General features: G+C 62.2%; 50 protein-coding genes and 1 tRNA gene (2 of these 51 cut by a window edge). 21 read left to right on the top strand and 30 right to left on the bottom strand.

The genetic code is table 11. The annotated features are described in order from the left end of the window. Together NKH95_RS08520 and NKH95_RS08515 are read right to left on the bottom strand one after the other, a co-directional pair. Positions 1-667, bottom strand: partial view of a hypothetical protein gene (locus tag NKH95_RS08520; RefSeq protein WP_352793355.1) — the 5' portion only. 434 nt of this gene lie to the left of the window's left edge; the window shows 667 of its 1,101 coding nt (coding positions 1-667); its start codon is at positions 665-667; its stop codon lies off the left edge, out of view. Between the two features lie 345 nt (positions 668-1,012). After that, entirely contained in the window at positions 1,013-2,785 is a 1,773-nt protein-coding gene (locus NKH95_RS08515; protein ID WP_352891336.1) for a methyl-accepting chemotaxis protein, read from the bottom strand. A gap of 490 nt (positions 2,786-3,275) precedes the next feature. Here NKH95_RS08515 and NKH95_RS08510 point away from each other — a divergent pair, with 490 nt between their 5' ends. From NKH95_RS08510 to NKH95_RS08500, 3 genes are all read left to right on the top strand, one after another. Beyond that, positions 3,276-4,160 carry a D-alanyl-D-alanine carboxypeptidase family protein gene (locus NKH95_RS08510; protein ID WP_352891335.1) on the top strand — a complete coding sequence of 295 codons (885 nt, stop codon included), beginning with the start codon at positions 3,276-3,278 and terminating at the stop codon, positions 4,158-4,160. A 636-nt stretch (positions 4,161-4,796) separates the two neighbouring features. Further along, positions 4,797-5,720, top strand: a complete 924-nt coding sequence (locus NKH95_RS08505; protein ID WP_352891334.1) for a DUF1003 domain-containing protein — start codon at positions 4,797-4,799, stop codon at positions 5,718-5,720. 224 nt (positions 5,721-5,944) lie between these two features. Then, positions 5,945-6,021, top strand: a tRNA-Arg gene (locus NKH95_RS08500). 85 nt (positions 6,022-6,106) lie between these two features. On the opposite strand, the gene NKH95_RS08495 is transcribed toward NKH95_RS08500, so the two are convergent. From NKH95_RS08495 to NKH95_RS08480, 4 genes are all read right to left on the bottom strand, one after another. Next, positions 6,107-7,645, bottom strand: coding sequence for an AAA family ATPase (locus NKH95_RS08495; protein WP_352891333.1), 1,539 nt, complete (start codon positions 7,643-7,645; stop codon positions 6,107-6,109). After that, a complete protein-coding gene (locus NKH95_RS08490) occupies positions 7,642-11,784 on the bottom strand; it encodes an Eco57I restriction-modification methylase domain-containing protein (RefSeq protein ID WP_352891332.1) in 4,143 nt (1,380 codons plus the stop codon). Before NKH95_RS08490 ends, NKH95_RS08495 begins: the two co-directional genes overlap by 4 nt. Beyond that, the gene (locus tag NKH95_RS08485; protein ID WP_352891331.1) at positions 11,777-15,097 is read right to left on the bottom strand and encodes a helicase-related protein; all 3,321 of its coding nucleotides are present in this window, start codon (positions 15,095-15,097) and stop codon (positions 11,777-11,779) included. Before NKH95_RS08485 ends, NKH95_RS08490 begins: the two co-directional genes overlap by 8 nt. A 151-nt stretch (positions 15,098-15,248) precedes the next feature. Continuing rightward, positions 15,249-16,367, bottom strand: coding sequence for a LacI family DNA-binding transcriptional regulator (locus tag NKH95_RS08480; protein ID WP_352891330.1), 1,119 nt, complete (start codon positions 16,365-16,367; stop codon positions 15,249-15,251). Between the two features lie 558 nt (positions 16,368-16,925). On the opposite strand from NKH95_RS08480, the gene NKH95_RS08475 reads away from it, so the two are divergent. From NKH95_RS08475 to NKH95_RS08460, 4 genes are all read left to right on the top strand, one after another. Continuing rightward, a complete protein-coding gene (locus NKH95_RS08475) occupies positions 16,926-17,888 on the top strand; it encodes a sugar-binding protein (protein ID WP_352891329.1) in 963 nt (320 codons plus the stop codon). Between the two features lie 196 nt (positions 17,889-18,084). Continuing rightward, positions 18,085-19,629, top strand: coding sequence for a sugar ABC transporter ATP-binding protein (locus NKH95_RS08470; RefSeq protein ID WP_352891400.1), 1,545 nt, complete (start codon positions 18,085-18,087; stop codon positions 19,627-19,629). Positions 19,630-19,688: 59 nt separating this feature from the next. After that, positions 19,689-20,684, top strand: a complete 996-nt coding sequence (locus tag NKH95_RS08465; RefSeq protein WP_352891328.1) for an ABC transporter permease — start codon at positions 19,689-19,691, stop codon at positions 20,682-20,684. 192 nt (positions 20,685-20,876) lie between these two features. Next, positions 20,877-21,722 (top strand): aldose 1-epimerase, encoded by an 846-nt coding sequence (locus NKH95_RS08460; RefSeq protein WP_352891399.1) that lies wholly within the window; start codon positions 20,877-20,879, stop codon positions 21,720-21,722. 1 nt (position 21,723) lies between these two features. Here NKH95_RS08460 and phnN read toward each other — a convergent pair whose 3' ends face one another. The 9 genes from phnN to NKH95_RS08415 form a co-directional block, all read right to left on the bottom strand. After that, entirely contained in the window at positions 21,724-22,353 is a 630-nt protein-coding gene (gene phnN / locus NKH95_RS08455; protein ID WP_352672905.1) for a phosphonate metabolism protein/1,5-bisphosphokinase (PRPP-forming) PhnN, read from the bottom strand. Continuing rightward, on the bottom strand, positions 22,350-23,489 hold the full coding sequence (locus NKH95_RS08450; RefSeq protein WP_352585694.1) for an alpha-D-ribose 1-methylphosphonate 5-triphosphate diphosphatase: 1,140 nt from the start codon (positions 23,487-23,489) through the stop codon (positions 22,350-22,352). The genes phnN and NKH95_RS08450 overlap by 4 nt, the downstream gene beginning before the upstream one ends. A 13-nt stretch (positions 23,490-23,502) precedes the next feature. After that, entirely contained in the window at positions 23,503-24,210 is a 708-nt protein-coding gene (locus NKH95_RS08445; RefSeq protein WP_352891327.1) for a DUF1045 domain-containing protein, read from the bottom strand. 153 nt (positions 24,211-24,363) lie between these two features. After that, the gene (iolB, locus tag NKH95_RS08440; protein ID WP_352891326.1) at positions 24,364-25,176 is read right to left on the bottom strand and encodes a 5-deoxy-glucuronate isomerase; all 813 of its coding nucleotides are present in this window, start codon (positions 25,174-25,176) and stop codon (positions 24,364-24,366) included. A gap of 211 nt (positions 25,177-25,387) precedes the next feature. Next, positions 25,388-25,600, bottom strand: coding sequence for a DUF3329 domain-containing protein (locus NKH95_RS08435; RefSeq protein WP_023810667.1), 213 nt, complete (start codon positions 25,598-25,600; stop codon positions 25,388-25,390). Between the two features lie 58 nt (positions 25,601-25,658). After that, positions 25,659-26,576 (bottom strand): myo-inosose-2 dehydratase, encoded by a 918-nt coding sequence (gene iolE, locus NKH95_RS08430; protein ID WP_127330503.1) that lies wholly within the window; start codon positions 26,574-26,576, stop codon positions 25,659-25,661. A gap of 143 nt (positions 26,577-26,719) precedes the next feature. After that, positions 26,720-28,570 carry a 3D-(3,5/4)-trihydroxycyclohexane-1,2-dione acylhydrolase (decyclizing) gene (gene iolD / locus NKH95_RS08425; RefSeq protein WP_352891324.1) on the bottom strand — a complete coding sequence of 617 codons (1,851 nt, stop codon included), beginning with the start codon at positions 28,568-28,570 and terminating at the stop codon, positions 26,720-26,722. 35 nt (positions 28,571-28,605) lie between these two features. Then, on the bottom strand, positions 28,606-30,540 hold the full coding sequence (locus tag NKH95_RS08420; RefSeq protein WP_352440534.1) for a bifunctional 5-dehydro-2-deoxygluconokinase/5-dehydro-2-deoxyphosphogluconate aldolase: 1,935 nt from the start codon (positions 30,538-30,540) through the stop codon (positions 28,606-28,608). 140 nt (positions 30,541-30,680) lie between these two features. Then, positions 30,681-31,526, bottom strand: a complete 846-nt coding sequence (locus NKH95_RS08415) for a MurR/RpiR family transcriptional regulator (protein ID WP_032909097.1) — start codon at positions 31,524-31,526, stop codon at positions 30,681-30,683. 156 nt (positions 31,527-31,682) lie between these two features. Here NKH95_RS08415 and NKH95_RS08410 point away from each other — a divergent pair, with 156 nt between their 5' ends. After that, on the top strand, positions 31,683-32,792 hold the full coding sequence (locus NKH95_RS08410) for a Gfo/Idh/MocA family protein (RefSeq protein WP_352891322.1): 1,110 nt from the start codon (positions 31,683-31,685) through the stop codon (positions 32,790-32,792). 377 nt (positions 32,793-33,169) lie between these two features. Here the strand turns inward: NKH95_RS08410 and NKH95_RS08405 are convergent, their stop codons facing one another. After that, positions 33,170-33,865: a helix-turn-helix transcriptional regulator gene (locus NKH95_RS08405; protein WP_352891320.1), complete on the bottom strand. Its 696-nt coding sequence runs from the start codon at positions 33,863-33,865 to the stop codon at positions 33,170-33,172. Between the two features lie 129 nt (positions 33,866-33,994). Here NKH95_RS08405 and NKH95_RS08400 point away from each other — a divergent pair, with 129 nt between their 5' ends. Next, positions 33,995-34,630, top strand: a complete 636-nt coding sequence (locus NKH95_RS08400; RefSeq protein WP_352736556.1) for a LysE family translocator — start codon at positions 33,995-33,997, stop codon at positions 34,628-34,630. A 270-nt stretch (positions 34,631-34,900) separates the two neighbouring features. On the opposite strand, the gene NKH95_RS08395 is transcribed toward NKH95_RS08400, so the two are convergent. From NKH95_RS08395 to NKH95_RS08365, 7 genes are all read right to left on the bottom strand, one after another. After that, positions 34,901-35,992 carry a 3-deoxy-7-phosphoheptulonate synthase gene (locus NKH95_RS08395; RefSeq protein WP_352891318.1) on the bottom strand — a complete coding sequence of 364 codons (1,092 nt, stop codon included), beginning with the start codon at positions 35,990-35,992 and terminating at the stop codon, positions 34,901-34,903. Between the two features lie 457 nt (positions 35,993-36,449). Next, positions 36,450-37,244: an SDR family oxidoreductase gene (locus NKH95_RS08390; protein ID WP_352891317.1), complete on the bottom strand. Its 795-nt coding sequence runs from the start codon at positions 37,242-37,244 to the stop codon at positions 36,450-36,452. 32 nt (positions 37,245-37,276) lie between these two features. Further along, positions 37,277-38,272, bottom strand: coding sequence for an inositol 2-dehydrogenase (gene iolG, locus NKH95_RS08385; RefSeq protein ID WP_352672875.1), 996 nt, complete (start codon positions 38,270-38,272; stop codon positions 37,277-37,279). Between the two features lie 111 nt (positions 38,273-38,383). Beyond that, entirely contained in the window at positions 38,384-39,151 is a 768-nt protein-coding gene (locus NKH95_RS08380) for an ATP-binding cassette domain-containing protein (protein ID WP_023810655.1), read from the bottom strand. A gap of 2 nt (positions 39,152-39,153) precedes the next feature. Next, positions 39,154-40,230, bottom strand: a complete 1,077-nt coding sequence (locus NKH95_RS08375; RefSeq protein ID WP_352773851.1) for an ABC transporter permease — start codon at positions 40,228-40,230, stop codon at positions 39,154-39,156. A 116-nt stretch (positions 40,231-40,346) separates the two neighbouring features. Continuing rightward, a complete protein-coding gene (locus tag NKH95_RS08370; protein WP_352891316.1) occupies positions 40,347-41,288 on the bottom strand; it encodes a sugar ABC transporter substrate-binding protein in 942 nt (313 codons plus the stop codon). A 301-nt stretch (positions 41,289-41,589) separates the two neighbouring features. Continuing rightward, positions 41,590-42,621 carry a LacI family DNA-binding transcriptional regulator gene (locus NKH95_RS08365; RefSeq protein WP_023810652.1) on the bottom strand — a complete coding sequence of 344 codons (1,032 nt, stop codon included), beginning with the start codon at positions 42,619-42,621 and terminating at the stop codon, positions 41,590-41,592. A gap of 169 nt (positions 42,622-42,790) precedes the next feature. On the opposite strand from NKH95_RS08365, the gene NKH95_RS08360 reads away from it, so the two are divergent. From NKH95_RS08360 to NKH95_RS08350, 3 genes are all read left to right on the top strand, one after another. Continuing rightward, a complete protein-coding gene (locus NKH95_RS08360; protein ID WP_352632011.1) occupies positions 42,791-43,882 on the top strand; it encodes a fatty acid desaturase family protein in 1,092 nt (363 codons plus the stop codon). Between the two features lie 96 nt (positions 43,883-43,978). Beyond that, entirely contained in the window at positions 43,979-44,293 is a 315-nt protein-coding gene (locus NKH95_RS08355; RefSeq protein ID WP_027161041.1) for a Rieske (2Fe-2S) protein, read from the top strand. Then, on the top strand, positions 44,290-45,528 hold the full coding sequence (locus NKH95_RS08350; RefSeq protein ID WP_352632009.1) for an NAD(P)/FAD-dependent oxidoreductase: 1,239 nt from the start codon (positions 44,290-44,292) through the stop codon (positions 45,526-45,528). Before NKH95_RS08355 ends, NKH95_RS08350 begins: the two co-directional genes overlap by 4 nt. Before the next feature lie 285 nt (positions 45,529-45,813). Here the strand turns inward: NKH95_RS08350 and NKH95_RS08345 are convergent, their stop codons facing one another. From NKH95_RS08345 to hslV, 6 genes are all read right to left on the bottom strand, one after another. Further along, positions 45,814-46,773: a DUF1402 family protein gene (locus tag NKH95_RS08345; RefSeq protein ID WP_352440525.1), complete on the bottom strand. Its 960-nt coding sequence runs from the start codon at positions 46,771-46,773 to the stop codon at positions 45,814-45,816. 232 nt (positions 46,774-47,005) lie between these two features. Then, complete coding sequence (hslU, locus tag NKH95_RS08340; RefSeq protein ID WP_023810648.1) at positions 47,006-48,319, bottom strand: ATP-dependent protease ATPase subunit HslU; 1,314 nt, start codon at positions 48,317-48,319, stop codon at positions 47,006-47,008. Between the two features lie 4 nt (positions 48,320-48,323). After that, on the bottom strand, positions 48,324-48,923 hold the full coding sequence (locus tag NKH95_RS08335; RefSeq protein ID WP_023810647.1) for a DUF2585 domain-containing protein: 600 nt from the start codon (positions 48,921-48,923) through the stop codon (positions 48,324-48,326). A 52-nt stretch (positions 48,924-48,975) separates the two neighbouring features. Continuing rightward, positions 48,976-50,136, bottom strand: a complete 1,161-nt coding sequence (locus NKH95_RS08330; protein ID WP_352440523.1) for a hypothetical protein — start codon at positions 50,134-50,136, stop codon at positions 48,976-48,978. Further along, a complete protein-coding gene (locus NKH95_RS08325) occupies positions 50,133-50,645 on the bottom strand; it encodes a GNAT family N-acetyltransferase (protein WP_023810645.1) in 513 nt (170 codons plus the stop codon). Before NKH95_RS08325 ends, NKH95_RS08330 begins: the two co-directional genes overlap by 4 nt. Positions 50,646-50,716: 71 nt before the next feature. Continuing rightward, positions 50,717-51,268 carry an ATP-dependent protease subunit HslV gene (gene hslV / locus NKH95_RS08320; protein WP_023810644.1) on the bottom strand — a complete coding sequence of 184 codons (552 nt, stop codon included), beginning with the start codon at positions 51,266-51,268 and terminating at the stop codon, positions 50,717-50,719. A 242-nt stretch (positions 51,269-51,510) separates the two neighbouring features. Here hslV and hisB point away from each other — a divergent pair, with 242 nt between their 5' ends. The 9 genes from hisB to coaA all read left to right on the top strand — a co-directional run bounded on the left by hisB (position 51,511) and on the right by coaA (position 57,288). Next, complete coding sequence (hisB, locus tag NKH95_RS08315) at positions 51,511-52,110, top strand: imidazoleglycerol-phosphate dehydratase HisB (RefSeq protein ID WP_352611028.1); 600 nt, start codon at positions 51,511-51,513, stop codon at positions 52,108-52,110. 4 nt (positions 52,111-52,114) lie between these two features. Continuing rightward, the gene (locus tag NKH95_RS08310; RefSeq protein WP_352611029.1) at positions 52,115-52,591 is read left to right on the top strand and encodes a DUF2628 domain-containing protein; all 477 of its coding nucleotides are present in this window, start codon (positions 52,115-52,117) and stop codon (positions 52,589-52,591) included. Continuing rightward, positions 52,591-53,250, top strand: a complete 660-nt coding sequence (gene hisH, locus NKH95_RS08305) for an imidazole glycerol phosphate synthase subunit HisH (protein ID WP_023810642.1) — start codon at positions 52,591-52,593, stop codon at positions 53,248-53,250. The genes NKH95_RS08310 and hisH overlap by 1 nt, the downstream gene beginning before the upstream one ends. After that, a complete protein-coding gene (locus tag NKH95_RS08300; protein ID WP_352891315.1) occupies positions 53,247-53,537 on the top strand; it encodes a DUF1330 domain-containing protein in 291 nt (96 codons plus the stop codon). Before hisH ends, NKH95_RS08300 begins: the two co-directional genes overlap by 4 nt. Before the next feature lie 4 nt (positions 53,538-53,541). Then, the gene (gene hisA, locus NKH95_RS08295) at positions 53,542-54,285 is read left to right on the top strand and encodes a 1-(5-phosphoribosyl)-5-[(5-phosphoribosylamino)methylideneamino]imidazole-4-carboxamide isomerase (protein ID WP_023810640.1); all 744 of its coding nucleotides are present in this window, start codon (positions 53,542-53,544) and stop codon (positions 54,283-54,285) included. Further along, positions 54,282-55,118 (top strand): arginase family protein, encoded by an 837-nt coding sequence (locus NKH95_RS08290; protein ID WP_023810639.1) that lies wholly within the window; start codon positions 54,282-54,284, stop codon positions 55,116-55,118. Before hisA ends, NKH95_RS08290 begins: the two co-directional genes overlap by 4 nt. Continuing rightward, positions 55,115-55,909, top strand: a complete 795-nt coding sequence (hisF, locus tag NKH95_RS08285; RefSeq protein WP_023810638.1) for an imidazole glycerol phosphate synthase subunit HisF — start codon at positions 55,115-55,117, stop codon at positions 55,907-55,909. The genes NKH95_RS08290 and hisF overlap by 4 nt, the downstream gene beginning before the upstream one ends. 72 nt (positions 55,910-55,981) lie before the next feature. After that, positions 55,982-56,305, top strand: a complete 324-nt coding sequence (locus NKH95_RS08280) for a phosphoribosyl-ATP diphosphatase (RefSeq protein ID WP_023810637.1) — start codon at positions 55,982-55,984, stop codon at positions 56,303-56,305. Between the two features lie 23 nt (positions 56,306-56,328). Then, on the top strand, positions 56,329-57,288 hold the full coding sequence (coaA, locus tag NKH95_RS08275) for a type I pantothenate kinase (protein ID WP_013528342.1): 960 nt from the start codon (positions 56,329-56,331) through the stop codon (positions 57,286-57,288). Here the strand turns inward: coaA and NKH95_RS08270 are convergent. Next, positions 57,275-57,379 carry the 3' end of an alpha-ketoglutarate-dependent dioxygenase AlkB family protein gene (locus NKH95_RS08270; protein WP_023810636.1) on the bottom strand. It continues 525 nt past the right edge of the window, so only the last 105 of its 630 coding nucleotides appear in the window; its start codon lies off the right edge, out of view; the stop codon is at positions 57,275-57,277. The genes coaA and NKH95_RS08270 overlap by 14 nt on opposite strands.

The raw sequence follows: 57,379 nt of genomic DNA, 5'->3' as shown, positions 1-57,379 counted from the left end.
CCTCGACCAGCGTGAGGAAATCCTCGCGGCGGTCGTCCATGCGGTATTCCGTCAGGTCGAGCGTACCGCCGCCGGCGGCGGGGAATTGGCTGAGATCGGCGGATCGTGCCGGATAGGCCAGCAGGAAGCGGCCGCGTGCGGGATCCGGCTCCAGCGGATCCTCCAGCGTCGCGGCAAACCGCTTCGGCGAAAAGGCCAGCCTGCCGCCGCCCGTCATCGCCGTCATCGGGTGATGCGCGACCGAGATCGCACCATGGCCACCGGAAAACTCATGCTCCTGGTAGAGGAAGGGATGGCCGTCGCGCAGCGTCAGGATCTTGTCGACCGTTGCGCCCATCACCTTGTGGCGCAAGCGGAAGACCGCGCGCCAGCCATCATCCGTTGCGGCACTTTCGGCGATGTCCCAGGCGCTGTTGGCCGGCCAGCCATGCAGCGGCGCCTCCTCGACATCGCTGCGCGAAAACGGCGCGCAGAGAAAATCGCCGGACAGCCGAACCGTACCTTCCGGCAAATTGTCCGGCAGCGTCTCATTCGCATCGACCCAGGGCGCGCGGTGCAGCGGCTTCAGCTGCCGCCCACCACCCTCGACGACCATGTCGGCGATGTGGCCGACCGTGAGGTCGAGCAAAACCGAAATGCCTCGGGCCTTGATGGTCTGGATGGTCATCGCGCTCTCACCGATTCTGCAGGCGCAAACTGGCCTGTTCGGCGGCACTTGCGCAAGCACCGCGACAGGCATTTTGCATCAGTTCTCACCCTCCCACATCGCATATGGATTCTTTCGAAGAGGACCCCCACCCTAACCCTCCCCACAAGGGGGAGGGAACGCTGTCGCGTGCCTTAATTGTTCTTTCTTTGGCGCCGAAAAGACAGGCGACTAGCCTGGGTCGGCGCCAACGGAAGTCTCCCTCCCCCTTGTGGGGAGGGGTTAGGGGTGGGGGTCCGTGCCGGGCAGACATCTCAAGAATTCCACGTGCGATAGCCCTCCCCACAAGGGGGAGGGTGAGCGCAGCTACTGCCGCTTGTATTCCCGCACCGGCGACTTGGTGCCGTCGGTGTAGGTGACCTGCACCGACATCGATTTCACGCTGTCGGCGACCTTGAAATAGGGCTGGTAGTCGTAGGGGATGGCGTAAGGGTCCTTCTTGTCGCAACGCGGCATCTTGATCTCCTTGTCGAGCGCCGCGCCGTTCAGGCTGTAGTGCACCTGTTTGATGGCGCAGCGGTAGGACAGCATCTGGGTGAAATAGACCAGCCCGTGATTGCCGCTGGCATCGAAGGCGATCCACGAGGTCCAGAACTGGTCGAGGATCTGCTTGTTGCCCTGCTGGAGTGCCGCCTCCGGGTCGAAGCGGATGTCGAACGGGCCGGTCTCGCGGCCCCTGATGTCGAGATATTTGATCGCGATGATGCCGGCCACGGTGCTGTCGGGCATCTCGAAGCTCGGATTGGCCATCGGCTTGCCGGTGGTCTGGTCGTTCATGGCCAGGAAACCGGTGTCGGTGAACGGACCGCTGTCGCCCATGCGCCACGAGATGGCGGTCGCCGGCTCCGGCAGCGAGATGGTCATCGACCAGCCCTGGTTCGAGCGCATCGGCGTCAGCGAAGGCACGAAGCGGGCGGGATCGAGCACGTCGCCGAGTGCGGCCAGCCGGCTGCGGCTGCGGTCCAGCCAGTCGGCCAGCTGCGTCTGGTCGACGAAATATGTGAGCAGCCCGCCATCCTTCTCGTAGGACGTGAACTTGGTCAACGCCTTGGCCTCGTTGCGCTTGTCGGCCAGCGTCTGGGCGCCGAGCCGGTCTTCGGAAAACTCCTGCGCCAACAGGAAATAGGCCGGCGCGAAATCTGGATTGGCTGATATGAAGGCGTTGAGCTTGTCGACGCGCTGGGCGTCGTCGAACTGCTGGATATGCACCAGCTTGATCGACAGCGCCTTGCCCTTGTCGGCAAGCGCGCCGAACACTTCGCGGGCGCCGGCCTTGCCGTCCTGCACCCGAAGCAGCGTGGCAAAGCGCGTATAGGGATCGATGGCGTCGACATCGAAGCCGGCAAAGGCGAGGTAGGAGCGCCGTGCATTGAGCATGTCGCCGGACAGCTCGTAGACACGGGCATTGTGGTAGAACTCGTCCGGCCGCTTCGGCTCGGCGATCGCCCCACCCTGCGCGGCAAGGGCGGCAAAGCCCCTGGCGATGGTGTCGATCGAGGCGGCGATCTGCTGAGTCGTTTCTTGCAGCTTCTCGGTCTGCTTCTTCACCTCTTCGGTGGTCTTTTGCACTTCCGCCGTCTGCTGCGTCTGCTGCTGCTGTGCTGAGGCGATCTCATCGGTCTTCTTCGCCACCGTGTCGGTCGACTGCTTGACCTGTTCGACCGTCTTCTGCGTCTGCGTGACGGTCTGCTCGATCTTGGCCACTTTTTCGGTAACGATGCCCATCGACTGCTGTAGCCCGGCAATGGCCGGCACCAGGCTTGCGATCACCCCGTTCTGGGCGTTGGTCTGCTGCTGCAGGCCGTAGACGCCGCCGGCGACGGCCGCCGCTGTTGTGGCGAAGATCAAGGCCGGCAGCGCTCTGGCCGCCAGCACCAGCCTGAGCACGATGGCAATGGCGATGATGATTGCGGCCACCGCGGCGATCAGCGCGATATAGGCGGCGAACGGCGCCAGCGGATTGAGGATGTCGGATACGGCACCCCCGATAAAGGCGACGCTGCCGGCCCATTTGCCGGTGCGGCTGAGCGATGCCCTGATAAGCGAGGGCGCAGCGCCCCCGGCCCCGATGTTCGTCATGCCAAGCCCCCAAGCCCTGAGATACCACGCCCCTTCCCACGGGGAACGCGGCCTTGGCAAGGAAAGACACGGGAAAACCGGCGTTTTCGGGGCGGCTTCGCAGGCTTGGGTTCCTCGCCCCCGAGGCGGAGCAATCGCATATGGGAAGCGGAGGCTTTCGCTCTACGAATACCCCCACCCCTAACCCCTCCCCACAAGGGGGAGGGAGACTTCTGTAGGCGCTGATCTCGGCAACTGTCGATATCTCGACGTCCAAGACGAATAAGAGCGCGCGGCAGCATCCCCTCCCCCTTGTGGGGAGGGTTAGGGTGGGGGTCCATCTTCGCAAAAATCCGTATGCGATTGCCCTGCGCTGTGTAGGGGCGAGGAACTGAGCCCGATGCCCTCGACAATCCTGGGGCTAACCGGCATTAACCAAATGGACGCAACAGCCGCGTTACGTTAGCTTCGTCTCATCTCAGCAACAGCCGACCCCAGAACAGTCCTGCCCTTGTCCAACCCCCTTCCGCTCATCCAGAGAGTTTTCGCGGCACTCGTCCTGCTGGTGCTGCTGGCCGGCTGCTCGACCACGACGCCGCCCGACAGCGTGCTGGCCGTGCCGGCGCCAGCGCAGAAATATGCGGCCATCGTCGTCGACGCCAGGACCGGCAAGCAGCTGTTCGAGGTCAGCTCGACGGCGCAGCGCTACCCGGCCTCGCTGACCAAGATGATGACGCTGTATCTTTTGTTCGAGGCGCTGGAGTCCGGCCGCGTCAGCAAGCAGACGCAGATCCCGGTGTCGGACAACGCCGCCTCGCAGCCGCCAACCAAGCTGCGCTTCCGGCGCGGCGAGAGTATCGACGTCGATTCGGCGATCCGCGCCATCGTCGTCAAATCCGCCAACGACGTGGCCGTGGCGGTCGGCGAATATCTCGGCGGCTCGGAGGTCCAGTTCGCCGCCACGATGACATCCAGGGCGCGCCAGCTCGGCATGACCAGCACCATTTTCCGCAACGCGTCGGGCCTGCCCGACGATGGCCAGATGACGACCGCGCGCGACATGGCGGTGCTCGGCATGGCGCTGCATCAGCGCTTTCCCCAGCAGTTCCACTATTTCTCCGAAAGCGACTTCATGTTCCGCGGCCGGCTGGTGCGCGGCCACAACGACATGCTCGGCCGCGTGCGCGGCGTCGACGGCATCAAGACCGGCTACATCAGGGCCTCGGGCTTCAACATCGTCACCTCCTATAATGCCGACGGCCGCAATTTGATCGTCGTGGTGATGGGCGCCGACTCAGCCCGCCAGCGCAACGACCATGTCGAAGCGCTGATCCAGCGGAGCCTGTCGCCGACCATGGACGGCGCCAAGACCAGGCTGATGTTCGCCGAGCAGTAGTAGGCCGCGGCGCGATTCGCGTCTGGGCGCACGGTGACGGATAGGAATTTTTTCTTGACTCGGTGAGGGCAGCTACGCTACTATTTTGGGTATGGTGCTGAGTCGCGCCAATTGATCCACTGGAAACGTGACCCGCCCGCAAGGCGGGTTTTTTATTGCCCGCCGCCGTGCAGAACCTTGCGCACGTTGGCGGGACAGCACCCCCCTCTGTCCTGCCGGATGTTCGTCGCTCGGAAAGCCAAGCAATTGGCTTTCCGCCCGCTGCGCGGACCGCTCCTCAACCCCCGCAAGGGGGGAGATCAGCGGCTTCGGCGCTACGCTCACTCATGTGACGGTGGAAATTGGCGAAAGCCGGGACGACAGCCAATCTCCCTCCTTGCGGGGGAGATGTCCGGCAGGACAGAGGGGGGTGATTGGCGCAAACATCGGGCAAGTTCTTCCCGCTCCGCCTGTGGATGACGAAGTTGGTGAGGCTTCGGCCAATCTCGAATGTCTCCACCCGCCCTTAGGGGCGAGCCGAGCCAGCCGCATCGCCTTCTCCGATCAAAACCACTTGTCCGGCCTGCGAAATCCGTGCTCGGCGCTGGCTATGCGCCGCCACCTCTGTCTATCGTCGCCCAGCATCAGGAGCCCACCATGAGCACCGTCCCCAAAACACCCGAGCAACCGGCCGACAATCAGAACGACAGCGGCGGCGAATATTTCGAGGCGCCGACCCTCAGTGAGCTGGAGGCCGATCCGGTGCCGGACGAGCACTTCGAGACGCCTGAAGTGCCGGACTCCGAACCCGCGGGCCCCGGCGCCCACCGCGGCAAGCCGAAGAAAAAACCATCGGCGATATCGGGCCGGAAGTTCCGCAAGCGCGATCTGGTACGCATCGACACGCTGCGCCCGAGCCTTGCCGACCGCATCCGGTCGGATCACCCGGACCTGCCGGCCGGCGCCCGCATCAGCCGCGCCGAGCTCGGCCGCTACCGCATGCGCTACATGGAGGAGCTTCTCCAGCAGGAGCACGGCGAATTCTCCGAGCTCGACCGCCAGGTGGTCGAATCGATCGCCAGGCAGGACACCATTTCCGAAAACTCGGAAGAGGAATTCGAGGAGCACCGGACGTTCGCCGACCGCGTCTCCGACAACATGGCTTCCTTCGGCGGCAGCTGGTGGTTCCTGATCTCGTTCGGCAGCGTGCTGCTGGTGTGGATCGGCATCAACCTGATCGCCGGCATGAGCGCCGCCTTCGACCCCTACCCCTTCATCCTGCTCAACCTGCTGCTCTCCTGCATCGCCGCCATCCAGGCGCCGATCATCATGATGAGCCAGAGGCGGCAGGAGTCCAAGGACCGCCTGCGCTCCTTCAACGACTACCGCGTCAACCTCAAGGCCGAGCTCGAAGTGCGCCATCTGCACGAAAAGCTCGACTACCTCATCTCGCGCCAATGGACGCGCCTGGCCGAAATGCAGCAGATGCAGCTTGACGCCATGCACGAACTGACCGGGGCGAAGAAGCCGAAGCGGGCGGTGCGCCGGCGGCGGACGGTGAAGAGCGCGGTGGGGCAGTGAGAGGGTTCCTCGCCCCCACAAAGTGGGGGAGAGGTGGCTCGGCGAAGCCGAGACGGAGAGGGGGAGCGCCATATCCAACAGGCGGGCACCCGTGAGAGGACCAACCCACCCCCCACCACGCGACGCCGCCAATCGCCATTTGCCCGTTGAAGCCCGCGCCTGCTTCCGCTAAGAAGCCGTGACTTGCCGGTTCGCCGGCTGGTTCGTTTTCCGGATTCCGGAAAGCACCCGTAGCTCAGCTGGATAGAGCGCTGCCCTCCGAAGGCAGAGGTCACAGGTTCGAATCCTGTCGGGTGCGCCAATGATTTCAAAGACTTATTTGGTGTTATGTTGCCAAGATATTTTGTTGGGCAACACGGGGGTACACGTGGAATGATATCGCTGGGTTACGTGATCGTGTTGTCCGTCCGTGCAGCCTCAAGAGCCAGAATTGCTGCAATCGCGCCTTCAACTTCTTGCCTCGATGGATTTGGAGCGTTGGCGTGTGTTTGCGGGTTCAGGACGCCGGCACGATACATCCGGAGGTCGGTGAGGATTGGTGCTAATCTCTGGGCACGGTTTTGACTGGGGAGATCCGCCCAGGCGGTTATTGCATTTAACAGAACTTCGGAGTCGTTTTCTTTGGGGTTCATCGTGAAGGCAGTTTGCACGCGTCGTCGTTCGCAGAACCGCTTCAAACCCCACTCGAAGGCTCTTCGCGCAGACGTCGCTGCCGAAGGAACAGAGTTGGCCGCGAGCTGTGAAGAGCATTCGTCCAGCGCTGCCCGAAGAACATCGCCATTCGGCATTTTGACCGAGGGAGTAGCCCTGCCGCCATCCCCATCGGCAAAGATCTCTGCCCAGGTCCACGCATTTGAACCGTCGTGAAATTGCCTGGCCATGTCGAACCAGACTCTATCGTGCGTAAGGATCACGGTCTGCCAATCGGCGAAGAAGTCTCGCAGCAGGCGAAGAACCGGTATGCGATTGTCGTGGTCAAGGCCGATTAGTACATCATCGAGGACGAGCAGTTTGAGCCTTTCGCCACCTGCGGGTACACAGGCAAGGCGCCCGCCGAGATACATCGCCATAGCGAAGGCGGATAGCCGAGCCTCGTTTAGGAATGTCTGGGGAGTTGGCAGATCTCTGCCATTGAATGCGATCCCTGGAAACAGTTCGCGCCCGGTGATGATACGGTCGCGCTTCCACCATTGATGCTGATACGTCACCCCACCAAAGGTCAAAGGCTTAACCTCGATAGATGCGCCAAGCATGGTTTGCACTAGGTTGACCAAGTGTGGGTGAAGCGCCTCCAGCGCCGCGCGAAAACCCTCGTTGAAGGCAACACACGCCTTTTGTACCGGCTCCAGCGAGCTGTTGTAGTTGTAGGGCATTGAACGCTGAATTTCGGCCCAAAGTTGACCGATTGTCTTAACAATTCCACCTTCCGTCGCGACAGAGAAGTCTGCCAGGAGCAAGTGCACCGAAATATCGAAAAGGTTTGGCCGCTTGTCCCCGTGAATATAGTTGGTATCCAGAAGGGCACGGTAATCGAGGCATGACTTTCGAAGCGCGGCTTCAGCCACGCGCGCGTCGGCGCCCGGCAAGCGAGTAGGATGTCGCGTGCTCGACCAAGGAACGGAGGGTGTGCCGTCGTTGAAAGTAATATCGATCCGAAAGTCTGTGTCGGGTCGGCCAGAGAATACGTTCTTCACTGAAGCGGTTGCCGGCGGTCGCATGGCAAAGAAATGACGAAGCGCTTGGAAGATCGACGACTTGCCAGCACCGTTTTCGCCATAAACAAGCAGATTCTTACCAACCAGATCAAACGTCACCGGATTGGGGAACGCGCGGAAATCACAAAGCGAGAGCGCGCTGATGCGCAATGGATTTTGCGCGGCTACGGGTGCAGCGGGAACTGGCGCGGGTGGAACAGCGCCGTTCATTCCCTGTCCTCGATAATCCGCACGACATCAAGGGCCTGAAGATCAAAAAGCATGCCATATAACGGATGCGATGTTTGGAAAGTGCGATCCGCAAACTCCTCTGCCGCCCGCCCAAGTTCCGCGTCTTCAAGTCCGGCGAGCTTGCTGAGGCCGGCACGTTCAGCCTCCTCAAACAGGGTCAGGCCCCGCGCGTGGAGATCGTCCTTGAAGAAGAGTTCATAGACGAAGCCGTTGAGGAGTTGCTCGAACTGGCCGGTCTGTTTGCTGCCAGCGATTACGTCGGCCATCGTCAAAAGAAAACGCCTCTCTCTCTCAGAGGTATTCGGAACTGGAATTTGCTCAACGTAAATTGACTTGAATCTCAGAAATCCGTTTTGAATACGCGGTGACAGTTGTTGGTAGAACCATTCAATCATCGAACTATTGAGAAATGCGACAAGCCATTTGGGAGCTTCGGGTATCAGGAAGGTCGTATCGCCTGTGAAGGCCCCCGACGCGTCCCAAGAAAAACGGACTGATAGTGTTATGTCTGGATAAACAATCTTGGGCATCAGGAACTCCTGCCAATAGGCGATATTGTCCTGAATCTCGAACCACTTGTAGGAACCTGCTTTGCGGCCCTCCCATTTGCCGACCGTCGAGTCATCCCAATCGGCAGGCTTCGGCTCAAGCTTGTGGCGGTAAGCTTCCAGATGCCGCTTGATCGCCGGATAGGCGTCGATGTCGATGCCGCGCCGAGTGAAAATCAACCACAAATCCTGTGGTTCCACACGCCAGCGCTTGATATCGCGGCCGCGCAGGAAGGGCTTGATGATCTCGGTGGATCTGTCCTCGCGGCCTTTATGATTGTTCTCTTCGGCCTCCTCTTCAATTTCTATCTTCCTCCATCCCGGAATGACGAACGCGTCGTTGTAGCCGGTCTTGATGCCGTAATAGAAACGCCCTTCGACATATTGGCCAAGCGGCATACCCGCCGCGCGGATGCGCTCCAGCAGCCCGCGCTTGGCCTGGGGCTCCAATTGCCAGCCATCAGTCGCTAGCGCCTTCTGCGGTATGTCGAAGCCGATCTCGTCCATCAGCTTCGAGAAGCCGGGAATATCCTCCCGACCCAGTTCCTGCGGCCAGTTCATCACCCGCAGGCTTTCCTTAGCGTCCGGCGCGAGCACCGGCGCCTCGCGCCTCGTGGCGATGACGATGGTGGGATATGCGATGGCGTCGAACACTTCGGCATCGCCGAAATCAACGATGCGGCGCAGTTGTGTGTGTCGATTCATCCAGCCGCGGAGGTTCGTGCCATATTTGGCTCGATACCATTTGTTCGAGGTGATGTAGGCAAAGGCTCCGCCGGGATTGAGCAGCTCGATGCCGCGCTGGATGAAATAGACGAACAAATCCGCCGTGCCGGCATAGGCGCCGATGGGAATGCCTCTTTCCTTGCCGCCATAGTGCTTTTCGAGCACGGGCTTCTGATCTTTGATCGCCTCCTGCCGCACATAGGGCGGGTTGCCGATGACGAGATCGAAGCGCGAGGAGAGACCGAACATCCATTCGGGATCGAAGAAGGGCGCAGCGGCATTCTGGTCGAATGGGTCCCAGGCAGCCATCAGCTTGGCGTCCGTCTCCGGCAGACCGCGATCGAATTTCAGAAGCTCGGCCAGTTCATCGCGCAGCCGGGCGATATCTTCGCGGCGCAGGCGCTTGGTCTTGGCGGTACGGGCGGAGAAATAGCGCGCGTTCATGGCGCGCAGTTCCGCTTCCTTGTCGGCGATCTTGGTATTGCGGAAGAGATCGGCCTGCGCCTTGCGCTCGATTGGGATTAAGCTGTTGGCGGCTACAAGTTTGGTCTCAAGGTTCGGCAGAGCCGTGATGTTGGCGTTACCCTGCTCGCGGTCGATCTTCTGGCTCACCACCAGCGAGATGAAGAAGCGCAGCTTGGCGATCTGCACAGCGATGGGCTGGATATCGACACCGAACAAACACTTGTCGATGAGATAGAGTTTGCGGGCATAGTCCGGCTTGTTGGCGTCGGAGAAATCGTGGTCGAGCTTGGCAAGAGCGGCTTCCGCCTCCTCAATCTCGGTTTCCCGGCGCGATGGATCGGGCGTCTGCTTGGCTGCGGCTAGCCGCAGTTCCAGCGGCCTGCGGTTCTGCGCCTTCCAACGCGCATTGTCCGGATCGAGCCGATGAAGCAGATGGATGAGCTTCTGCAGCAGGCCCATGGGGAACGCGCCCGATCCGCAGGCGGGGTCCAGCGCCTTCAGATTATCGATGGCGGCGATCAGGTGATCGGTCTCAGCATTCGAGAACGGATTGCCGCTCTCCTTGAATGACAGGAGATTCCGCAGGCGGTGCCCGAGATCGCCGGCAGGCGCAGCGCCTGCGCCGTTCTGCTTCGGGCTGACGGTAAGATCGAACTCACCCGGCAACGCCATGTCGAACGCTTGCTGGCGCGGTTTGCCAGGCGCGGGCACAGCGGGCCTTGCCACCAGGCGCCGCTCGAAATATGAGACCAGCGCCTCGTCGACCATGTAGTCGACCACTTCGCGTGGGGTATAGAACGAGCCGGATTTCTTGCGCGCCGTGGTGCGCGTATCGGCGTTGTAGCTGGCGAGCAGGTTTTCAAACACCTTGCCGAGCAGTTCCGGATCGAGTGCAACTTCCTCCTCAACCGGCGTATTCTCCTCGACCGTGAATTTGTATCGGGAGAACAGTTCGATCAGGCCGTCGACATCTTCGGCAGATTTCGACTTTGAGTCATACTCAACACTGAGATCGACCTTTTCCTTGCTGGCAAAGAAAATCTTGTTCGGAACATTCAGTGGATTGTCCGGGCGGTCGGAAAAGCCATCGATGCGGATGACATCGTGTGAGCCTTCCCTAACGAGGCGCTTCATCAAGTCCGGGTTGCGTTCCAGATCGCGGGCGGACACCTCGCGATCCAGACACTCGAACAGGCCACCGTTGAGGAATGGCACCTGTTTGAAGAGATCGAGCGCCCTGTCGGGATCGCGGAAGGCATCACGGAAGCGATAGACAGTGTGGATGAGATATTGCCCATCTAGCCCGCCGCCGGTCCCCTTGGTGCGCCACTTGCGATCCTCGGACATCTCGGTGTTGAGCGTGGCGAAGAATAGGTTTTGCAGCACGGCCTTGTAATAGGTGCTGCTGTCTCGTTCCGAGCGCACGTCTTCTTTCAAGAGACCTTCGTCATCCCTCGATCTAGACAGCTTCAGCGGATCGAACAGCGCATCGGGCACCAACCCCTTTTCCTTGATGAACCAGACGAAGATCAGCCGGGTTAGTAGCCGGATGACGGCGATTTGGTTTTGCGCCTCGAAGGCCTCCTTCTTCGCCTTGTAGTTGGGTTCGTTGTCGCGCGCCCGGACGGCCGCCGGAAACTCGACGATCTTCGTCGACCAGAAGAACCAGTTGGCCAGTTCGTGATAGAAACGGGTGTTGAGCGTCTGCGCTGATAGCGCTTCGATCCAGCCGTCATAGAGGTCGCGGAAATTGGTCGGCACCCCGCGACCGCGCACCTTCACGGCAGAGAGTGCGATATCGCAGAGGATATCGACATGGGCGCGGTGTGGCGACGCGAGATTGATATCCTTCACGATCGAGATGCGCTTTTCGACCACATCGCGCGAGCCGTCCTTCCTACTCGGGCGGCGATCGATGACCGAGAGCGAACCAAACCTGCCATGCTTGAAAAGAATCACGGCCGGCATCGGGAAGAGCCGATTGACCTCGCGCGTGATGCCCGCAAGCGCGCCGCGGCTCCACTCTTCATCAGCAAGCTCTATGGCAATGAACACAAAGGATTCAATGATCGAGGTGCGATAATCCTGCTGGCCCGCAAAGAGCTCCGGAATCCCCTGAGCAAGTATAGGGATTTCGTCGTTTGTAAGCTGGAAGAGGAAGTCAACGCGTTGCCACTTCTCAATCTGGGCTTCGCGCTTTGAGGCCAGCCTCCCATCGCGGTCGACAAACTTCAGAAATGACGAGGGCGCACCGTCGAGATTGACCGTCTTGCGGCTGTCATAGCCCAGCGCGCTGAACAGCTCGGTTGCGGCCTCTCTCGTGGTCTTGCTCGCGAGCGCCTTCAGAGCTCGTTGCACCTGAAGCCGCGTGTCAGTCATTCATGGTCTCCTCGGGTTTCATGATGACGAGCCATGTGATCAGATCAAAATCGGTTCCCGTCTTCGGCAGCTTGGTATCGTCAACCAGCTTCCCGCCCCGGCCGGCAAAGAGGTTCCCGAGGTTCTTCTTGTCAGACTGCGAGGCGATGGCGCTGATTGCGGCGTCCAGCAAAGCGCTGTAGCGCTGCATATCCTTGCCGTCGCATGTTTGAGCGTCGAACAGCTCGCACAGCCTGGAATAGGGTTCGGCTTTGCCCTGGCAAACAGCGCGAAAGATCTCGAGCACCTGCTTGGGCGCTGTGAAATTATAGCGCACCTCTCCCGTCTCCCGTACATAGGCGAGGAAATAGGGCTGCAACGGATTGACGGTCTCGCCACCTGCGGACGCCTCACGCTGCTTGAGACAGTAGATAGTTCCGGGCTGAATGGTCGGATGGTCGGCATGCGCTGGCACAACCGCATAAAGCCCGAGTGGTGCGTCCTCAAGCCGCTCGCGGTTCGCCTCAATGAAGCCCAAAAGCTCGGCGCGGAAATCGTCGAGCGTGAATTCATTGAGCGCGACCGACTCGTTGAAGTCTTCGAGATCAAGCACCTCATCCTTCAACCTCAGCAATTGCTTGTCGCGATACCGAAGATCGTTCTGCACAAGCTCCTCGATATCCTTGGCGTTCAGGATGTTGTCCTCATTGGTCGCTGCGATATCGACGAGCGCCATGCGCGCCTCAACCCGATTTTTCAGGTTGATGTATTTGTTTAAATCGGGCGTAGGCCAAAAATTCACAAGCTGGATTTCGTGATTGAGACTGCCAATACGGTCTATGCGACCAAAGCGCTGGATAATCCGAACTGGGTTCCAGTGGATGTCGTAGTTGATGAGATAATCGCAATCTTGAAGGTTCTGTCCCTCCGAAATACAGTCGGTCGCGATCATTATATCGATTTCGCCGTCGTGCGGCATCGACTTGATCTTCGCGCGCTGCTTGGCTCGCGGCGAGAAGTTTGCGAGGATTTGCGAGAATTCAGCCTTGCCGAAGGTCGTGCGGTTCGGTTTGGAGCCGCCAGAAACAAGCGCAATGTGAAGGCCCAACGTCTTCCGCGCCCAACTCTCCAACGCTTCGTAAAGATACGCCGCTGTGTCCGCGAACGCACAGAACACGATTACCTTGCGGTTCTCCTCGCCCTGGCTGTTGCGATCGGGGTTCCTGACTTTGTGCTCGATTAGTTCTTTAAGCTTGGCCAGCTTGGCGTCTCGAGCCGGATCAACAGCTTGTGCAGCGTCGGAAAGAAGTGAAAGCTGCTGCTTGTCAGTCGCGAGATCCTTCAGCCAGCGATCGACGTCAAGATGAGCCATCTCAAACTTGAGCTTGGAACCAACTTGAAACGCCTGAGTGAGATCGTCATCGTCCTCGTCTTCGACGGCAAAAAGGTCTGGCTGAAGGGCGTCTTCGGCCGTCTTCGCATGGATCTTGTACTGTCGGAGCCTTTCTTCGAGTGCCTCGATTTTTGAAACGGTCCTCTCCATCGTGATGGCGAAAGCGTGGACGGAGCTTTCCAGACGTTTCAGAAAGTTGACCTTGATCATGCCAATTAGAAACTTCTCGCGATTGGCTTGCGAGAAGTTCACGATCTTGCGCTCTTCGTATTGCGCCGCGTAGGCCTGCAATACGTAACGCGAGGGATTGAAAAGCGAGAGTTCGTATTTGGAGATCTCGTCGTTCAATCGATCGTAGGACAGAAAGCGCCCCTTAAGGTCTATCTCGGAGAATATCGATCCCGGCTTTCGCCGCTTGGGAAAATGGCCAATTTTTTCGAGCGAAGAGCGATAGTATTTCTTAATGTGGTTCCGGGACCGTGCAATCGTCAGTTCATCGAGAAGCGTGAAGAATGACGCGGGGAGCCGATCCATGAGATCACGGGCATCGCGCTCACCGCTGCGACGCGCCCATTCCATGAAGGTTTTTTGCGCCGTGGAAAGCGTATCCTTTATGCTGTTGATCGCAAGATCCGATGCAAATGCCGCGTCTCTGCCTTCGGTGACAAAATAGATCTGATTTCGCAGGTCGCGGAGGTCGTTGTTAACCGGCGTTGCCGACAACAACAGTATCTTGGTCTTCACACCCTTCCTTATCACATCGTCCATCAACCGCTCGTACCGACTCTTTCGAACGATGTTTCCATCCTCGTCGCGCTTGCCTTTGGTGTTGTTCCTAAAGTTGTGTGATTCATCGACCACGACTAGATCGAAATTGCTCCAATTGATCGTTGACAGGTCAACCCCATCAACTCTACCGGATTCACGTGAAAGATCGGTATGCGAAAGCACCGTGTAGCTGAAGCGATCCTTCAGAAATGGATTTAGGTCGCTGTTATTCTGAGCGAGAAATACAGTCCAGTTATCTCGCAGTTTCTTTGGACAGAGGACAAGAACTCGGTGATTTCGAAGCTCGAAATATTTGATTACGGCCAGAGCCGAATAAGTTTTTCCGAGGCCTACGCTATCCGCAAGAATGCAGCCATTGTGCGCATTGATCTTGTGGATTGCCCCTTTCACGCCATCTTTTTGAAAGTCGAACAACGCTTTCCAGATTTCGGTATCGATGATTGCAGTCTGTTCGAAGAGGGCGGCGTCGGCGTCCTGGCCAGAAATGAAACGTTCGAATACGTGATAAAGCGTCTTAAAATATATGAACTCAGGCGCATGATTGACGTAGAGCTGCTCAAGATATCGCAGTACCTCGTCCTTGACGTCCGACACGAGTTTGCTGTCGTCCCATATCGCATCGAACCATTCCCTGAGGTCCGAGCGGTCGCGATCGCTGTCGACAATTAGGTTGAGCTCAATGTTCGGCGTGCTTGATATGCCCAAGCCACGACGCGTAAAATTGGAACTGCCGACAATGGCGTGCTCTCTTCGGCCATCGTCGATGTGATACATCTTTCCGTGGACAAAGTTCGCATCAAGAACTGAACGGATTTCGACCTTCTCGCTAAGCCAACGCGCACAATCGAAAGCGACCTGCCTTTGCTGGAGACGGTTGGCGAGTTCCAGGCCGTCGTCCTCAATTGCAAACCTTTTCCGCTCGTTCTTTTCGGGGTCCATTGAACCAATGAAGCGAGGTTCGCCAAACAAAAAGCGAAGCCGCTCGATGCCATCCAAATTTGTTTTCAACGCCTGATAGGCGTGAATAGTGAAATAGGCCGAGACGATGGAGAGCGTGCTTCCGCTCGAAATCCGGAATTTAAGAAAATCGGCGACGCTTCCACGGGAGTGGTTGTCTCGAATACCGTGCATTGCGGCGGTTGGTGACTGCATCAATAAATTCACTGTTCTGCTTGCGTGTTTGAACTGCTTATCGCAAACGCAGCATTCCGGTAAGGTAGATGGCAGGAGTTTGAATCATTTGCCCCCAACACAGAGGCCATAGGTTCAAAATCCCATTGGATGGGCCAAGATTAACTGGCCATCACCCCTTCACCGCCCGCACGCTCTCCCGCTCCACCAGCGGGCACTCCAGCTTGGTAATCGGATACCGCCCCCGCCCAGGCGCCGCCGGCGCCTCCAGCTGTTCGATTGCCCATTGGCCCATGGCCATGTGCGGCAGGATCGAGGTCGTCAGCGGCGGGAAGAGATGGCGGGCGATTTCCTCGTCGTCGTAGCCGACGACGGAAATGTCTTGCGGGATGTGCAGGCCGGCTTCCTTCAGCGCTTCGTAGCAGCCGATCGCGGTGCGGTCGTTCTGGCAGAAGATGGCGGTGGGCTTATCCCTGAGCGCCAAGAGCTTGACGGTCGCGGCATAGCCGGCGCTGGCCGACCAGTCGCCCTCGACCACCAATTCGCCGTCGAATGGAATGTCGGCGGTGGCGAGCGCGCGGCGGTAGCCTTTCAGCCGGTCTTGGGCGGCCTGCATCCATGGCTCGCCGGTGATGGTGGCGATGCGGCGGTGGCCGTGGCTGATCAGATGGCGGGTCGAGCTCTGGCCGCCGGCAATCTCGCTCGGCACCACGGCCGGGAAGGCATAGTCTGATGTGTAGCAGTTGAGCAGGATCACCGGGATGTCGAGGCCGTAGAGGTAATCGGGCGCCGTGATCTCGCGCGTGAAGATGGTCATGTAGATCAGCGCCGAAATGCCCCGCTTGGTGAGCGCGGCGATGGCGCGCGGCTCCATGACGGAATCGCCCAGCGTCTGCGCCACCAGCAGCACGTTGCCGGCATTCCACGAGGCCTGGCGCGCGCCCTCGATGGCGACCACGGCTTCCGGGCTGGTGGCGAGCTGGTCCACGGCAAAGCCGATCACGCCGTCGAGTCCTTCGAAGGCGGGCCCCTCGAAGGCAGGCAACGCCGGGTGAAGGGCCTCGAAGGCGGGCGCGGTGTAGCCAAGCGTGCGCGCGGCTTCGATCACCCGTTCGCGGGTCTGCTGCGACAGCTTGATCCCCGGCGAATTGTTGAGCACGAAGGAAACGGTCGCCTGCGAGCAGCCGGCGGCCCTGGCGATGTCGATCATGGTGACGCGACCCTTGGTGCCCTTGGCCGCCGCCTTGCGCCGCCTCGCCGTGTCGCTGGCCCGATCCGTCGTCTCGCTCATGGCAAATCCCAGTCTGGCTGGCCGGTCAGGCCGGCAAGATGGCGTGACGCCGTCGATTTATAGAGATATCATCAAGGCCGTTTATAACTATTAGTATGCCGGAGGTCTATCCGCCATGGATCTCCATAAAGGCCAAAACTCAAATGACGAAAGGCTTGGGCGGCGAGCCAGTGGTGACCAAGGCTCGGCGTTGGATACGCCTGGAAATCGCCGGCATTGGCTCGGAACTAATACTGTTTACTAATACAAAAATGCGCTGTACCGTCAATCCGTCGCATCCGGCCGGTGGGTTCGGGGCGGCGGGAGAGTACGAAAATGGCCCGGTGGCGAGCGGATCCTACCTCCGCAAGCTTTGTCTCGGATATGTGATATGTCAGACAAATCGGACTATTTACGAACGAAGGATGAGTCTCTAAGGTCCATGATCGTGGCTGGAACGACGCCATTCTTTCTGTGCCGGGAACCCCTTTGAGGAGGAGGGCGTCCACGCTGCAAACGGCAAATCAGGTCAGTGCAAGATCGGCCGGTCCAACGACTGAGCCAAACGGGAGGTTGAACATGAAATCCTTGATACGCAATGCATCCGTAGCCGCGGCCGCGCTGCTGCTTGGCCTGTCGGCCACGGCAATCGCGCGCGCCCAAGACAAGCCGATGCTGGCCTTCGTCGTCAACGGCGCTTCCGATTTCTGGAAGGCCGCCGAAGCCGGCGTCAAGAAGGCGCAGGGCGAACTGCCCGACTATACGCTCGAGCTCAAATATCCCGAGCAGTCCTCGGTCGCCATCCAGCAGCGGCTGATGGACGATCTGGTCACCGCCGGCGTCAAGGGCATCATGGTCTCGGCCGTCGATCCCAAGACCTCGACCGACGGCCTCAACAAGATCGCTTCGGAAACGGCGCTGTTCACCACCGACTCGGACGCCCCGCAGACCAAGCGCGTCGCCTATATCGGCTCGTCCAATGTCGATGCCGGCAAGCAGGCGGCCGAAATCGCCAAGAAGGCGATGCCCGATGGCGGAAAATGCCTCGGCTTCGTTGGCCTGCTCGGCGCCGACAATGCCAAGGAGCGTATCCAAGGCATGAAGGACGGCCTCGCCGGAACCAAGATCGAGCTGATCGACGTGCGCGGCGACGACATCGACCAGGCGCGCGCCAAGAAGAATGTCGAGGACGCGCTGGTCGCCAGCCCCGACGTCACCTGCATGGTCGGCTTCTACTCCTACAACACGCCGCGCATCTATGAAGCGCTGCGCGACGCCGGCAAGCTCGGCTCGATCACCGTCGTCGGCTTCGATGACGATCCGATCACGCTGGGCGGCGTCAAGGAAGGCACCATTGCCGCAACCGTCGTGCAGCAGCCCTTCGAATGGGCCTATCAGGGCATGAAGCTGATGGCTGCCTATCTCAAGGGCGACAAGTCGGGCATCCCGGAAGGCAACCTCATCATCATCCCGACCAAGATCATCGGCAAGGATGACGTCGACGCCTACGCCGCCAATCTGAAGGCGATGGCCGGAAAATAAGACTTGAAGCAGTTCAGCCGGCTCAACGTCGCTTGGGCCGGCTGCTCGCATTGACGAACACCGCGAGGATCGTCAGTCTGCCAAAAGCCAAGAGCATGATCCCGAAAAGTGGAAGCCGGTTTTCTCGGACAAACGGGAAACCGTTTTGTCCAGAGATCATGCTCAGAAATTGGCCCGCCAATCGCTGTCAGGCATGATGAATTATTCCGACACATCCATTGCTGCATCGACGATCGCTCCGTTCCTCAGCCTCGAGAACGTGCGCAAGACCTATCCGGGCGTCGTCGCGCTCGACGGCTTCTCCATGGAGGTCAGGCCGGGCGAGGTCATCGGCCTCGTCGGTGAAAACGGCGCCGGCAAATCGACCTTGATGAAGATCCTCGGCGGCGTCACCACGCCGGACAGCGGCACGATCACCGTCGACGGCACCGCACATGACAGGCTCTCCGTCGAAGCCAGCCTGGGTTCGGGCATCGCCTTCGTCCACCAGGAACTCAACCTGTTCGACAATCTCGATGTCGCCGCCAACATTTTCTTCGGCCGCGAGCCGTTGCGCGCCGGGCCGCTCAAGCTCGTCGACCGCGCCAAGCTGCGCACCATGGTGGCGCCGCTGTTGAAGCGCGTCGGCGCCAATTTTTCCGCCGACACGCCGGTCGCGACCCTGTCTCTGGCGCAGCAGCAGATGGTCGAGATCGCCAAGGCGCTGTCGATCGAGGCGCGGCTGGTCATCCTCGACGAGCCGACATCCAGCCTGCCGCTCGCCGAGACCGACAAATTGCTCGACGTCATCAAGGCGCTGAAGGCCGACGGCATCAGCGTCATCTTCATTTCGCACCGCCTGCACGAGGTCGAGCGCGTCGCCGACCGCGTCGTCGTGCTGCGCGACGGCATGCTGGCTGGCACCTTGCCGAAGAGCGACATCGGCCACGACCAGATGGTCAAGCTGATGATCGGCCGCATGCTGAAGGAGCGCGAAAAGGCCTCGGAGGCGGCGCGTGCGCCCGGCGCCGTAGCGCTTGCGGCCAAGGCCATTCGCACGCCTGCCTATCCCGGCCGCCCGGTCGATCTCGACGTCAGGCGCGGCGAAATCCTCGGTCTTGCCGGCCTTGTCGGCTCCGGCCGCACCGAGTTGGCGCGGGTGTTCTTCGGCATTGACTCGAAGCTCGGCGGCGCGCTCGAGCTCGACGGCAAGCCGCTTGCACTGGGCTCGGCGGCCGACGCCGTCGCGCATGGCATCTTCCTGGTGCCGGAAGACCGCAAGCTCACCGGCATCCTGCTCGACCTGTCGATCGCGCAGAACATTTCCTTGCCCAATCTGCCCGCGCATGCGCGCCGCTCCCTGGTGTCCAAAAGCGCCGAGACCGCCACCGCCGAGAAGCAAAAGAAAGATCTCGGCATCAAGGCGCCTTCGGTGCAGACGCGCACCGGCACGCTGTCGGGCGGCAACCAGCAGAAGGTCGTGCTCGGCAAATGGCTGGCCATGAATCCGAAGGTGATGATTTTGGACGAGCCTACGCGCGGCATCGACATCGGCGCCAAGGCGGAAATCTATGGCCTGATGCGGGCGCTCGCCGATGCCGGCGTCGCCGTGCTGATGATCTCGTCGGACATGGAAGAGGTGATCGGCGTGTCCGACCGCATCGCCGTCATGCATGAGGGCCAGATCTCGGGCATTCTCGACAAGGATCGGTTCAGCCAGGAAAACGTGCTGCTGCTGGCGGTGGGCAAGCAGCCGAAATAGTTTTTGTTGCCACGGGTTCCGGTCCGGAACCTTCCAGGGCGGGCATTGGGGAGAAGACGATGAGCAAGAAAGATCTCGGCCTGCTGATCCTGATCCTGGTGGTCGGGGCGATCGTTGCGATCATCAATCCGCGCTTCCTGTTGCCGATCAACCTCGCCAACACCTCGAACCTGATCGGCCTGTTCGGCATCCTGTCGATCGGCCAGGCCTTCGTCATCATCACCGGCGGCATCGAACTGTCGGTCGGCTCGGTGGTCGCGCTGCTGGGCACGCTGTTCATCGACTTCATCGCCGTGCGTGGCATGGAATGGCCGCTGGCCTTCGTGCTCATCCTGGTGCTTGGCGCCATCATCGGCCTGGCGCATGGCTGGCTGATCACAAGGCTCAAGCTGCAGCCCTTCGTCGTCACCCTGTGCGGGCTTTTGATCTACCGCGGCGTCGCCCGCTTCTACACTGGCGACGGCACGGCGGGTTTTGCGTTCGGCCAGAATTTCCCCGACCTCGAATTCCTCACCGCCGGGCGCTCTTATGGCGTGCCGAACAGTTTCATCGCGCTGATCGTTATTTCGATCGTCATGTGGGTGGTGCTGCACCGCTCGGTGTTCGGCCGCTATCTCTACGCCATCGGCAAGAACGAGGAGGCGGCGAAATATTCCGGCATCCGCACCGGCCGCGTCGTCATCGCCGCCTACGTCATCTGCGGCGTGCTGACGGCGCTGTCGGCGATCTATTTCGCCATGTACACGCGCTCGATCTCACCGGCCAGCCACGGCCAGTTCTACGAACTCTACGCCATCGCCGCAGCCGTGCTCGGCGGCTTCTCGCTGCGCGGCGGCGAAGGCTCGCTGATCGGCGTCATCCTCGGCACGGTGCTGCTGCAGGAGCTGCAGAACCTCGTCAACCTGCTCGGCATCCCGTCCTCGCTCAACTTCGCGGTGATGGGCGGCGTCATCCTCATCGGCGTGCTGGTCGACCAGCAATGGGGCGTGTTCCGGGAACGGCGGCTGATGGTCGACGCCACGCGCAAGAGCGCTTCCGGCGCGGCCGCGGAATAATCGCCCTGCCAGGACGCGCCGCGCGTTTGTCGGCGCCTGGCGGCATGAATGAAATGGTTGCGGCCTTGCCGCCCTTCTGCGATTGCGGGACGTCTCCACATCATGCCGGATGTCGGTGGCGGACGAGTGGCAAGCCATGAGAGCGAAACCTGAACTGTTGATGTTGAGGGCGGGGGCGCGCTTGAAGCCGAACTGGCGCCGCAAATCGGCGGCAGCGTGAGCGCGCTGCGCTGGCGCGGCATCGATCTCCTGCGCCGGCTTTCGGACGGGGATCGCGATACCGGCAATGTGCTTGGCGTGGCCATGTTTCCAATGACGCCCTACGCCAATCGCATCACTGGGAACACTTTCGACTTCGGGGCGCAGCGCTGGCAGGTCCTGCCCAACAATCCGCCGGAGAAATTCAACGTGCACGGCAGCGGCTGGCAACTCGCCTGGACTGTCACCGAGACAGCAGCCGCGAACGCGACGCTGACGCTGGACATTGCCGCCGGAGCCGAGCCCTATTCCTATCGAGCGACGCAGGCTTTCGCGGTCACCGAAGAGGGGCTGAGCGTCACCATTACGCTCACCAACACCGGACCGGTTACCTTGCCGTTCGGTTTTGGCCTGCATCCCTGGTTCGATCGCGATCCGGACGTGACATTGCAATTCGAGGCGAAGCGCTTCTACCTCGAAGAGCCGGATGGCATTTCCGGTGATCCGATCACACTTCCGCCCGAACTCGACTTTGCCGAGGACCGGCCTTTGCCAAACGGCTGGCGCAACAGTGATTACGGCGGCTGGAGGGGCGAGGCGATCATTCGTTTTCCAACCCGCGGTGCCGGCTTGCGGATCAAGGCCGACCCGGTCTTCAAGCATCTGATGCTCTACGCCGATCCGACAAAACCGTATTTCTGCGTCGAGCCGCAAACGAATGCCTCCGGTGCTTTCAACCGGGGCCGGTGGGACGATCCGGAGGAAGGCGTGATCGTGCTGGCCCCTGGCGAAAGTGCTGCCGGCACCGTCTTGTTCATGCCTTTTGCGCTTGAAGGCTAGCCTAGATCAGGCCCGACATGTCGGAAAAAGCCATCGCCTTGCGCAGCACCTCGGCGAAACGGTCGCCGGCCGCCTCGCGTGGGCCGCTGTTGTCGATCGAGGTGACGCCAGGTCCGGACAGGCTCACATTGGCGCTGCGCGCCAGTCGCGCCAGCACCTCGCCGCGTGACTCGCGGCCGCGCATTGCCAGCCGCTCTGCCAGCACCTCCGGCGAGGCGGTGATCTCGACGATGGCCAGATTGGCATAGCGTTCGCGCAAGGAGGGGATGATCGCGCGCGACACATTGGCGACAGCGACACGGCCATTAGCGACGGACCAGTCGACATCGGCGGGGATGCCGTAGCGCAAGCCGTGCGCTTCCCAGGAGATGGCGAAGGCGCCATCGGCTTCGGCCTCGACGAAGGCGGCATCGGCCAGCGTGTCGTGGTCCTCGCTGGCGACATCGCTCGGCCTGGTGATGACGCGGCGGACGAACTCCAGCCTTGTCTCATCGGCAAAGCGGGCGCGGGCGTAGCCGATCACCGTGTCCTTGCCGGCGCCGCTTGGGCCGACGACGGCGACGAAAACGCCATCGCGGATCGGAAACGTCTCGGCCGACAATTCCCGCTCGATCGATGCCGACACCATCATGCGACCCGGCTTCCCTGCCGCCACACGGTGCGCACCACCGGGACATGGTCGTCGACGCGCACGCGCACCAGATCGGCGCGGCGGCCCTGTTCGATGACGCCGCGATCGGTCAGGCCAACCGCATCGGCCGGGTTCTTCGAGACCATGGCGACGGCCTGCGGCAGGGAAATGCCTTCGACGACATCGCCGAGGAAGAACGCCGACTGGATCAGGCTGAAGGGAATATAGTCGGATGACAAGATGTCGAGCAGGCCGTCGCCGGCCAGCGTACGGGCGGAGACATTGCCCGAATGCGAGGCGCCGCGCATGACGTTGGGCGCGCCCATCAGCACGCCCATCCCGGCCTCTTTCGAGGCCCTGGCGGCCTCTTCCGTGGTCGGGAATTCGGCGACGCGCACGCCCTGCTCGATCGCCTCGTCGACATGGCCTGATGTGGCGTCGTCGTGGCTGGCCAGCACGATGCCGCGCTCCTGGCAGGCGGCTGATATCACCGCCCGGTTCGGCGCCGAATTGCGCGCCGATTCGGCCATCCGCTTTTCGCAGAACAGCTTGAAGTCGCGATCGGTCAGCTTCAGCTTGCGCTGGTAATAGTAGGCATAGGTCTCGAGGTTGACGAACTGGCGCTGGCCTGGCGCATGGTCCATCAGCGACGCCAGTCTGACCCGCTCGTCGCCGTCGAAATTGGCGAAAGCCCTGAGGCAGTCCGGTGCCGAAACCTCGCAGCGCAGATGGATGAAATGATCGGCGCGCAGACGGTCCTGCTTCACACTGTCCTCGATTGCGTCGGCCAGCTTGCGGATGTCGGCCGATGTCAGGTCGGCGTCTTCGTCCATGCCGACGCGCAAGGCGTCGAGCACGGTGGTGATGCCGGCGGTCGCTACCTGCGCGTCATGGGCGAGCACGGCGGCGATCGGATTCCAGCGCACCTTGGGCCGCGGCGCGTAGTGGCCTTCGAGATGGTCGGTGTGCAATTCGACCAGCCCGGGAATGACATAGTCGCCGTCCATATCCTCGCCGATGCGGCTGATGCCGGATTCGATGCCGGCGATAAAGCCGTCGCGCAGCACCAGCGAACCCTCGACGATCTCGTCGGCAAGCACGATGCGGGCATTGTGGAGAACAGTCTCGGCGGTCATTTCAGGCAGTCCTTCAGGCGGTTTTTCTGGCCGGGCGGCGCCCGAGCGCGTGATGCGAGAGCACCATGAACGGTGCACCCGGTTCGGTTTCGACAAACAAGGTCAGCGCATCCACCAGCACCTTCTGTTGCAGCACTTCCGCGAACAGGCTGTCGATCGCTGCGCGCAAACGAGGGCTTTCCTGTGACCCCGCCCGGCCGGACAGCGTCATGTGGAAGCGAAAGGTTTCGAAGACATAGGGGTAACCCCATTGGCAGAGGTTGCGGAACTCGGCCGGCTTCAGCGAATCCGGGCTGCGCCGCTCGATTTCCGCCTCGCTCAGCGGTGCGCGAAACCGGTCGAAATCGCGCACCACGTCATCGGCTACCCGGTTGAGCGCAGGCACTGGCCCTTCCGGCACCAGTGCGAAGAAGCCATCGATCTGGCTCACGACGAGACGCGGGATGGTCACCACCGGCGTCGCCTCGGCGAATTGGTCGAGTGCGGCGCGCAGCGAGGCTTCCGTCTCGTTGGCAGCCAGGCGGAAGGGGGCTTTCAGCGTTGCGTGAAAGCCATAGCGGCGCGCCGAAGCGGTGTGGAAAGCGACTTCCGCCGCCGACAGGTCTGCCACCGCTTCGACCGGCCTCGTCGCGGCGCCGAACGGGTCGCGGCCCAGCCAGTCGGCGGCGATCCGCGCCAGTGGCTCGTCCTGCCGGGGGGTGAAATAGAGGGCGTAGCGCATGGAAAGTCCTTGTCAGCTTCGCTGCCATAGGTGATTTCCATGACGAATTGACGAAGCCTTGCTGGCTTTCAGGTAACAAAACGCTGCGGCGGGGTCATTAGCCGACGATTTTTTCGTGCTGGACCAGGGCGCGAGTGCTCACGCAGCGACCGATCAGGCCTTCATCAGCCACTCGTGCTCGGGCGCGTTGTGGAATTTCCACGTCCGCTTCGGCCCTGCCATGACGTTGAGATAATAGAGGTCGTAGCCGTGGCAGGCGGCGCAGGGGTGATAGCCCCCGGGCACCAGCACGACATCGCCATCCTCGATCGCCATTGCTTCGTCGAGCGCGCGATGGCCATTCTTGTCGGCATCGGTGTAGACGCGCTGGAAGGCAAAGCCCTGCGGCGGGTTGAGACGGTGATAGTAGGTTTCCTCAAGATAGGATTCAGCGGGCAGATTGTCCTGGTCGTGCTTGTGCGGCGGATAGCTCGACGTGTGGCCGCCGGGCGTGATCACCTCGACCACCAGCAGCGAATCGGCCGGCTCGCCCTCCGGCAATATGTTGGTGACGTAGCGCGTGTTGGTGCCCTTGCCGCGCACGGCCTGGCCGAGATCGTCCGGTGCGATCACCCGCACCGGCAGGCCGCCGCCAAGGCCCGGTGCCGAGCAGACGGCGAGTTCCAGTTCGGTGTCCGCCGTCACCGACCAGTCCGAACCCTCAGGCACATACACCGACCACGGCTTGCCCTCGAAGGGCGACATGCGCTCGCCGAGCAGGCCGAGATCCTTGCCGCCGGCTGAAGCCTTGCCCTTGCCGGTAACGAACACCAGGCAGACTTCGCGATCCTCCGTCTTGCCGGAGACGCTCTCGCCGGGCTTCAGCCGATGCAGATCGAAACCGACATAGGTCCAGCCTGCGCTTTTCGGCGTCACATGGGCGACGCGGCCATGGCCCTTGTCGGCTTTGACGAGCAGCTTCGACATTTTTGTCTCTCCTATTCCAGTGGCCTGACGGTTGCGGGCCTGTAAAGCCAAGTCATTTGTTTGAAAGGACCATCGCAAACGGTCGGAAATTGGCCGGCGCCCTTCCAACTTCGTCATCCTAGGGTCTGCGCCGCGTCGCTGCGCTCCTTGCTCCGCCCTAGGATGACGAAGTTAGAAGCACTGCAAGCCAATCGCCAACGCATGCGATCAGTCACTCCTTCGGTTCGGCCTCGGCCTTCGCCTCGTCGGCCGGCTTATAGAGATAAAAAAACTGCCAGACGGCGTAGCCGGCGAAGCCGAGCGCGATCATGCCCCAGAACGGCGTGCCGGTGGCGAACTCGATGATCGACCAGATGACGCAGACCGCGACGATGGCGACGCGCCGCCACAAAGGCCGGAAGAAGGGGTGTTCGGAATCTTTCATCGGGCCAATCTACAGCAATCGGCCTCGCCGGGAACCCGTCGCACCAGCCATTGGGAAACTAGACATTTGGAAAGCCTTGCGTCTCGACCGTATAGCCGGCGGCGGTCATGACGCGCATCAATTCCTTGTAGCCAACCTGCGCCATCCTGAGTGGCGGGTTCTTCTTCGGGTCCTGCTCCGCCTCGACCACGAACCAGCCCTCATAGCCATGGTCGGCGAAGCGCTGCACGATGGCGCCGAAATCCAGCGAACCATCGCCCGGCACGGTGAAGGCGCCCAGCGCCACCGCGTCGAGGAAGGATTGTTTGGTGCGATCGAGCTTTTCGATCACCCCCATGCGAACGTCCTTCACATGCACATGGCTGATCCGGGTATGATGGTTGTCGATAGCGCGCAGCACGTCGCCGCCGGCGAATGCCAGATGTCCAGCATCGAGCAGCAGGGGAATGCCGGCTCCGGAATAGCGCATGAAGGCATCGAGTTCCGGCTCGGTCTCGACCACTGCCGCCATATGGTGGTGGTAGGAGAGCGGCATGCCTTGCTCGGCGCACCATTCGCCAAACGCGGTCAGGCGTTTCGCGTAGGCCTTCATCTCGTCATCCGACAGCTTCGGCTTGGTGGCCAACGGCTTCGAGCGGTCGCCCTGGATCGAGCGGCCGACCTCGCCATAGACGATGCAAGGCGCGTTCACGGCCTTGAACAGGTCGATCATCGGCTGGATGCGATCCTTGTTGTCGGCCATCTCCCCATCGACCAGCGTGCCCGAGAACCAGCCGCCGCACAGCGTGACGTCGGCGGCCTTCAGGATCGGCAGCATGATTTCGGGGTCATTGGGAAAACGCCGGCCCATCTCCATGCCGGTGAAGCCGGCCGACCGTGATTGGCGCAGGCATTCTTCCAGCGACACGTCATCGCTGAGTTCCGCAAGATCGTCGTTCCACCACGCAATGGGGGACATGCCCAGTTTGGCTTTCAAGTAGTCACTCCGGTTCTTGTTCACCCTCCCCCTTGTGGGCAGGGTCGCTGCGAAGCAGCGGGGTGGGGGGTGGCGCCGGACCCCCACCCGGACCTTCGGTCCGACCTCCCCAAAAGGGGGAGGTAGGGGTGGCAGCGCCTATATCAATCGCCGACGGTCTGCATCTTCCGCTTCTCGTCATACGCCTTGCGCGCCGCGTTGACCTGCGGCCGTACAGACACTTCCGGCACCGCCACGTCCCACCAATGGCCCCCGGCATCGGTGGAAACCAGCGGGTCGGTGTCGATGACCAGCACGGTGGTGCGGTTGTTCTTCTTTGCCTTCTCCAGCGCGTTTTCCAGCCCGGCGATCGACGGCACCTTCTCGGCGATCGCCCCCATGCTCGCCGCATGCGCGGCAAAGTCGATGTCGGGCAGGACCTCGTGGCGCGAGTCCTTCAGGAGATTGTTGAAGTTGGCGCCGCCGGTCGCCATCTGCAGCCGGTTGATGCAGCCGTAGCCGCGATTGTCGAGCAGCACGATGGTCAGCTTCAATCCGAGCATCACCGAAGTGGCGATTTCGGAGTTCATCATCAGATAGGAGCCGTCGCCGATCATGACGACGATCTCCTCGCCGGGCTTCGCCATCTTGGCTCCGAGCCCGCCGGCAATCTCGTAGCCCATGGTCGAGAAGCCATATTCGCCATGGTAGGATCCGGGCGCGCCCGCCTGCCATAATTTATGCAGTTCGCCCGGCAGGCCGCCGGAGGCATTCAGCAGCGTCACACCGGAGCCCATGGCGCGCTGCACGGCGCCGATCACCTGCGCGTCGGACGGGTAGGCGGCATTGGTCGACGCCGTCACCTTGGCCGCCTCGGCCTGCCAGGCCTTCTTGCCGGTGGCCGCATTGTCGGTCCAGGTGGAAGGTGCCTTCCAGCCGTTCAGCGCAGCACTGAGTTCGGCCAGGCCCTCGGCCGCATCGGCCACCAATGGCAGCGCGCGGTGCTTGCCGGCGTCGAAGGGCTGCACGTTGAGCCCGATGATGGTCTTGCCGGAATTCTTGAACAGCGCCCACGAGCCGGTGGTGAAATCCTGCAGGCGCGTGCCGATGGCCAGCACGACATCGGCTTCCTCAGCCAGCCGGTTGGCGGCAGAAGTGCCGGTGACGCCGACCGCCGCCATGTTGAGCGGATGGTCGTCCGGCAGCGAGGATTTGCCGCCTTGCGTCTCGCAGACCGGGATGCCGGCGCTCTCGGCGAATTTCGCCAGTTCGTCCGACGCCTGCGAATAGAGGACGCCGCCGCCGGCGATCACCAGCGGTTTTTTCGCACCCTTGAGCGCGCCGACTGCAGCGGCAAGCTCATGGCGGTCAGGGCGCGGCCGGCGCTGGTGCCAGACCCGCTCGGCAAAGAAACTCTCGGGATAATCACAGGCCTCGGCCTGGACGTCCTGGCACAGCGACAGCGTCACCGGCCCGCATTCGGCCGGATCGGTCAGCACTTGCATGGCGCGGCTGAGCGCAGGAATGATCTGCTCCGGCCGGGTGATGCGGTCGAAATAGCGCGAAACCGGACGGAAGCAGTCGTTGACCGTCGCCGTGCCGTCGGAGAAATCCTCAGCCTGCTGCAGCACCGGGTCGGGAATGCGGTTCGCGAAGACGTCGCCCGGCAAAAACAGGACGGGCAACCTGTTTACATGGGCGAGCGCCGCCGCCGTCACCATGTTGAGCGCGCCAGGGCCGATCGAAGAGGTCGCGGCCATGAAGCGGCGGCGGAAATTGGCCTTGGCGTAGGCGATCGCCGCATGCGCCATCGCCTGTTCATTGTGGGCGCGGAAGGTCGGCAATTCGTCGCGCAGCTGATAGAGCGCCTCGCCGATGCCGGCGACATTGCCGTGGCCGAAGATCGCCCATACGCCGCCGAAGATGGGGACTTTGCTACCGTCGATCTCGGTCATCTGGCGCGACAGGAAGCGGGTCAGCGCCTGCGCCATCGTCAGGCGGATTGTCTTGCTCATGGTGGTTTCCTCCGCAGTCCTTGTGCCGGGCTTTCTTATGCCGCCTTACGGCCGCGCGCGGCAAGCCACGCTTCGGTCAGCTGTTCGAAGCGCTGCGCCATATCGGCGATCGCCTCGTCATCCGACATCTTGCCGGCCAGCCATTGCTCGGCCGCATGGACGAAGATGGTGCGGCCGACCGCAAAGCCCTTAACGATGGGTGCCTTGGCGGTGGCGGCGAAAGCCGCTTCCAGCTCGTCCTGCGGCGCCTCCAGGCCAAGCAGCACGACGCCTCGGCACCACGGATCGTGCTTCAGGATCACCGCTTCGATTTTGGCCCAGGCGCCGGCCGACGCCTGCGGCTCGAGCTTCCACCAGTCCGGCTTGATGCCGAGCGCATAGAGCTCCTCCAGCGCGCGCGGGATCGTCGTGTCGTCGAGCTTGCCATGCTTGCCGGCAATGATCTCGACCAGCAATTCGCGGCCGACCTTGCGCGCGGCTTCGAACAGCGCGCGCAGCTTCTGCTGCTGTTCGTCCTTCAGCGCCGCCGGATCGTCGGGATGGTAGAAGCACAGGCACTTGATGCAGTGATCGACCGGCCACTCCACCAGCTGCGAGCCGATGTCCTGCGAGAATTCGAAGCGCAGCGGCCGCGAACCCGGCAACTCCACCGGCCGCCCGAGCCAGGCGAAGGAATGCCTGGCGAATTCGAACATCGCCTTGCGGCCATGTTTCTCGTCGATCAGCATGCCGTAGCCGTCGCGGCCGGCAGCGACCTTCGCCGCGGCCTTGACCGCCAGCACCTTGAATTCTTCGATCCGCGCCGGATCGGCGCCGGCCTTCGCCGCCACATCCTCCAGCTGCACGCGATGGTCGCAGGCGAGCGCCATCAGCGAGGCGACGTCGCGCCGGCGCGTCGTCGCCCAATGGATGTGGTTGATCGCCTCGTCCTTGCGCAACGCCAGATGCTTGCTGCCGTTCTTGAGGAAGAACCGCAGTTCCTCGAAGGTCGGATATTCCGGCGCGCAGAGCAGCCGCGACACGGCGAAAGCGCCGCAGGCGTTGGCCCAGGTCGCCGCTGTCGCATGATCTTCGCCACCCAGCCAGCCGCGCAGGAAACCGGACATGAAGGCGTCGCCGGCGCCGAGCACATTGTATATCTCGATCGGAAATCCCTTGCCGACGACACCGTCCTCGAGATCGTCGCTGATCGGTCCGTCATAGACGATGCAGCCCATGGCGCCGCGCTTCAGGACGATAGTGGCGGACGACAGCGAGCGGATCGTCTTCAGGGCGCTCAGGCAATCGTCGGCGCCCGACGCGATCATGATCTCTTCCTCGGTACCGACGATGAGGTCGCAGTCGGGCAGCACCGTCTTCAACTGTGCCGAGACTCGGTCCGATTTCACATAGCGCTCGAACCCTTCGGCATGGCCGGCAAGGCCCCACAGGTTCGGCCGGTAGTCGATGTCGAACACCACCTTGCCGCCCTTGGCCTTCATGATGCGGATCGCCTTGCGCTGCGCGGCATCGCTGTTGGGCCTGGAAAAATGCGTGCCGGTGACGACGATCGAGCGCGCCGAGGCGATGAAGGCCTCGTCGATGTCTTCCGGCGCCAGCGCCATGTCGGCGCAATCGGAGCGGTAGAAGATCATCGGCGAAACGCCTTCGTCCTCGACCGACAGCAGCACCAAAGCGGTCAGCCGCTCCTTGTCGGTCTTCAGGCCGTCGACATTGACACCTTCACGCGTCAGCTGCTCGCGGATGAAGCGGCCCATCTGCTCGTCGCCGACGCGGGTGAGCAGCGCCGAGCGCAGGCCGAGCCTGGCGGTGCCGACAGAGATATTGGCCGGGCAACCGCCGACCGACTTGGCGAAGGAGGTGATGTCCTCCAGCCGCGAGCCGATCTGCTGCCCATAAAGGTCTACGGAAGCGCGACCGATGGTGATGACGTCGAGCGGCGCGTATTCAGCGTCCACGGCTTCGCTCATTGGAACCTCCCGTCGGCCTTGTTGTGTTGGGGTACACGCGCGAGCGGCAGCGTGGCGCCGGGAATATGAAATAATAATTCCAATCCATAGTCAATATGGAATGAGCGTTCCTTCGGGGAAAAGTACCTTTCGGCGGTGGATCAGGCCTTGCGCTTCCGACCCGTGTCGCGTCGCTTCTCGCCGACGCCGACGGTCAGCGCCATGGCCAGCGCCATTGTCGCCGACAGCGAGCGGAAGCCGGCGAAATCGGCCTCGGCAACCTCGAACCAGACCTTAGCGAACTGGGCGAGCGGGGAAAACGAGCTGTCGGTGATGGCGACGATCGGCACGCCCTGTTCCGAAATACTGCGCGCCTCCTCGATGGTGGCAGGCGCATAGGGCGAGAAGGAGATGGCGATGACGGCATCCGCCGGCGTTGCGAAGCCGATCATCTCGGCATTCAGCCCGGCCGCCGATTCGATCAACTGGTTGCGGATCTTCAGCTTGCCCAGCGCATAGGCGATGTAGGACGCCACCGGATAGGAGCGGCGCTTGGCCAGCACGTAGATGGTTTCCGCCTTTGCCAGCAGGGAAATAGCATCTTCCAGATGCGCTTCGTCCAGCGTGCGCGAAATGTCGTTGAGCGAGGTGCTGGCCGCGGCGACGAAGCCGTCGAAGATCGCCCGATGGCCGGCGCCGCCCTCTGCCTTGGCGCGCAACGCCTGCAGCCTTTCGTCATAGGATGAGTTGCGCTCGCGCAGCCGTTCGCGAAACACCTGCTGCAGGCTGGTGAAACCATCGAAGCCAAGCTGCTGGGCAAATCGGATCAGGGTTGAAGGCTGCACGCCGGCCGAAGCGGCGATGCTGGCGGCCGTGCCGAAGGCGATATCGTCGGGATTGTCGAGCGCATGGGCGGCGATCTGGGCGATGCGCTTCGGCAGGCTTTCGCGCCGCTCCAGGATGGTGGTGCGCAGCGTCTCGAAATCGCGAGGTACCCGTTCGTCCATCGTCGCTGTGTCCAAGCTCATGCGTGAAGCGTCCCTCTCTGCATCATCATAGCGAGCCTGCGCAAGAACGCCATAAAAAATGAGGCAGACATTCCATTTCGGATGAAAATGGACTAATTCATCCACACAACGCTTCAAGCAGTGGAGAAACGGAAAATGGTCGGCGTCGGTCTCATCGGTACGGGTTTCATGGGCAAGTGTCACGCCATAGCATGGAGTGCCGTCAGCGCCGTCTTTCCCGACGTTGCCAAGCCACGGCTGGTCCATCTCGGCGAGGTCAATGAAGAGCTCGCCCGGCGCAAGGCGGGCGAGTTCGGTTTCGCCAAGGCGTCCGGCGACTGGCGTGCCGTAGTCAACGATCCCGAAGTCGATATCGTCTCGCTGACCACGCCCAACCAGTTCCATCCGGAAATGGCCATCGCCATCCTCGAAGCAGGCAAGCATCTGTGGTGCGAAAAGCCGATGGCGCCGAGCTTTGCCGAGGCCGAGGCGATGGCTGCGGCGGCGAGCAAGTCCGGCAAGGTCGCGGCGCTCGGCTACAACTACATCCAGAGCCCGGCCATCCGCCACATCGGCGCTTTGCTGGAAGAGAAGATCATCGGCGAGGTCAACCATCTGCGCATCGAGATGGACGAGGACTTCATGGCCGATCCCGAGGCGCTGTTCTTCTGGAAGCACGAGGCGGCCTCCGGTTATGGCGCGCTCGACGATTTCGCCGTGCATCCGCTGTCGCTGGTCTCAGCCCTGTTCGGCCGCGTCGCCAGCGTCATCTGCGACATGGCCAAACCCTATGCCGATCGCAAGCTGGCCAGCGGCGGCCGTCGCGTGGTCGAAACCTACGACATCGCCAGCGTGCTGATGCATCTGGAAAATGGCATTGCCGGCACGCTGCTGGTCAACCGCTCGGCCTGGGGCCGCAAGGGCCGCATCGCCGTCCAGCTCTTCGGCTCGAAAGGGTCGATCCTGTTCGACCAGGAACGATCGAACGAATTCCAGCTTTACCTCACCGCCGACCGGCCGACCGAGCAGGGCTACCGCACCATCCTGGTGGCGCCGCACCACAAGCCCTATGACCTCTTCGTGCCGGCGCCAGGCCATGGCCTCGGCTTCAACGATCTTAAGATCATCGAGTGCCACGAATTGCTGACGCGGCTTGAAGGCAGGCCGGCGCGGCTCATCGAATTCGCCGAAGGGCTGGAGATCGAGCGCACCGTGCACGCCATGGCGCGTTCGTTCGAAGAAAAGCGCTGGGTGGACGTGCGGTAGAGCCATGTAGTTCGTCGAGACGGGGTAGGTTGCCGACTCTCGGCAGACAAGATTTCACCATTCATTTGGTGACCCGTCGCAGACATTCGCGATTGGCCGACGCCTCCCTGACGCTTCGTCATCCTATGGCGGAGCAAGGAGCGAAGCGACGCGGCGCAGACCATAGGATCCATGCCGCGACTCCAACGCATCACAACGGTGCAGAATTCTGCTCCGCTGCATTCCTCGACAAAGGTCGCGGCATGGATCCCGGGGTCTGCGCCGCGTCGCTTCGCTCCTTGCTTCGCCCCAGGATGACGAAGTAACGGGCGTTTCGACCAATCCCCAAGGCGTGCGACCTGCCAAGGTAAGCACCACGCCAAGTATCTGCGGTCACCTCAGACGGCCGCAGCGTTCGTCTCCCACCCATTGACCCAGACCTGCCGCAAGCGGTCGCCTTCGCCCTTGAACCGCAACCCCGTCGCCTGGCAATTCTCGATCCGGTCGCTGCGGAAATTGCGGATCGCCTGGCGCAGCTCGCACCAGGCGACGATGTTGGCGGTTTCGGCGTAGTAGATGAGCGCGATCGGGCGGATGAGGCGCTCGGAGGCGCGGCCCATTTCGTCTCGATAGGAGAGGTAGAGCTTCTCCTCGTCACGGATGGCGCGTCGCACCAGCGCCAGGTCGATCGCGCCGGTAGAAGGCGCGGCGAAACCCCAGGCATGCAGCGCATTGGCGTCGAATACCTGGCGCAAGGGTGATGGCACCGCGCCGGCGATCTTGACGCTGACGCGCTTGGCCGCTTGCTTGAGCTCGCTGTCGCCCGTGCGCTCCAACAGCGCCAGCGACAAGACGATCGCCTCCATCTCCTCGATCGAGAACATCAGCGGCGGCAGGTCGAAGCCGGGGCGCAGGATATAGCCGATGCCGCGTCCGCCCTCGATCGGCACGCGCATCGCCTGCAGCGCTGCGATGTCGCGATAGATCGAGCGCACCGTCACTTCCAGCCGCTCGGCAATCGTCGCCGCCGTCACCGGCTGCCGCGCCAGCCGCACGATCTGGATGATCTCGAACAGGCGTGACGCCTTGCGCATTTTTTCCCCCGGGTTGCGAGCCCAACTGACACAGCATTGTCAGTTGGGCTGATCTATAGGAGCGCCTATCGAATTGAAAATCAACAGGTTCCGCTGCGGTTTGGCCGAGCGAGGCGGCAGGCAACTGACATGGATTATGCGGAAAATCTCTGGCTTTTCTTTATCCTGCTGTTCGGCATCATCGCCGTTCCAGGCATGGACATGCTCTTCGTGCTCGCCAATGCACTGACCGGCGGACGCGACAGGGGTCTCGCCGCGACTGGCGGCATCATGGTCGGCGGCATGGTGCACACGCTGAACGGCGCCATCGGCGTCGGCCTGCTGATGCATTTCGTGCCGATCCTGTTCAAGCCGCTTCTGCTTGCCGGCGCCGCCTACATGGCCTTTATCGGCATCACGCTGATGCGCAGTTCCATCACTGTCGGTCAGGAGGGGCCTGCCGGCAGCCGTTCCGCATGGAAGGCCTTTCGCCAGGGTTTTGTGACCTGCCTGATCAACCCGAAGGCATACCTGTTCGTGCTTGCCGTCTATCCGCAGTTCCTGAAACCGGACTACGGTCCGATCTGGATGCAGGCGACGATCATGGGACTGCTGACCGTGGTGACGCAGGCTGCGATCTATGGCGGACTGGCGATCACGGCCGGCCGCAGCCGCAATCTTCTGATCGCCAATCCGAGGGCGACCATTTTTGCCGGCCGGGCGGCCGGACTGCTGCTCTTTGCCGTGTCGGTGTTCACGGCATGGGAGGGGTTAAGGGCGGCGTAGGGATTTCCTGCGAAGAGGACCCACCCCCCCACCCCCTAACCCCTCCCCACAAGGGGGAGGGGGACTCCAGTCGGCGCTGACAACGGCAAACTGCCGACGTTTTCAGGCGTCAAAGGTTCGAGTAGGAGTGCGCGGCAGCGTTCCCTCCCCCTTGTGGGGAGGGTTAGGGTGGGGGTCCTTCTTCGCAAGTATCCATATGCGATTGCCCTCCCTCTTGTGGGCGGGGTTAGGGGTGGGGGTCCGTGCCGGGCAAAGGCCGGCAATAGTGGCTCAAGCGGCTCCCTGCCGGCTCTCCATCATCGCGCGGCGCGCTGAGCGGCGCCATTCGACGGCGCCGGCAAGGCCGTGCAGCACCGTCTCGGTGGTCGCCCAGTCGATGCAGCCATCGGTGATGCTCTGGCCGTAGACCAAGGGCTTGCCTGCTACCACCTCCTGCCGGCCGGCGACGAGGTTGCTCTCGATCATGAGGCCGATGATGCGCTCGTCGCCTGCCGCGACCTGGCCGGCGACATCGGCCGCGACCTTGGGCTGGTTCTCGGGCTTCTTGGCCGAATTGGCGTGGCTGACATCGATCATCAGCCTGGGCGCGACGCCGATCCGGGCGAGTTCCACAGCGGCGGCTTCGACGCTCGCCGCGTCATGGTTGGGCTGAACGCCGCCGCGCAGGATGACGTGGCAGTCCTCATTGCCCGTGGTCGTGGCGATGCCGCTGCGCCCGCCCTTGGTCACCGCCATGAAATGATGCGGCTGGGCGGCCGATTTCACCGCCTCGGCGGCTATGCGAAGATTGCCGTCGGTGCCGTTCTTGAAGCCGACCGGGCAGGAGAGGCCCGAGGCGAGTTCGCGGTGGATCTGGCTCTCGGTCGTGCGCGCGCCGATCGCGCCCCAGGCAACCAGGTCGGCAATGTATTGCGGCGTGGTCATGTCGAGGAATTCGGTCGCCGCCGGCAGGCCGAGATTGTTGACGGCCGACAGCACGTTGCGTGCCATCCGCAGCCCCTTGTCGATGTTGAAGCTGCCGTCGAGGTCGGGATCGTTGATCAGGCCTTTCCAGCCGACCGTCGTGCGCGGTTTCTCGAAATAGACCCGCATCACGATCTCCAGCCGGTCCGACAGGCTCTCGCGCAGCGCTGCCAGGCGGCTGGCATAGTCGACGGCCGCGACCGGATCGTGGATCGAACACGGGCCGACAATGACGAGCAGCCGGTCGTCGGTGCCGTTCAAGATGGCATGGGTTGCGTTGCGCGATGCGCTGACGGTGCGCGTCGCGGTCAAAGTGCGCGGTATCTCCCGCATCACCTCGTCCGGTGTGCTCAGTTCTCGGATTTCCTTGACCCGAAGGTCGTCTGTGGTGGTCAACACGGCTTTCTGCTCCTGTTTGGGAACCTGCCGGCTGAAAACAAAAAAGCCGCCAGGTATGGCGGCTGTTCGGATCTTGTTGCTGCAATCTTCAGATCGAGCGCAATCCTCCCGCCGCCAGCGAGCTCCTAAAGTACCAATACGTGGCGGTCAGGTTGATCATGAGGCTCATATAGTCGATGCGGAGGCGCTTGTCACGTGCCCTGATGCGGAGACAATTCGGGATGGCCGAAGCACCCAAACTTCGTCATCCCTGGGCGGAGCAGGAGCGAAGCTCCGTCGCGGAGACCCTGGGATCCATGCCGTGACCTCAGCCGTGGAGTGCATCGGAGCAGAATTCCGCACCGCAGCAACGCTCAGAAGTCGCGGCATGGATCCTCGGGTCTGCGCCGCGTCGCTACGCTCCTTGCTCCGTCCGTGGATGACGAAATTATGGGCGTTTCCGCTAGACTCGCCGGCGTTACTCCGGAGACGCCCCCGCAATGCTCTGGTCGTAGTCGACCAGCGATCCGGTCATGACGCCCGACTGCGGGCTCACCATGTAGCTGATCAGCCGTGCAAGCTGGTCCGGCTTGACCAACTGGCCCATCGGCTGCGCCGCCTCGGCCTTGGCCAGCCAGTCGTCCGGCGCGTCGTGCCACTTCTTCTGCACGATGTCCTCGCCCTCTGTGTCCATCCAGCCCGGCAGCACCGCATTGCAGCGGATGCGGTTGTGGCGATAGGCGTTGGCGACGTTCTTGGTCAGCGTCATCAGCGCCCCCTTGCTGGTCGAATAGGGCGTCAGGAACGACTGGCCGGTATGCGCAGACATCGACAGCACGTTGACCATCGAGCCGGGCGCTTTCTTCTCCAGCAGATGCGCCACCACGCCCTGCATCAGGAAGAACGGCCCACGTACATTGGTGTCGAAGATCGTGTCGAAAAGCTCTTCACTGGTTTCGACCAGCGAGCCGCGCGCCGACGTCGCGGCGGCGTTGACCAAGGCGTTGATGGTGCCGAAATGCGAGATCGCGCTGGCAACGGCGCGCTTGCAGTCGGCCACTTTAGAGACGTCGGCGCTGATGAAGATCGCGTCGACGCCCGCATTCTTGAAATGGGCGACGGCCTTGTCCCCCTTCTCCTGCGAGCGGCCGATGAGCGCCAGCGCCCGGCAGCCCTCGTCGGCCAGCGCTTCGGCGACGGCAAAGCCGATCCCCTGGGCGCCACCGGTGACGATGGCGCGTGTCTGTGAATTGCGATCGGCTGTTCCGCTCATCGCTCTGCTCCTGTGGTTCTTTCCAAGGGTTCTTACTTGTCGAGCCGGACGGTCTTGCCGGTCGTTGCTGATTTCAGCGCCGCATCGGCCAGCTTCAGCGCGACGAGGCCGTCAGCGCCGCTCGGCGACGCTTTCTTGCCCGAGGTCGCGGCCGTGATGAACGCGGCGATCTCAATGGCATAGGCGTCGAGGTAGCGGGTCATGAAGAAGTCGTGCAGCGGCGGGCGCGTATAACCCTTCTCGTTGGCCAGTTCGATCGACACCGGGCGCTGGTTCTCGGCGGCAATCATGCCTTTCGAGCCATGCACTTCGATGCGCTGGTCGTAGCCATAGGTGGCGCGGCGCGAGTTGGAGATGACGGCCTGCTTGCCGGAAGCGGTTTCCAGGATGACGCTGACGCTATCGAAATCGCCGGCAGCACCGATCTTCTTGTCGACCAGCACCGAGGCATGGGCGCTGACCGCCACGACCTCTTCGCCGAGCAGGAAGCGCGCCATGTCGAAATCATGGATGGTCATGTCGCGAAAAATGCCGCCCGAGCGCTTGATGTAGTCGATCGGCGGCGCGCCGGGATCGCGCGAGGTGATGGTGACCATCTCGACGGTGCCGATGGCGCCGTCGTCGATCGCCTTGCGCACGGCGGCGAAGTGCGGATCGAAGCGGCGGTTGAAGCCGACCATCAGCGTCGCCTTGGTCTTCTCGACCACGGCCAGGCACTTCTCGACGCGCTTGACGTTGAGGTCGATCGGCTTCTCGCAGAAGATCGCTTTGCCGGCCTTGGCGAAGCGCTCGATCAGATCGGCATGGGTATCGGTCGGCGTGCAGATGACGACGGCGTCGATATCCCCGGCTTTTTCGATGTCTTCGATGCTGCGCACCTCGGCGCCATAGGCGCTCGCCAGCTCTTTGGCGGCCTTCTCGAACGCATCGGCAACGGCAACCAGTTTGGCCTGGGGATTGGAGCCGACGGCGCGGGCGTGGACCTTACCGATGCGGCCGGCACCGAGGAGAGCGAAGCGAACGGTCATGATATTTCCTCTGGGGGATGGGTTAGAGAGAGTTGTGTCCACACCTTCCTTTTGGGGGAAGGTGGCAAGGCTATTTTTCGAGCGCGCCAGAAAACAGGATGACCATCCTGTTTAGGCCGCGAGTTCCGCCTCCCCGGTCTTGGCGCCGGTGATGTAGGAGACGATGTCGTTTCCGTCGGTGTTCTCCTTGCGCAGATTGGCGACGATGCGGCCGCGCCGGAACACGACGATACGGTCGCAGAGATCGAACACCTGGCGCATATTGTGGCTGATCAGGATCAGCGGCTCGCCATTGTCCTTGAGCGTACGGACGATGTTTTCGACCTGCGCGGTCTCCTGCACGCCAAGGGCAGCCGTGGGCTCGTCCATGATGATCAGCTTGGAAGCGAAGGTTGCCGTCCGGGCGATCGCCACGCACTGGCGCTGGCCGCCCGACATGTGGCGGATGGTGTTGGACAGATTGGGGATCTTCACCGCCGTGCGGACGAGCGCCGCCTCGGTCGCTTTGCGCATGTATTTGCGGTCGAGGATCGAGAACGGGCCGAGGTTGAACAGCACCTTCTCGCGGCCGAGGAACAGGTTCGAAGGCACGTCGAGATCGTCGGCCAGCGCCAGGTTCTGGAACACGGTCTCGATGCCGGCCGTACGGGCCTCGATCGGCCCGGCAAAATTCACTTCCTTGCCGTCGAACCAGATCTGGCCGCTGGTGCGCTGCTCGACGCCGGTGATCTGGCGCACGAAGGTCGACTTGCCGGCGCCGTTGTCGCCCATGATGGCGACATGCTCGCCCTTGCGCAGCTCGAAATTCGCGCCTTCCAGCGCGTGCACGCCGCCATAGCGCTTGGTCAGGTTTTCGGTCTTCAGGACGATGTCTGACATGGTCATGCCCTCATTGCCCGCAGGCGTTGGCGCCACTGGTCGAGAACCACCGCACCGACGATGATCACACCCTTGACCATCTCTTGGTAGTAGGCGTCGAGGCGCAGGAAGGTGAAGCCCGAGATGATGACGCCGAAGATCAGCGAGCCGATCACCGTGCCGATGATCGAGCCGCGGCCGCCCGACAGGGAGACGCCGCCGATGACCGCCATGGCGATGGCGTCGAGTTCGTACATTACGCCCATGCCGGACTGCGCGGTCAGGTTCTTGGAGCTCAGCACCACGGCGGCGAGCGCTGCGAGAATGCCGGCGATGACGTAGACCAGGATCTTGTGGTTGGCGATCTTGATGCCGGACATGCGCGCGGCATCTTCGTTGGAGCCGATCGCGTAACAGTGCTTGCCGTACCTGGTGTAGGTCATGATCAGCTGGAACAGGACGGCCAGCGACAGGAAGATGACGACGGGCATCAGGCCTTTGCCGATGCCGGCGAAACTCTCGGTGGGAAACGAGATCGGCTGGCCCTTGGACCACCATTTCGCGATGCCGCGCGCGGTCACCATCATGCCGAGCGTGGCGATGAACGGCGGAATGCGCGTGTAGGCGATCAGCGCGCCATTGACCAGGCCGGCAAACAGGCCGCAGGCGATCGCCACCAGCAGCGGCACGATGACAGGCAGGTCCGTCCAGCCTTGCGCCAAAAACATCGCCTTGGGATTGGGGTTGCCGTTGACCGTCGCCACCTGGGCGAAGCTCATGGCGATCATGGCGGTCGCGCCGACGATCGAGCCCGAGGACAGGTCGATGCCGCCGGTGATGATCACTTGCGTCACGCCGATGGCGATGATGCCGACGATCGACACCTGAAGGATGATGATCTGCAGGCGCGCTTCGTTGAAGATGCCGCCGACGTCGCTGCGGGTGTTGAACAGGAAGCTGTCGCCGAGAAAGACGCGGCCGATCAGTTCGAAGATGACGACGAGAATGACCAGCGCCAGGAAAACATTGAACTCGGCCGGCCATGTGCGCTTCCTCGCATCATAACCGACGCCGCCGACGCCATGAGATGTCTGTGCCACGTATCCTGTCCTCCATCAGCCGCGGTCGCCCTCGCGCCGTGCCGGCGCTGAGGGAGAGAAAGGGGAGCGGCGCTGTCGCGATCGAGAGCGCCGCTCCGTATCGAACCGTTGGCGGCTCAGTTCTTCTTCAGGAACTTGTCGATGTTGGCCGGCGTCACCAGCTGGAAGGGCACGTATACCTTGTGCTCGACCTTCTCGCCCTTCGAGAGCTTGAGCGCCGCATCGAGAGCGCCGGCGCCCTGGCCGGCGGCGTCCTGGAACACGGTTACATCGAGGTCGCCCGCCTGCATGGCTGCCAGCGCGTCCTGGGTGGCATCGACGCCGCCGACGACAACCGCCTTCATGTCGATGTTGCCGGCCTTCATCGCCTGGATGGCGCCGATGGCGCTTTCATCATTGTTGGCGATGACGCCGTCGAACGGCTTGCCGGTCGACAGCCAGTTGGTCATCAGGTTCTGCGCCTCGTCGCGGTTCCAGTTCGACGTCTGCTTGTCGATGATCTTGATGAAGCTGCAATCCGGCGTCGCGATCACATCGTCGATGTCCTTGGTGCGCTGCACGGCGGCCTGGTTGGAAAGCTCGCCCATGATCACATAGACATTGGCTTCCTTCTTGCCGGCTTCCTTGAACAGGCGGCAGACTTCCTTGGTCTCGAGCGTGCCGGAATCGGCTTCGTTCGAGGCGACGAAGGCCTGGTTGTCGGGCAGCGTGTCGACATTGACCGGCTCGCGGTTGACATAGACCAGCGGGATCTTGGCGGCCGCCGCGGCATCCGACATCGCCTGCGTGGCCGAAGTGTCGACCGGGTTGACGATGATGGCATCGACGCCCGAAGCGGCGAAGTTCTTGATCTGGTCAAGCTGCTTGGCAACGTCGTTCTGCGCGTCCTCGACCTGCAGCTCCACGCCGGTCATGCCCTTGGCCTGCTCGATCATGCCGTTGCGCAGCACGGTCAGGAAGTTGTCATCGAACTTGGCCATCGACACGCCAACCTTGGCGGCCAGGGCGGATGAGCTCATCAGCGCCGCGAAGGCGACGCCCAAAATCAATTTCTTCATTGTGTTTCTCCTCCACATATTGGTGTCCGGTTTCACCGATTTATCCGGAATCCCCGATCTCCCCGGGGAATCTCTCCCTGATATCTTTTCTATTCCGGGTGACGCTTGCCTCCTGGCTGGAACGTCAAGCCCCTGTTTGAAACAGATGTTCCGGAACGAAAGAACCAAAATACACAGATGATGAAATATTTATTCCATTTCACATCGGGGCGTCAAGGGCGATTCCGCGGCCTGCCGGCCGATTTACGCATCGCTCTGATGGATTCTATCATTTGCCTCGGCGGCCTTGCGCGGCGGCGGGCTAGATGTTTTCCGGCAGGTAGATGTCAAAGGGCAGGAAGGTCTGGCCCGGAGCGTTGGCGGCGCCGGTTTCGATGGCATGCGCCATCAGGTCGACAAGCTCACGGCACAAAGCGGCGAGCGGGGTCGAGATCACCATGGTGAGGATGTTGTCGGCGAGTGCCGCGCGCGACTCGGCGTTGATCTCGTTGCAGACGACCACCGGCATGGTCGCGGGCTTCGCTGCCCGCAGCGCCGAGACTGCGCCCTCCATGCCGCCGCCGGCGACGTAGCAGCCGGCAAGATCCGGATAACGCGCCAGAAGATCGATCATCGCGTCATGGGTGACCTGGTTGGCTTCCAGATTGACGAGCGTTTCAAGCACGCTGAACTCCGGCGCATGCTCGCGGAAGAAGGAGCGAAAGCCGATCTCGCGCAACTCATGGCCGTGGAAGCGGTGGCTGCCGACGAAGAGGGCGACCTTGCCGGGCCGCTTGGCTGCTTTGGAGATCATCCATGCGGCGGTGCGCCCGACCTTGCGGTTGTCGAGGCCGATATAGCCCTCCCGGATGCCGGCGGCAAAGTCGGACAGCACCGAAAAGACCGGCTGCCCTCTCGCCTTCAAGGTTTCCACGACCGCTGTCAGGGTCGGATGGTCCGGACCGACAACGGCGATGGCCCTCGATTTCGCCGCCAGCCTGCGCATCTGGGAGGCGATCTCGTCGGGAGCCAGGGAACTTGCGAAATCGATGGTCGCAACGCCACGGAAGCGTTGCGATTGCGAGATGGCCAGTTCAAGTTCCCGCGCGAAGTCGCCGTAGAAGGCATCATTGCCCCGCAGCAGCAGGAAGCCCAGCCGGTACTCCGGCAATTCCTGGCGCATGCGCTGCTTGATGAGGCCGGCGGCGTGGTAGCCGATATCGGTAGCGGTCTCGTAGACGCGGCGCGCTGTCTCTTCGCGCACCGGCAGCCGGTTGTTCAGCACGCGGTCGACGGTGGCGACACTGACGCCCGAGATGCGCGCCAGATCTGATATTGTCGGCCGCTTCACCATGCTTGCCTCGTCGGATTTGCTTGAGCCTTCGTACATCATCCTGATGGGAAATGATAGAAACTATCTTTGTGATGTTGAGTCTATCATCGGTCGGCGTTACTTTGATGCTCGAAACCAAGGGATTTCACGGCATCGCTCTGGCGGATGCCTTTGCCGAGGGAGGCAAATCATGTCCACTGCGCCGTCCCGGCGTGACTACAGCCTGATCGGCCGCGACGCCAGGCTCGCCGTCGAGACCGGCCTGTCGGCCGCCGAGTGGTATCACACCGACGTACCGCGCAAGCAGATGAAGGAGCTGATGCAGCGCTCCGACGGGCCGGCGATCCGCGATACGGCAATCTGGTTCGCCGCGCTGATCGTCAGCGGCGCCGGCGGCGCCTGGTTCTGGGGCACATGGTGGTGCGTGCCGTTCTTCTTCGTCTATGGCGTCCTCTACGGTTCGTCGACGGATTCACGCTGGCACGAATGTGGGCACGGCACCGCCTTCCGGACGCAGTGGATGAATGATGTGGTCTATCAGATCGCCTGCTTCATGATCATGCGCAATCCGGTGACCTGGCGCTGGAGCCACACGCGCCACCACACCGACACCGTCATCGTCGGCCGCGACCCGGAAATCTCGGTCATGCGGCCGCCGGACCTGGTTCGCGCCGTCCTGGGCTTCGTCGGCGTGCTCGACGCCTGGCATGCGATGAGCGATATGCTGCGCAACGCCGCCGGCAACATCAGCGCGGCGGAAAAGACCTTCATTCCCGAGCAGGAACAGCCCAAGGCGATCCGGATCGCCCGCATCTGGACGGCGATCTATGCCGCCACCATCGCGCTGGCGTTCTACACCGGTTCGTTTCTGCCGCTGATGCTGGTTGGCCTGCCCAGGCTCTATGGCGCCTGGCATCACGTCATGGTCGGGCTGCTGCAGCATGGCGGCCTGGCCGATAACGTCACCGACCACAGGCTGAACAGCCGCACCGTCTACATGAACCCGATCAGCCGCTTCATCTACTGGAACATGAACTACCATGTCGAGCATCACATGTTCCCGATGGTGCCCTATCATGCGCTGCCGAGGCTGCACGAACTGATCAAGCACGATCTGCCGGAACCGACACCGTCGATCCTGGCCGGCTATCGCGAGATGATCCCGGTCTTCCTGCGCCAGCTGCGCAACGAGGACTATTTCCTCAAACGCGAGCTGCCGCCGACCGCACGGCCATATCGCGAAGAATTCCACAACGACACTATCGTCGCCGCGGCGGAATGATCGTGCTTCCATCCGATCTGGACTGTTTATTTTAACGCAATTCCGGGCGGAAAACCGCTGCGCACTTTTCCTGGATTGCTTTTAGGGAGGACTTGAATGAGCGACTGGGTCGAGGCCTGCGCCACCGGCGACATAGACGAGGAGGATGTGATGCGCTTCGACCATGGCGGCCGCACCTTCGCCATCTATCGCAGCCCCGACGACGAGTTCTTCGCCACCGACGGCCTTTGTACGCATGAAAAGGTGCACCTGGCCGACGGGCTGGTGATGGATGACATCATCGAATGCCCCAAGCACAATGGCCGCTTCAACTACAAGACGGGTGACGCCCGCGGCGCCCCGGTCTGCGTCAATCTCAAGACCTATCCGGTCAAGGTCGATGCCGGCAAAGTCCTGATCCAGATCGGATGACTGACATGGCGGGGGGGATGCTCATCATCGGCGCCGGCGAATGCGGCGGGCGGGCGGCATTGGCGCTGCGCGACCTCGATTATCGGGGGCCGGTGACGCTGGTCGGCGACGAGCCGCATCTGCCCTACGAGCGCCCGCCTCTGTCCAAGGAGGCGATGGCCAGCGATGCGCCCGAGATCAAGGCGATCGCCAGCGACGCCATTCTGGCCGAGAAATCGATCCGGCATATCCATTCCGTCCAGGCCGTGGCGATCGATCGCGCGGCGCATGCGGTGCGCCTGTCGGACGGATCGGTCCTGCCTTACGACAAGCTCCTGCTGGCAACCGGTTCGACCCCGCGCAAGCTGCCGATGCCGGGGCTGGGTCCGCGCTGCGTCTATCTCAGAACCTTCACTGACGCGCTCGCCATTCGCGCGCATCTCAACCGTGGTAACCGTATCGCCATCATCGGCGGCGGTTTCATCGGTCTCGAACTCGCGGCCGCGGCCCGCAAGCTAGGCGCTGCGGTCACCGTTATCGAGGCGCAGCCGCGCATCCTGATGCGCGGCGTGCCGGCCGAGATCGCCGAAATCATCCACGATGCACACATCGCCGAGGGCGTTGATATTCTGTGCGGGGACGGCATCGCGTCCATCGCCGACGACGGCAACAAGGTGCGCATAGCGCTTGCCGGCGGCCGGGAAATCGTCGCCGACCTCGCGATCATCGGCATCGGCGCCGTGCCGGTGACCGGGCTTGCGGCCGAAGCTGGGCTGGCGATCGACAACGGCATTGCCGTCGATGCCGAGCTGCGCAGCAGCGATCCCGACATCTTTGCCGCCGGCGATTGCTGCTCGTTTCCGCTCGCCGTCTATGGCGGCCGCCGCGTACGGCTGGAAGCCTGGCGCAACGCCCAGGAGCAGGGCGCGCTGGCGGCGAGGAATATGCTGGGTGCCGGCGAGGCGCATGCGGCGGTGCCATGGTTCTGGTCGGATCAATATGGTCTGTCCCTGCAGATTGCCGGGCTGTCCGACGAAGGCAGCAGCACCGTGCGCCGCGACCTCGGCGACGGCGCTTTCATCCTCTTCCATCTGGCCCAGGACGGCAGGCTGGTGGCGGCCAGCGGCATCGGCCCCGGCAACGCGGTCGCCCGCGACATCAGGCTGGCTGAAATGCTGATCGGCAAGCGCGCGAAGCCGGCGCCGGAAGCACTGGGATCGCAGGACGTCAAGCTGAAGTCGCTGCTGGCGGCTTGAGCCTGCTCTGCCCCTTGTGGGAAGGGTAATCGCATATGGAATTCCTGAGATGTCTGCCCGGCACCGACCCCCACCCCTAACCCCTCCCCACAAGGGGGAGGGAGACTTCCGTCGGCGCCGACCTAGGCTAGTCGCCTGACTTTTCGGCGCCAAAGAAGAATAAAAGGCACGCGACAGCGTTCCCTCCCCCTTGTGGGGAGGGTTAGGGTGGGGGTCCTTCTTCGCAAGAGTCCATATGCGATACCCTCCCCACAAGCGGGAGGTAGAGGCCTGAGCTCAAACCCGCTAAAACAGCGCCTTCAGCTCCGCCAATTTGTCATTCACCAGCCAGCCATAGTAATTCTCTTCCGGCAGCTTTTCCGGCTCGCCGGCGGCGCGGCGCCTGTCGTTCTCCGCCTTCAGCGCGTCAGCCCGCTGCTCCGGATTGCCGACATTGTAGAGCGTGGCGGTCAGCCCGGGATTGCCCGAAATGTCGAAGCCGGCAATGCTTTTGTAGGCATCGATCGATTTCCGGATCGTCGCGGCGACGTAGGGCAGCGTCAGGTCGGGATCCATGATGGTCTTGTAGACCGAATTGGGATCGCCGACGTCGAGCCTGGGCAGGCCGGAAACCTTGTGCACCAGATCGCTCATCTGTAGGGCGGTCAGCGGATTGAGCTGGCCGAGGCCGAAGGTCTGGCCGGCATAATAGGGCTGGAAGAAGGTGGCGCCGAAACGGTCGTCGGGAAAGTTCGTCCCGCCGACGCTCTTGCCGCGAAACGAACGGTTCCACACCTGTTCGCGGCATTCCCACAGATCGTAGCTGTCGGACATCCCTGCGCATTTCTTGAATTCCGGCCGCTGCACGAAATCGGTGATGTCCTCGCCGTCATAGGCGAAGGACAGCTTGCTGGAGAGATAGGAGATCGCCTTGACGTAGTAGGTCTGCAGCCGGTCATAGGCATCGACATTGTAGGTGTGCTCGCCGACGATGGCGCCGACGATGTGCAAGGGATCGATGCCGTAGGTGGCGGCTGCCTTCTTGATCTTGCCGCGCAGATCGGCGTCGTTCTGCAGCAGGGCGTAGACCTTGCGGTACTTCGCCTGGAAGCTGGTGTTGGTCGCTTGCGTGCGCCGGCTGGACGCGCCCGGAATATCGGGCTGCACGGCATTGCGATTTCCCGGCGGCACCAATGTCGCTGCCTCGGCGGCGAACAGCGTCGCCGCCAGCGTCAAGCCGAGAATAACCAGGATCAGTTTTTTCATGCACCCGCCGCCCAAGCAATTCCAGGAAAAGTGTGAAACGGTTTTCCGGAATTGCGTCAAACCAAGAGATCGAGAATTGCCGCGCAAACTAGGTAAAGCTCTTGGTCGAGTCGAGAGCGCCCCTTCACCCGGCACTACGAAAGCTGGCCAGATGATACCATCTGGCCACACATGATTTTGCTGGCCGGAAAATGTTGCCTGGACCGGCGCCGGAACGTTCCGGCGCCGTCGTTCAAAGGATGAACCGCGACAGGTCGGTATTCCTGGACAGGTCGCCGACATGCTTTTCCACATAGGCGGCGTCGATGGTGACGCTGGTTCCGTTGCGGTCGGGCGCGTCGTAGGAGATTTCGTCCAGCACCCGTTCCATCACTGTCTGCAGTCGTCTTGCGCCGATGTTCTCGACGCTGGCGTTGAGGTCGACGGCAATGCCGGCCAGCGAATCGATCGCGTCGTCGGTGAAGGTCAGGTCGACGCCCTCGGTCTTCATCAGAGCGATATACTGCTTGATCAGGCTGGCCTCTGTCTCGGTCAGGATACGGACGAAATCGTCCTTCTCCAGCGCCCGCAGCTCGACCCGGATCGGCAGGCGGCCCTGCAATTCCGGCAACAGGTCTGACGGCTTGGACACGTGGAACGCACCCGAGGCGATGAACAGGATGTGGTCGGTCTTCAGAGGTCCGTATTTGGTCGCCACCGTGGTGCCTTCGATCAGCGGCAGCAGGTCGCGCTGCACGCCTTCGCGGGAAACGCCGGCGCCCATGCCGCCTTCACGCGACGCGATCTTGTCGATCTCGTCGAGGAAGACGATGCCGTCATTCTCCGTCGCATCGAGCGCCCGGCGCACCACCTCGTCCTGGTCGAGCAGCTTGTCGGACTCGTCGTTGACCAGCAGGTCGTAGGATTCCTTCACCGTCGTCTTGCGCATCTTGGTCTTCTTGCCGCCCATCGCCTTCGACAGCATGTCGTTGATGTTCAGCACGCCGATATTGGCGCCCGGCATACCGGGGATTTCGAAGCCGGGCATGCCGCCAGCGCCGGTGTCGGCGACCTCGACCTCGATCTCCTTGTCGTCGAGTTCGCCGTCGCGCAGCTTCTTGCGGAAACTATCGCGGGTGGCCGGGCTCGCCGTCTTGCCGACCAGCGCTTCCAGCACGCGTTCCTCGGCGTTGACGTGGGCGCGCGCCTTGACGTCCTCGCGCATCTTCTCGCGCACCAGGCCGATGGCGATCTCGACCAGGTCTCGGATGATCTGCTCGACGTCGCGGCCGACATAGCCGACCTCGGTGAACTTGGTCGCCTCGACCTTGACGAAAGGCGCACCGGCGAGCCGCGCCAGGCGGCGCGAAATCTCGGTCTTGCCGACGCCGGTCGGCCCGATCATCAGGATGTTCTTCGGCATCACCTCTTCGCGCATCTGGCCCTCCAGCTGCTGGCGGCGCCAGCGGTTGCGCAAGGCGATGGCCACGGCGCGCTTGGCGTCTTTCTGGCCAATGATGAAACGGTCGAGTTCCGAAACGATTTCGCGGGGAGAAAATGTGCTCATATCACTAAATTCCACTTTGCCACTGCTTGATGGCCTCGAACGGATGCAGCAGCATGATCACGTTGAGTGTCAGATTGTCCCGGATGAGATAGCCGGTACCGAGTTCGAAGATGATGGCAAGGCTGACGATCACCCATATAGGTAGCCTTCGCGCCATCACAAATCCCAGCACCATGGCCAGTGTGTCGGACACCGAATTGATGATGCTGTCGCCGTAATAGTCGAGCGAGATGGTGCCGGCGCGGTAGCGCTCGATGATGAACGGGCTGTTTTCGAGCAGCTCCCAGCCGCCTTCGATGAAGACGGCGAACGCCAGCCTCAGTCCGATCGGCGAACGCGGGAACAGGAATTTGGCCAGCGCATAGAACAGGAAGCCGTGGATGATGTGCGAGAACGTATACCAGTCCGAAATGTGCTGGGAATTCTCCGAACTGTTCACCACGCCGTGCCAGAGTTTCACATAGCCGCAGGTGCAGATCGGCGCTCGCCCCATGCCGTAGAGCGCCCCAGCCTGGAAGATGACCAGGGCAAGCACCAGCAGAAGCCCCATCCGCCAGCTGTCTTCATAGGCCGAATAGCTGCTCTCCGTGGCCGGTGTCGTCATCGGTTCATTCCCCCTCGTTTCGCGTCGCCGTGTCGATCATCACAAAGCCTTGTCACGCCTTCAGCGGCGGTAGCCGGCGGATCACGGCAGCCGGCAAGGTGGGTTTGACCACAATCCGCCGGATACGCTGCCAGCCAGCCCCGAACAGAATAATCAGCGCGCCAACAACGACCAGGATCAAGGCAAAAGGCGGGATACCCGTCGAATCGGAGGCGGAATTCACCAGATAGTAGATGCCCAGCGAGCCGAAGTAAGCCAATGTCGGAACCAGAAGCGAACGGCGGTCGATGGCAAGCGCGACATAGAGGAAGCCAAGGATCAGGACCGTCAGCATGATGGTTGCATTGGCATCCGGCGCGATATGTCCGAATACGACGTTCTGGCCGGTTGCCATGATAAACAGCGGATGCACCAGCATGGGCGCCGAGACGACATGCAGCCAGAAAGCGCAATCAGACCAGATCTTGCGTCGATCCCTGTCGTAAATGTCAAAAGCTACACCCGTTGCGAACACGATCAGGCCGCAGATCAGCGGCATGTAAAGTGCCGCGCGGAGCAATTCGGGAACATCCTCAATACGCGGCGGCGCAATCGCACCCGCTGTCACGCTGTCATACAGGATTATCGCCGTTTGCAGGAAGGCAAGCAGTGTAAAGGCGATGGCGATAGCCCCGGCAATGATGGGGACGCGAAAACGCCAGAAATAGATCGCCGCCGCAATTATTCCTCCGCCCAGGAACAGATATCCGGCCTGGGACGCCGTCTGGCGCAACGCCAATAGCTGCCAGATGGTCTCCGGCTTGCGTATGCCGAAGCTGGCCTCCACTTGTAGCGCCAGAGCGGCCAGAATGGCGGCCATGAAAATCAGGGCAAGCACGGACGACGATAATTTCATCCGGTGCTGACGCGTGACAATTTCGGCGAGCCCCCAGGCGAAAACCGCGAGGATGCCGGCGATCCAGAATGTCTGGCCTGGAAGCAAGGTGGTGAGGACAAAGAAGAAGCCGGCGCTGAGCAGAACGGTTCCAACGGTGACGAACAGATCGTTGCCGCCGCCGACCAGCCGCAGGTTTTCCTCGTCACCCTCGTCATCGGCGCGCCTGACCTCGGGGGCGAGAGCGACCGCGCGTTCCATGGCCTCCAACTGATCGCGCAGGGTCTGCGAGATCAAACCTTTCGCGACTGCCTTGTCGAGTGTTTCGGCGCTGATCAATTGGGCTCCTGCGTCGCGTCGCGCGCCATCATCAAGGCAGGCCCGTACTCCGATGTTCTGGTGTCAAAGGCAACAAAGCCAGCCTTTTCATAGGCGCGGATGGCCCTGACATTGGCGGGATCAGGATCGATGATGACGCGCGGCACGCCTTCGTCGAAAAGCTGTTCGACGAACTGGCGCACGATTGCCGAGCCATGGCCGAGCCCGACCAGCTCCGGCCGGCCGATCGACAGGTCGATGCCGAGCGTGCCGAACGGCTGGTCGGCATAGGGATGGCCGTCCTCCAGATGCGGATCATAGGTCTGCAGATAACCGATCGGCTTGCCGTCGAGTTCGATAATCAGCGGCTCGACGGAAATCGAGTCGATGTGCTCGCGGATCTGCGCGATCTCGATCTCGGGATCGTCCCACCACTCGGCGACATGCGGTTCGGCGAGCCAGCCGGCGATCATCGGCAGGTCTTTCTCGGTCACCGGCCGAAAATCATAGCTATCTTCTTGTTGGACCATGATCTCTGGACGAACGGAACCGTTCGTCCGAGAAAACCGGTTTCCACGTTTCGGGATCATGGTCGGCCCGCTCAGCCGACATCGAGCGTTTCGACGACGAAGCTGTTGTTGGTGTAGACGCAGATGTCGGATGCGATCTGCATCGCCTTGCGGGCGATCTCCTCGGCATCCTTGTCGCTGTCCATCAGCGCGCGTGCCGCCGCCAGCGCGTAATTGCCGCCCGAACCGATGGCCATGACACCAAATTCGGGTTCGAGCACGTCGCCGGTGCCGGTCAGCGCCAGCGACACCGACTTGTCGGCCACCAACATCATCGCTTCCAGCCGGCGCAGATAGCGGTCGGTTCGCCAGTCCTTGGCGAGCTCGACGCAGGCGCGCGTCAGCTGGTCTGGATATTGTTCGAGCTTGGCCTCGAGCCGTTCCAGCAGCGTGAAGGCGTCGGCGGTGGCGCCGGCGAAGCCGGCGATCACATTGCCGCCCTTGCCGATGCGGCGCACCTTTTTGGCGTTGCCCTTCATGATGGTCTGGCCAAGGCTGACCTGGCCGTCGCCGGCGATCACCACCTTGTTGCCCTTGCGCACCGTCACGATGGTCGTGGCGTGCATGGTCAGTTCATTGGACATTTACTGGCTCCGAGCAGCGCCATCCCGATAAGGCGATTGGCGCGGTACGAGTAACTTTGATTGGCCATATGTATGCATGGGGCCGGTGATTGCAAATCGCTCTCTGGCAAGGCCGATACCGCTGTCAGAGGCAACTGGCAATCGCCGGATCATGCTGCTAGAAGGCTTTCGTTTTCAAGCCTGCGAGCGCTTGAAGCCTCTGAGCCGGTCACGATGTGAACCTCTGGGACAAGGATAGAGTGATGCCGCCCCGTTCCGCCGAAGCAAGCCGCAAGACCAAGGAAACCGACATCTCCGTGGCGGTCCATGTCGACGGCTCCGGCAAGTCGGATATCGCCACGGGCGTCGGCTTCTTCGACCATATGCTGGACCAGCTGTCGCGCCACTCCCTGATCGACATGACGGTCAGGGCGAAGGGCGATCTGCACATCGACGACCACCACACGGTCGAGGACACCGGCATCGCGCTCGGCCAGGCGCTGGCCAAGGCACTGGGCGAGCGGCGCGGCATCATGCGTTATGCCTCGATCGACCTTGCCATGGACGAGACGCTGACGCGCGCCGCGATCGACGTGTCCGGCCGTCCCTTCCTGGTCTGGAACGTTTCCTTCTCATCGCCGAAGATCGGCACCTTCGACACCGAGCTGGTGCCCGAATTCTTCCAGGCGCTGGCGCAGAATGCCGGCATCACGCTGCATGTCACCAATCACTACGGCGCCAACAACCATCACATCGCCGAGACCTGCTTCAAGGCGGTGGCGCGCGCGCTGCGCGCGGCTCTCGAACGCGATCCGCGCCAGCCGGATGCGGTTCCCTCCACCAAGGGATCGTTGAAGGGATAAGGCAATGGCCACCTATGTCGTGATGGAACCGCCAGGCCGCAGCGAAAAGGCCGATGCCACGGCCTTTGTCCGCGATGGCTTCACCTGGCTGGGCCTTCTGGTGCCGCCGCTATGGTTCGCCTGGCATCGGCTGTGGATCGAGGCGGCGCTTGCCTTCGTCGTCATGGGCCTGCTTTCGATGCTGGGCCAGAAGCTCGGCCTTGGTCTGGCCGGGTCGTTGCTGTCGTTGCTGGTTTCGCTCTATGTCGGACTGGAAGGGCAAGGCCTGCGCATCGCGGCACTTCGCCGGCGCGGTTGGCACGAATGGGGCGCGGTCGAAGCCGGTTGGCTCGACGATGCTGACACGCGCTATGCGCTCGAGGCGGAAGCGCTTCCCGATCAGGCCGCACCGGCACCGCGCATGGTCCCGGACGCTGCCCTGGCGCGGCCGTCGCAGCCGGGCATGGCGCTGGGGCTGACCCACATCCCGGGAAGAAGCTGATGCGGGTTGCGATCATCGATTACGGTTCGGGCAATCTGCGCTCGGCCACCAAGGCTTTCGAGCGCGCGGCGCGGGAAGCCGGCATATCGGCTGCTATCGACCTGACATCGGATGCCGAACGGGTGCGCACGGCCGACCGCATCGTCCTGCCCGGCGTCGGCGCCTATGCCGACTGCGCGGCCGGCTTGCATGCCCTCGAAGGCATGTGGGAAGCGGTCGAGGAGGTGGCTATCGACAAGGGCCGGCCGTTCCTCGGCATCTGCGTCGGCATGCAGCTGATGTCCGAGCGCGGCCTGGAAAAGACAATCACCAACGGCTTCGGCTGGGTATCAGGTGACGTCAAGGAGATCACGCCGGCCGATCCGACGCTGAAGATCCCGCAGATCGGCTGGAACACGATCGAGCTCAAGCGCCAGCATCCGCTGTTTGCCGGCATACCGACTGGCGCAAGCGGGCTGCATGCCTATTTCGTGCATTCCTACCATCTCGATGCGGGCAAGGCGGAAGAGGTTCTGGCGGTCGCCGACTATGGCGGCCCGGTGACGGCGGCCGTCGCCCGCGACAATCTCGTCGGCACGCAGTTTCACCCGGAAAAGAGCCAGGCGCTGGGCTTGGCGCTGATCACCAATTTCCTGCGCTGGAGCCCTGAAAACCGATGAGCAAGAAGGGCTACTGGATGGCGATGGTCGAGGTGACCGATCCGGAAAATTATCCGCTATACATTGCCGCCAACAAAGCGGCTTTCGACAAATATGGCGCAAAATTCCTGACCCGCGGCGGTCGGTCGTCGAGCCCGGAAGGGCAATCGGGCAATCGCCATGTCATCATCGAGTTCGAGAGCTACGCGGTCGCACTCGCCTGCTTCCATTCGCCCGAATACCAGGCGGCGCTGAAATTCCGACGCCTCTATTCGACGTCGCATTTCGCCATTGTGGAAGGCGCCTGAACGGATGATCCTTTTCCCGGCGATAGATCTCAAGGACGGCCAGTGCGTGCGCCTCAGGCATGGCGACATGGCGACCGCGACCATCTACAACGATGATCCTGCCGCCCAGGCGCGAGCCTTCGAGCAACAGGGCTTCGAATGGCTGCATGTCGTCGACCTCAACGGCGCCTTCCAGGGCCAGAGCGTCAACAGTGCGGCGGTCGGCGCCATCCTCAAGGCAACGAAGAACCCGGTGCAGCTCGGCGGCGGCATCCGCACGCTGGCGCAGATCGAGGATTGGCTCGATCGCGGGCTGGCCCGCGTCATCCTCGGCACGGTGGCGGTGCGCGATCCCGACCTGGTCAAGCAGGCCTGCAAGGCGTTTCCGGGCAAGGTCGCCGTCGGCATCGACGCCAAGGGCGGCAAGGTCGCCGTCGAGGGCTGGGCCGAGGCGTCGAGCCTTGGCGTCATCGAACTGGCGAGGAAATTCGAGGGCGCCGGCGTCGCCGCCATCATCTACACCGACATCGACCGCGACGGCGTTTTGACCGGCATCAATTGGGACGCCACCATCGACCTCGCCGATGCCGTGTCGATCCCGGTGATCGCTTCCGGCGGCCTCGCCTCGATCGCCGACATCGTGCGCATGACCATGCCCGATGCGCAAAAGCTCGAAGGCGCGATCTCCGGGCGCGCGCTCTATGACGGCCGCATCGATCCGGCCGAGGCCCTGGCGATCCTCCAGGGCAGGGCGGAGCCGCGGACGTGAAAATTTCCATCATCCTGGCCTCCTATGACAGCGGCCATTACCATGGCGGCATGGGCCAAGGTCCGGACGCGCTGGTCTCGGGGGGGCTCGTCGAAGCCTTGACGATGGCCGGTCACGACGTCGCGGTCGGGGACATCGGCAAGGTCGGAGACGATCAGGAGCGCGAGATCGCCACCGGCTTTGCCGTCTGCAACGCGGTTGCGAGCGAGGTTCGCCTTGCCCGTGACGCCGGTCGGTTTCCCATCGTCCTTGCGGGAAACTGCCTGACCAGCGCCGGCGCGGTCGCCGGTGAGGACGCCGATGCGATCATCTGGGCCGACCAGCATGGCGACCTGAACACGCCCGAGACATCCACATATGGCTTTCTCGACGGCATGGCGCTGGCGACGGTGCTTGGCCTGTGCTGGCGGCCGATGGCGTCGGCCATTCCCGGCTTCAGGCCGATCGATCCGTCGCGTTGCGTGCTCGTCAACGCGCGCGATCTCGATCCGGCGGAAAGACAGCTTCTCGAGACCTTGCCGATCGTGCGGACGGAATGCTCCGGGGTGGCCCAGGCGGCCGAAAGACTGAAGATCGCCGGCGCCAGACGCGTGCACATGCATCTCGATATGGACGTGCATGATCCCCGGGAGCTGCAGGCCAACCGCTATATCACTTCGGGCGGCCCGAGCCCGGAACAGCTGCGCGACGCCACTTGCGCCATGGCGCTGGCGGTGCCGGTCGTCGGCATCACCGTCTCCGCCTACGACCCGGCCTTCGACGCCCAGGCCGATGTTCCGCCGCTGGTTGGCCAGTTGCTGAACGATCTCATCGCCACGATAGAGGGCCGCTGATGCTGAAAGCCCGTGTCATCCCCTGTCTCGACGTCAAGAACGGCCGTGTCGTCAAGGGCGTCAACTTCGTCGATCTCGTCGACGCCGGCGATCCGGTCGAGGCGGCCAAGGCCTATGACGCGGCCGGCGCCGACGAACTCTGCTTCCTCGACATCACCGCTTCGTCGGACAATCGCGAAACCATCTTCGACGTCATCGCACGCACCGCCGAACAATGTTTCATGCCGCTGACCGTCGGGGGCGGCGTGCGCCAGGTCGCCGATATCAGGAAGCTGCTCTTGGCCGGCGCCGACAAGGTGTCGATCAACACGGCCGCGGTGAAGAACCCGGATTTTGTTGCCGAGGCCGCCGACAAGTTCGGCAACCAGTGCATCGTCGTCGCCATCGACGCCAAGAAGGTGTCGAGCACCAGTGAGACCGACCGCTGGGAGATCTTCACCCATGGCGGCCGCGAAAAGACCGGCATCGATGCGGTCGAGTTCGCCCGGAAAATGGTCGATCGCGGCGCCGGCGAGATCCTGCTGACCTCGATGGATCGGGACGGCACCAAGGCCGGCTACGACATCGCGCTGACCCGCGCGATATCAGACGCCGTGCGCGCGCCGGTGATCGCTTCCGGCGGTGTCGGCACGCTCGACCACATGGTCGAAGGCATTCGCGACGGCCATGCCGGCGCGGTTCTGGCGGCGTCCATCTTCCATTTCGGCACCTACACGATAGCGCAGGCCAAGGCACATATGGCCGCCGCGGGGCTGCCGATGCGGCTGGACTCTGTGAATAATCGGCCCTAAAGCATGATCCCGAAAAGTGGGAACCGTTTTTCGGAAAAAGATCATGCTTAAACAAGCAGATAGATGACGGCCATGACCGAGTTTTCACTGTCAGATCTGGAAAAAATCGTCGGGGAACGCGCCCATTCCGGCGACCCGGACTCGTGGACGGCAAAACTGTTCGCGCGCGGCATCGACAAGGCGGCGCAGAAGCTCGGCGAGGAGGCGGTCGAGACGGTGATTGCCGCCGTCAAGGGCGACAAACAGGCCATCGTTTCGGAAAGTGCCGATCTTATATATCATTGGCTTGTCGTTCTCGGCCTCTCCGGGGTTCCGCTGAGCGACGTGCTCAGGGAACTCGAAGGCCGCACCGGGCGTTCGGGGATCGCCGAGAAGGCGTCACGGCCCAAGGGCTGACCGCGAGGAGGGCAGGTATCTCGATGGATCAGCTCGCGCCGACCGAGAAGTATTCCCCCTTTCGCTTCTTCTCCGCCGAGCAATGGTCGCAATTCCGCGCCGATACCCCACTGACGCTGAGCGCGGACGAATTCCGCCGCCTGCGCTCGCTCAACGATCCGGTCGATCTCGAGGAGGTCACGCGCATCTATCTGTCGCTGTCGCGGCTGTTGTCGGCGCATGTCGAAGCGAGCCAGCTGCTGTTCCGGCAACGCCAGGCCTTCTTCAACGCGGTCGACGTGGTCAAGACACCCTTCATCATCGGCATCGCCGGTTCTGTCGCCGTCGGCAAATCGACCACCGCACGCGTGCTGAAGGAACTGCTGGCGCGCTGGCCGTCGAGCCCCAAGGTCGATCTCATCACCACCGACGGTTTCCTGCTGCCCAACGAGGTCCTGCGCCGCGAGAACCTGATGGAGCGCAAGGGTTTCCCCGACAGCTACGATGTGGGCGCGCTGCTGCGCTTCCTGTCGGGCATCAAGTCGGCGCTGCCCGATGTCCGCGCGCCTGTCTATTCGCACCTGACCTATGACGTCATTCCCGGCGAGTTCGTCACCATCGACAGGCCGGACATATTGATCTTCGAAGGCATCAATGTCCTGCAGCCCGGCAAGCTGCCGCAGGACGGCAAGATCGTGCCTTTCCTGTCGGACTTCTTCGACTTCGCCATCTACATCGATGCCGACGAGAAGCTGATCCACAACTGGTACATTTCCCGCTTCATGCGGCTGCGTGAGACCGCCTTCCGCAATCCGGACTCCTTCTTTCACCGCTATTCGCAGCTGTCGGAGGGGTCGGCGCGCGCCATCGCCGAAGGCCTGTGGACCAACATCAATTTGAAGAATCTGCGCGAGAACATCCTGCCGACGCGGGCCCGCGCCGACTTGATCCTGCGCAAGGGCGCCGACCACCTGATCGAGGAAGTGGCGCTCAGGAAGCTGTGACGGCCGGCTTCGTCACCCGTCGCAATGTCAGATTGATCCGCCCGCCGTTTTTCAGCAGCGCCGAGGTCGAGGGATAGATCCGATCGACGCC

Source organism: Mesorhizobium sp. M0848, from assembly GCF_040319805.1.
Classification (GTDB): Bacteria; Pseudomonadota; Alphaproteobacteria; order Rhizobiales; family Rhizobiaceae; genus Mesorhizobium.
Note: the sequence above shows the minus strand (reverse complement) of the source record. Positions and strands in the feature narration are given on the sequence as shown.

Excerpts from the sequence above, each read along its gene's own strand:
- NKH95_RS08515 (WP_352891336.1), bottom strand. The coding sequence starts at position 2,785 with ATGACGAACATCGGGGCCGGGGGCGCTGCGCCCTCGCTTATCAGGGCA.
- NKH95_RS08505 (WP_352891334.1), top strand. The coding sequence starts at position 4,797 with ATGAGCACCGTCCCCAAAACACCCGAGCAACCGGCCGACAATCAGAAC.
- NKH95_RS08495 (WP_352891333.1), bottom strand. The coding sequence starts at position 7,645 with ATGAACGGCGCTGTTCCACCCGCGCCAGTTCCCGCTGCACCCGTAGCC.
- NKH95_RS08490 (WP_352891332.1), bottom strand. The coding sequence starts at position 11,784 with ATGACTGACACGCGGCTTCAGGTGCAACGAGCTCTGAAGGCGCTCGCG.
- NKH95_RS08485 (WP_352891331.1), bottom strand. The coding sequence starts at position 15,097 with ATGCAGTCACCAACCGCCGCAATGCACGGTATTCGAGACAACCACTCC.
- NKH95_RS08480 (WP_352891330.1), bottom strand. The coding sequence starts at position 16,367 with ATGAGCGAGACGACGGATCGGGCCAGCGACACGGCGAGGCGGCGCAAG.
- NKH95_RS08475 (WP_352891329.1), top strand. The coding sequence starts at position 16,926 with ATGAAATCCTTGATACGCAATGCATCCGTAGCCGCGGCCGCGCTGCTG.
- NKH95_RS08470 (WP_352891400.1), top strand. The coding sequence starts at position 18,085 with ATGAATTATTCCGACACATCCATTGCTGCATCGACGATCGCTCCGTTC.
- NKH95_RS08465 (WP_352891328.1), top strand. The coding sequence starts at position 19,689 with ATGAGCAAGAAAGATCTCGGCCTGCTGATCCTGATCCTGGTGGTCGGG.
- phnN (WP_352672905.1), bottom strand. The coding sequence starts at position 22,353 with ATGATGGTGTCGGCATCGATCGAGCGGGAATTGTCGGCCGAGACGTTT.
- NKH95_RS08450 (WP_352585694.1), bottom strand. The coding sequence starts at position 23,489 with ATGACCGCCGAGACTGTTCTCCACAATGCCCGCATCGTGCTTGCCGAC.
- NKH95_RS08445 (WP_352891327.1), bottom strand. The coding sequence starts at position 24,210 with ATGCGCTACGCCCTCTATTTCACCCCCCGGCAGGACGAGCCACTGGCG.
- iolB (WP_352891326.1), bottom strand. The coding sequence starts at position 25,176 with ATGTCGAAGCTGCTCGTCAAAGCCGACAAGGGCCATGGCCGCGTCGCC.
- NKH95_RS08435 (WP_023810667.1), bottom strand. The coding sequence starts at position 25,600 with ATGAAAGATTCCGAACACCCCTTCTTCCGGCCTTTGTGGCGGCGCGTC.
- iolD (WP_352891324.1), bottom strand. The coding sequence starts at position 28,570 with ATGAGCAAGACAATCCGCCTGACGATGGCGCAGGCGCTGACCCGCTTC.
- NKH95_RS08420 (WP_352440534.1), bottom strand. The coding sequence starts at position 30,540 with ATGAGCGAAGCCGTGGACGCTGAATACGCGCCGCTCGACGTCATCACC.
- NKH95_RS08415 (WP_032909097.1), bottom strand. The coding sequence starts at position 31,526 with ATGGACGAACGGGTACCTCGCGATTTCGAGACGCTGCGCACCACCATC.
- NKH95_RS08410 (WP_352891322.1), top strand. The coding sequence starts at position 31,683 with ATGGTCGGCGTCGGTCTCATCGGTACGGGTTTCATGGGCAAGTGTCAC.
- NKH95_RS08405 (WP_352891320.1), bottom strand. The coding sequence starts at position 33,865 with ATGCGCAAGGCGTCACGCCTGTTCGAGATCATCCAGATCGTGCGGCTG.
- NKH95_RS08400 (WP_352736556.1), top strand. The coding sequence starts at position 33,995 with ATGGATTATGCGGAAAATCTCTGGCTTTTCTTTATCCTGCTGTTCGGC.
- NKH95_RS08390 (WP_352891317.1), bottom strand. The coding sequence starts at position 37,244 with ATGAGCGGAACAGCCGATCGCAATTCACAGACACGCGCCATCGTCACC.
- iolG (WP_352672875.1), bottom strand. The coding sequence starts at position 38,272 with ATGACCGTTCGCTTCGCTCTCCTCGGTGCCGGCCGCATCGGTAAGGTC.
- NKH95_RS08380 (WP_023810655.1), bottom strand. The coding sequence starts at position 39,151 with ATGTCAGACATCGTCCTGAAGACCGAAAACCTGACCAAGCGCTATGGC.
- NKH95_RS08370 (WP_352891316.1), bottom strand. The coding sequence starts at position 41,288 with ATGAAGAAATTGATTTTGGGCGTCGCCTTCGCGGCGCTGATGAGCTCA.
- NKH95_RS08365 (WP_023810652.1), bottom strand. The coding sequence starts at position 42,621 with ATGGTGAAGCGGCCGACAATATCAGATCTGGCGCGCATCTCGGGCGTC.
- NKH95_RS08360 (WP_352632011.1), top strand. The coding sequence starts at position 42,791 with ATGTCCACTGCGCCGTCCCGGCGTGACTACAGCCTGATCGGCCGCGAC.
- NKH95_RS08355 (WP_027161041.1), top strand. The coding sequence starts at position 43,979 with ATGAGCGACTGGGTCGAGGCCTGCGCCACCGGCGACATAGACGAGGAG.
- NKH95_RS08350 (WP_352632009.1), top strand. The coding sequence starts at position 44,290 with ATGACTGACATGGCGGGGGGGATGCTCATCATCGGCGCCGGCGAATGC.
- NKH95_RS08345 (WP_352440525.1), bottom strand. The coding sequence starts at position 46,773 with ATGAAAAAACTGATCCTGGTTATTCTCGGCTTGACGCTGGCGGCGACG.
- hslU (WP_023810648.1), bottom strand. The coding sequence starts at position 48,319 with ATGAGCACATTTTCTCCCCGCGAAATCGTTTCGGAACTCGACCGTTTC.
- NKH95_RS08335 (WP_023810647.1), bottom strand. The coding sequence starts at position 48,923 with ATGACGACACCGGCCACGGAGAGCAGCTATTCGGCCTATGAAGACAGC.
- NKH95_RS08325 (WP_023810645.1), bottom strand. The coding sequence starts at position 50,645 with ATGGTCCAACAAGAAGATAGCTATGATTTTCGGCCGGTGACCGAGAAA.
- hslV (WP_023810644.1), bottom strand. The coding sequence starts at position 51,268 with ATGTCCAATGAACTGACCATGCACGCCACGACCATCGTGACGGTGCGC.
- hisB (WP_352611028.1), top strand. The coding sequence starts at position 51,511 with ATGCCGCCCCGTTCCGCCGAAGCAAGCCGCAAGACCAAGGAAACCGAC.
- NKH95_RS08310 (WP_352611029.1), top strand. The coding sequence starts at position 52,115 with ATGGCCACCTATGTCGTGATGGAACCGCCAGGCCGCAGCGAAAAGGCC.
- hisH (WP_023810642.1), top strand. The coding sequence starts at position 52,591 with ATGCGGGTTGCGATCATCGATTACGGTTCGGGCAATCTGCGCTCGGCC.
- NKH95_RS08300 (WP_352891315.1), top strand. The coding sequence starts at position 53,247 with ATGAGCAAGAAGGGCTACTGGATGGCGATGGTCGAGGTGACCGATCCG.
- hisA (WP_023810640.1), top strand. The coding sequence starts at position 53,542 with ATGATCCTTTTCCCGGCGATAGATCTCAAGGACGGCCAGTGCGTGCGC.
- NKH95_RS08280 (WP_023810637.1), top strand. The coding sequence starts at position 55,982 with ATGACCGAGTTTTCACTGTCAGATCTGGAAAAAATCGTCGGGGAACGC.
- coaA (WP_013528342.1), top strand. The coding sequence starts at position 56,329 with ATGGATCAGCTCGCGCCGACCGAGAAGTATTCCCCCTTTCGCTTCTTC.